Annotated in this window: 53 protein-coding genes and 1 pseudogene (1 of these 54 running past the window's edge); 18 read left to right on the top strand and 36 right to left on the bottom strand. The window is 68.0% G+C overall.

Going from position 1 to position 57,218, the window contains the following annotated elements:
• Both dapC and fdxA read right to left on the bottom strand, forming a co-directional pair.
• Window positions 1-872 (bottom strand): succinyldiaminopimelate transaminase (dapC, locus tag A5688_RS12170; RefSeq protein WP_120312537.1); only part of this gene is annotated, 872 nt, incomplete at its 3' end.
• Window positions 873-913: 41 nt separating this feature from the next.
• Window positions 914-1,240 (bottom strand): ferredoxin, encoded by a 327-nt coding sequence (fdxA, locus tag A5688_RS12175; protein ID WP_007773662.1) that lies wholly within the window; start codon window positions 1,238-1,240, stop codon window positions 914-916.
• Window positions 1,241-1,615: 375 nt separating this feature from the next.
• On the opposite strand from fdxA, the gene A5688_RS12180 reads away from it, so the two are divergent.
• Window positions 1,616-1,948, top strand: a complete 333-nt coding sequence (locus tag A5688_RS12180; protein ID WP_067835740.1) for a hemophore-related protein — start codon at window positions 1,616-1,618, stop codon at window positions 1,946-1,948.
• A 24-nt stretch (window positions 1,949-1,972) separates the two neighbouring features.
• On the opposite strand, the gene A5688_RS12185 is transcribed toward A5688_RS12180, so the two are convergent.
• The 4 genes from A5688_RS12185 to mshB all read right to left on the bottom strand — a co-directional run bounded on the left by A5688_RS12185 (window position 1,973) and on the right by mshB (window position 6,999).
• On the bottom strand, window positions 1,973-2,737 hold the full coding sequence (locus tag A5688_RS12185; RefSeq protein WP_067835739.1) for a maleylpyruvate isomerase N-terminal domain-containing protein: 765 nt from the start codon (window positions 2,735-2,737) through the stop codon (window positions 1,973-1,975).
• A 39-nt stretch (window positions 2,738-2,776) separates the two neighbouring features.
• The gene (locus tag A5688_RS12190; RefSeq protein WP_082951252.1) at window positions 2,777-5,440 is read right to left on the bottom strand and encodes a bifunctional FO biosynthesis protein CofGH; all 2,664 of its coding nucleotides are present in this window, start codon (window positions 5,438-5,440) and stop codon (window positions 2,777-2,779) included.
• A gap of 96 nt (window positions 5,441-5,536) precedes the next feature.
• The gene (locus A5688_RS12195; RefSeq protein WP_067908734.1) at window positions 5,537-5,998 is read right to left on the bottom strand and encodes a hypothetical protein; all 462 of its coding nucleotides are present in this window, start codon (window positions 5,996-5,998) and stop codon (window positions 5,537-5,539) included.
• A gap of 92 nt (window positions 5,999-6,090) precedes the next feature.
• A complete protein-coding gene (mshB, locus tag A5688_RS12200; RefSeq protein ID WP_067908736.1) occupies window positions 6,091-6,999 on the bottom strand; it encodes an N-acetyl-1-D-myo-inositol-2-amino-2-deoxy-alpha-D-glucopyranoside deacetylase in 909 nt (302 codons plus the stop codon).
• A 134-nt stretch (window positions 7,000-7,133) separates the two neighbouring features.
• Between mshB and A5688_RS12205 the strand changes: the two genes are divergently transcribed.
• On the top strand, window positions 7,134-7,748 hold the full coding sequence (locus A5688_RS12205; protein WP_067835727.1) for a TetR/AcrR family transcriptional regulator: 615 nt from the start codon (window positions 7,134-7,136) through the stop codon (window positions 7,746-7,748).
• 8 nt (window positions 7,749-7,756) lie between these two features.
• On the opposite strand, the gene A5688_RS12210 is transcribed toward A5688_RS12205, so the two are convergent.
• From A5688_RS12210 to A5688_RS12240, 7 genes and pseudogenes are all read right to left on the bottom strand, one after another.
• Window positions 7,757-9,664 carry an ABC transporter family substrate-binding protein gene (locus tag A5688_RS12210; protein WP_165607470.1) on the bottom strand — a complete coding sequence of 636 codons (1,908 nt, stop codon included), beginning with the start codon at window positions 9,662-9,664 and terminating at the stop codon, window positions 7,757-7,759.
• Between the two features lie 45 nt (window positions 9,665-9,709).
• Window positions 9,710-11,599 carry a translational GTPase TypA gene (gene typA / locus A5688_RS12215; protein ID WP_067908742.1) on the bottom strand — a complete coding sequence of 630 codons (1,890 nt, stop codon included), beginning with the start codon at window positions 11,597-11,599 and terminating at the stop codon, window positions 9,710-9,712.
• Window positions 11,600-11,682: 83 nt separating this feature from the next.
• Complete coding sequence (gene narI / locus A5688_RS12220) at window positions 11,683-12,414, bottom strand: respiratory nitrate reductase subunit gamma (RefSeq protein WP_067835722.1); 732 nt, start codon at window positions 12,412-12,414, stop codon at window positions 11,683-11,685.
• Window positions 12,410-13,076: pseudogene (gene narJ / locus A5688_RS12225) on the bottom strand (nitrate reductase molybdenum cofactor assembly chaperone); the annotation flags it as partial. The gene narI and the pseudogene narJ, both read right to left, overlap by 5 nt.
• The gene (gene narH, locus A5688_RS12230; protein ID WP_067835713.1) at window positions 13,073-14,692 is read right to left on the bottom strand and encodes a nitrate reductase subunit beta; all 1,620 of its coding nucleotides are present in this window, start codon (window positions 14,690-14,692) and stop codon (window positions 13,073-13,075) included. The gene narH and the pseudogene narJ, both read right to left, overlap by 4 nt.
• On the bottom strand, window positions 14,692-18,387 hold the full coding sequence (locus A5688_RS12235; protein ID WP_067908809.1) for a nitrate reductase subunit alpha: 3,696 nt from the start codon (window positions 18,385-18,387) through the stop codon (window positions 14,692-14,694). Before A5688_RS12235 ends, narH begins: the two co-directional genes overlap by 1 nt.
• A 455-nt stretch (window positions 18,388-18,842) precedes the next feature.
• Window positions 18,843-19,235, bottom strand: coding sequence for a (deoxy)nucleoside triphosphate pyrophosphohydrolase (locus tag A5688_RS12240; protein WP_067835712.1), 393 nt, complete (start codon window positions 19,233-19,235; stop codon window positions 18,843-18,845).
• Window positions 19,236-19,447: 212 nt separating this feature from the next.
• Between A5688_RS12240 and A5688_RS12245 the strand changes: the two genes are divergently transcribed.
• A complete protein-coding gene (locus A5688_RS12245) occupies window positions 19,448-20,221 on the top strand; it encodes a cell division protein DivIVA (RefSeq protein WP_067835834.1) in 774 nt (257 codons plus the stop codon).
• A 75-nt stretch (window positions 20,222-20,296) separates the two neighbouring features.
• Window positions 20,297-20,581, top strand: a complete 285-nt coding sequence (locus tag A5688_RS12250; protein WP_067835710.1) for a 4a-hydroxytetrahydrobiopterin dehydratase — start codon at window positions 20,297-20,299, stop codon at window positions 20,579-20,581.
• Here A5688_RS12250 and A5688_RS12255 read toward each other — a convergent pair.
• Window positions 20,578-21,867 carry a mannosyltransferase gene (locus A5688_RS12255; RefSeq protein ID WP_067908748.1) on the bottom strand — a complete coding sequence of 430 codons (1,290 nt, stop codon included), beginning with the start codon at window positions 21,865-21,867 and terminating at the stop codon, window positions 20,578-20,580. The two genes, A5688_RS12250 and A5688_RS12255, sit on opposite strands and share 4 nt — an antisense overlap.
• Window positions 21,868-22,016: 149 nt before the next feature.
• On the opposite strand from A5688_RS12255, the gene A5688_RS12260 reads away from it, so the two are divergent.
• Window positions 22,017-22,766 (top strand): hypothetical protein, encoded by a 750-nt coding sequence (locus A5688_RS12260; RefSeq protein ID WP_067908750.1) that lies wholly within the window; start codon window positions 22,017-22,019, stop codon window positions 22,764-22,766.
• Between the two features lie 46 nt (window positions 22,767-22,812).
• On the top strand, window positions 22,813-23,997 hold the full coding sequence (locus A5688_RS12265; protein ID WP_068268177.1) for an Rv1157c family protein: 1,185 nt from the start codon (window positions 22,813-22,815) through the stop codon (window positions 23,995-23,997).
• Between the two features lie 66 nt (window positions 23,998-24,063).
• Here A5688_RS12265 and A5688_RS12270 read toward each other — a convergent pair whose 3' ends face one another.
• Window positions 24,064-24,210 carry a DUF1059 domain-containing protein gene (locus tag A5688_RS12270; RefSeq protein WP_067835703.1) on the bottom strand — a complete coding sequence of 49 codons (147 nt, stop codon included), beginning with the start codon at window positions 24,208-24,210 and terminating at the stop codon, window positions 24,064-24,066.
• A 28-nt stretch (window positions 24,211-24,238) separates the two neighbouring features.
• Window positions 24,239-24,811 (bottom strand): HhH-GPD-type base excision DNA repair protein, encoded by a 573-nt coding sequence (locus A5688_RS12275; RefSeq protein WP_067835701.1) that lies wholly within the window; start codon window positions 24,809-24,811, stop codon window positions 24,239-24,241.
• An 87-nt stretch (window positions 24,812-24,898) separates the two neighbouring features.
• Here A5688_RS12275 and A5688_RS12280 point away from each other — a divergent pair, with 87 nt between their 5' ends.
• Window positions 24,899-25,432 carry a nuclear transport factor 2 family protein gene (locus A5688_RS12280; protein WP_067835699.1) on the top strand — a complete coding sequence of 178 codons (534 nt, stop codon included), beginning with the start codon at window positions 24,899-24,901 and terminating at the stop codon, window positions 25,430-25,432.
• A gap of 10 nt (window positions 25,433-25,442) precedes the next feature.
• Here A5688_RS12280 and A5688_RS12285 read toward each other — a convergent pair whose 3' ends face one another.
• Window positions 25,443-25,667, bottom strand: a complete 225-nt coding sequence (locus A5688_RS12285) for a DUF5302 domain-containing protein (protein WP_067908756.1) — start codon at window positions 25,665-25,667, stop codon at window positions 25,443-25,445.
• A gap of 51 nt (window positions 25,668-25,718) precedes the next feature.
• Window positions 25,719-26,162, bottom strand: a complete 444-nt coding sequence (locus A5688_RS12290) for a PPOX class F420-dependent oxidoreductase (RefSeq protein ID WP_067835695.1) — start codon at window positions 26,160-26,162, stop codon at window positions 25,719-25,721.
• Between the two features lie 64 nt (window positions 26,163-26,226).
• On the opposite strand from A5688_RS12290, the gene A5688_RS12295 reads away from it, so the two are divergent.
• Window positions 26,227-26,748, top strand: a complete 522-nt coding sequence (locus tag A5688_RS12295; RefSeq protein ID WP_067835832.1) for a DUF1697 domain-containing protein — start codon at window positions 26,227-26,229, stop codon at window positions 26,746-26,748.
• 49 nt (window positions 26,749-26,797) lie between these two features.
• On the opposite strand, the gene A5688_RS12300 is transcribed toward A5688_RS12295, so the two are convergent.
• Window positions 26,798-27,163 (bottom strand): GntR family transcriptional regulator, encoded by a 366-nt coding sequence (locus tag A5688_RS12300; protein ID WP_067835693.1) that lies wholly within the window; start codon window positions 27,161-27,163, stop codon window positions 26,798-26,800.
• 37 nt (window positions 27,164-27,200) lie between these two features.
• Between A5688_RS12300 and A5688_RS12305 the strand changes: the two genes are divergently transcribed.
• A complete protein-coding gene (locus A5688_RS12305) occupies window positions 27,201-27,914 on the top strand; it encodes an SIR2 family NAD-dependent protein deacylase (protein ID WP_067835691.1) in 714 nt (237 codons plus the stop codon).
• 13 nt (window positions 27,915-27,927) lie between these two features.
• Here the strand turns inward: A5688_RS12305 and A5688_RS12310 are convergent, their stop codons facing one another.
• A complete protein-coding gene (locus tag A5688_RS12310; protein WP_067835689.1) occupies window positions 27,928-28,557 on the bottom strand; it encodes a class I SAM-dependent methyltransferase in 630 nt (209 codons plus the stop codon).
• Window positions 28,558-28,622: 65 nt separating this feature from the next.
• Entirely contained in the window at window positions 28,623-30,974 is a 2,352-nt protein-coding gene (locus A5688_RS12315; RefSeq protein WP_067908759.1) for an MMPL family transporter, read from the bottom strand.
• Between the two features lie 310 nt (window positions 30,975-31,284).
• Here A5688_RS12315 and A5688_RS28330 point away from each other — a divergent pair, with 310 nt between their 5' ends.
• Window positions 31,285-31,407, top strand: a complete 123-nt coding sequence (locus A5688_RS28330) for a hypothetical protein (protein WP_003878506.1) — start codon at window positions 31,285-31,287, stop codon at window positions 31,405-31,407.
• Window positions 31,408-31,552: 145 nt separating this feature from the next.
• On the opposite strand, the gene A5688_RS12320 is transcribed toward A5688_RS28330, so the two are convergent.
• Both A5688_RS12320 and A5688_RS12325 read right to left on the bottom strand, forming a co-directional pair.
• Window positions 31,553-32,317, bottom strand: a complete 765-nt coding sequence (locus A5688_RS12320) for a 3-hydroxyacyl-CoA dehydrogenase (protein WP_067835687.1) — start codon at window positions 32,315-32,317, stop codon at window positions 31,553-31,555.
• 48 nt (window positions 32,318-32,365) lie between these two features.
• Window positions 32,366-33,448 carry a CaiB/BaiF CoA transferase family protein gene (locus A5688_RS12325; protein WP_067908811.1) on the bottom strand — a complete coding sequence of 361 codons (1,083 nt, stop codon included), beginning with the start codon at window positions 33,446-33,448 and terminating at the stop codon, window positions 32,366-32,368.
• 120 nt (window positions 33,449-33,568) lie between these two features.
• Between A5688_RS12325 and A5688_RS12330 the strand changes: the two genes are divergently transcribed.
• The gene (locus A5688_RS12330; RefSeq protein WP_067908763.1) at window positions 33,569-34,381 is read left to right on the top strand and encodes an enoyl-CoA hydratase; all 813 of its coding nucleotides are present in this window, start codon (window positions 33,569-33,571) and stop codon (window positions 34,379-34,381) included.
• Window positions 34,382-34,470: 89 nt separating this feature from the next.
• Window positions 34,471-35,811, top strand: a complete 1,341-nt coding sequence (locus A5688_RS12335; protein ID WP_067908812.1) for a DUF2867 domain-containing protein — start codon at window positions 34,471-34,473, stop codon at window positions 35,809-35,811.
• A gap of 6 nt (window positions 35,812-35,817) precedes the next feature.
• Here A5688_RS12335 and A5688_RS12340 read toward each other — a convergent pair whose 3' ends face one another.
• Both A5688_RS12340 and A5688_RS12345 read right to left on the bottom strand, forming a co-directional pair.
• Complete coding sequence (locus A5688_RS12340; protein WP_067908765.1) at window positions 35,818-36,540, bottom strand: CPBP family intramembrane glutamic endopeptidase; 723 nt, start codon at window positions 36,538-36,540, stop codon at window positions 35,818-35,820.
• On the bottom strand, window positions 36,537-37,685 hold the full coding sequence (locus A5688_RS12345; RefSeq protein WP_067835682.1) for an NAD(P)H-binding protein: 1,149 nt from the start codon (window positions 37,683-37,685) through the stop codon (window positions 36,537-36,539). Before A5688_RS12345 ends, A5688_RS12340 begins: the two co-directional genes overlap by 4 nt.
• A 143-nt stretch (window positions 37,686-37,828) precedes the next feature.
• On the opposite strand from A5688_RS12345, the gene A5688_RS12350 reads away from it, so the two are divergent.
• From A5688_RS12350 to A5688_RS12360, 3 genes are read left to right on the top strand one after another with little or no spacing between them, the layout of a single operon-like run.
• A complete protein-coding gene (locus tag A5688_RS12350; RefSeq protein WP_067908768.1) occupies window positions 37,829-38,890 on the top strand; it encodes a type III polyketide synthase in 1,062 nt (353 codons plus the stop codon).
• A gap of 20 nt (window positions 38,891-38,910) precedes the next feature.
• On the top strand, window positions 38,911-39,411 hold the full coding sequence (locus A5688_RS12355) for an isoprenylcysteine carboxyl methyltransferase family protein (protein ID WP_067908771.1): 501 nt from the start codon (window positions 38,911-38,913) through the stop codon (window positions 39,409-39,411).
• A 52-nt stretch (window positions 39,412-39,463) separates the two neighbouring features.
• Window positions 39,464-40,477, top strand: coding sequence for an NAD(P)/FAD-dependent oxidoreductase (locus A5688_RS12360; protein ID WP_067908774.1), 1,014 nt, complete (start codon window positions 39,464-39,466; stop codon window positions 40,475-40,477).
• 16 nt (window positions 40,478-40,493) lie between these two features.
• Here A5688_RS12360 and A5688_RS12365 read toward each other — a convergent pair whose 3' ends face one another.
• Together A5688_RS12365 and A5688_RS12370 are read right to left on the bottom strand one after the other, a co-directional pair.
• A complete protein-coding gene (locus A5688_RS12365) occupies window positions 40,494-41,285 on the bottom strand; it encodes a crotonase/enoyl-CoA hydratase family protein (protein WP_067908777.1) in 792 nt (263 codons plus the stop codon).
• Window positions 41,282-42,430, bottom strand: a complete 1,149-nt coding sequence (locus A5688_RS12370; protein WP_067835672.1) for a thiolase family protein — start codon at window positions 42,428-42,430, stop codon at window positions 41,282-41,284. The genes A5688_RS12365 and A5688_RS12370 overlap by 4 nt, the downstream gene beginning before the upstream one ends.
• A gap of 178 nt (window positions 42,431-42,608) precedes the next feature.
• On the opposite strand from A5688_RS12370, the gene A5688_RS12375 reads away from it, so the two are divergent.
• Complete coding sequence (locus A5688_RS12375) at window positions 42,609-44,048, top strand: WS/DGAT/MGAT family O-acyltransferase (protein WP_067908781.1); 1,440 nt, start codon at window positions 42,609-42,611, stop codon at window positions 44,046-44,048.
• An 84-nt stretch (window positions 44,049-44,132) separates the two neighbouring features.
• Here the strand turns inward: A5688_RS12375 and A5688_RS12380 are convergent, their stop codons facing one another.
• The 9 genes from A5688_RS12380 to A5688_RS12420 form a co-directional block, all read right to left on the bottom strand.
• Window positions 44,133-44,924: a lysophospholipid acyltransferase family protein gene (locus A5688_RS12380; protein ID WP_082955026.1), complete on the bottom strand. Its 792-nt coding sequence runs from the start codon at window positions 44,922-44,924 to the stop codon at window positions 44,133-44,135.
• Window positions 44,921-46,189, bottom strand: coding sequence for a cytochrome P450 (locus tag A5688_RS12385; RefSeq protein WP_067908783.1), 1,269 nt, complete (start codon window positions 46,187-46,189; stop codon window positions 44,921-44,923). Before A5688_RS12385 ends, A5688_RS12380 begins: the two co-directional genes overlap by 4 nt.
• A gap of 614 nt (window positions 46,190-46,803) precedes the next feature.
• Window positions 46,804-48,288 (bottom strand): aldehyde dehydrogenase family protein, encoded by a 1,485-nt coding sequence (locus tag A5688_RS12390; RefSeq protein ID WP_067908785.1) that lies wholly within the window; start codon window positions 48,286-48,288, stop codon window positions 46,804-46,806.
• 90 nt (window positions 48,289-48,378) lie between these two features.
• Entirely contained in the window at window positions 48,379-49,596 is a 1,218-nt protein-coding gene (locus tag A5688_RS12395) for a cytochrome P450 (protein WP_067835666.1), read from the bottom strand.
• Between the two features lie 9 nt (window positions 49,597-49,605).
• Complete coding sequence (locus A5688_RS12400) at window positions 49,606-50,622, bottom strand: SDR family oxidoreductase (protein ID WP_067835662.1); 1,017 nt, start codon at window positions 50,620-50,622, stop codon at window positions 49,606-49,608.
• Window positions 50,615-51,757 carry a spirocyclase AveC family protein gene (locus A5688_RS12405; protein ID WP_067835661.1) on the bottom strand — a complete coding sequence of 381 codons (1,143 nt, stop codon included), beginning with the start codon at window positions 51,755-51,757 and terminating at the stop codon, window positions 50,615-50,617. Before A5688_RS12405 ends, A5688_RS12400 begins: the two co-directional genes overlap by 8 nt.
• A gap of 4 nt (window positions 51,758-51,761) precedes the next feature.
• Window positions 51,762-52,880, bottom strand: a complete 1,119-nt coding sequence (locus A5688_RS12410) for an ABC transporter substrate-binding protein (RefSeq protein WP_067835660.1) — start codon at window positions 52,878-52,880, stop codon at window positions 51,762-51,764.
• Between the two features lie 106 nt (window positions 52,881-52,986).
• Complete coding sequence (locus tag A5688_RS12415; protein ID WP_067835658.1) at window positions 52,987-53,823, bottom strand: CbbQ/NirQ/NorQ/GpvN family protein; 837 nt, start codon at window positions 53,821-53,823, stop codon at window positions 52,987-52,989.
• A gap of 137 nt (window positions 53,824-53,960) precedes the next feature.
• Complete coding sequence (locus A5688_RS12420; RefSeq protein WP_067908788.1) at window positions 53,961-55,667, bottom strand: nitric oxide reductase activation protein NorD; 1,707 nt, start codon at window positions 55,665-55,667, stop codon at window positions 53,961-53,963.
• A 97-nt stretch (window positions 55,668-55,764) separates the two neighbouring features.
• Between A5688_RS12420 and A5688_RS12425 the strand changes: the two genes are divergently transcribed.
• Both A5688_RS12425 and A5688_RS12430 read left to right on the top strand, forming a co-directional pair.
• A complete protein-coding gene (locus A5688_RS12425) occupies window positions 55,765-56,739 on the top strand; it encodes an SDR family NAD(P)-dependent oxidoreductase (protein WP_067908816.1) in 975 nt (324 codons plus the stop codon).
• A gap of 2 nt (window positions 56,740-56,741) precedes the next feature.
• Window positions 56,742-57,218, top strand: partial view of a nuclear transport factor 2 family protein gene (locus A5688_RS12430; protein WP_067908790.1) — the 5' portion only. 90 nt of this gene lie beyond the right edge of the window; the window shows 477 of its 567 coding nt (coding positions 1-477); the start codon lies at window positions 56,742-56,744; its stop codon lies beyond the right edge, outside the window.

Raw genomic sequence — 57,218 nt, forward strand, 5'->3', positions numbered from 1 at the left:
CGCAGCGCGGGCAGCAGGGCCGCGCGGCGCCGTTCGTAACGTTCCCGCTGCGCCAGCTCGTGGGCGTCGTCGTCCAGGGCGGCCACCATGGCGGCCTGCACCGGCGTCGGCACGATCATCCCGGCGTGCTTGCGCACGGCCAGCAGCTCGGCGACCAGCTCGGGGTCTCCGGCGACAAGACCGGCCCGATACCCCGCCAGCGACGAGCTCTTCGACAGGGAGTGGATCGCGATCAGGCCGGCATGGTCGCCGTCGCACACCGAGGGGTGCAGGATCGACAGCGGCTGATCGTCCCAGCCCAACCCCAGATAGCACTCGTCCGAGGCCACCACGCAGCCCCGGTCGCGGGCCCAGCCGACCACTTTGCGCAGGTGATCGACGCCCAGGACGCGCCCGGTCGGATTGCTCGGCGAATTCAGGTAGTACAGCGACGGCGATTGCGGACCCAGCTGGGTCAGCGAATCCGCACGCAGCACCCGCGTTCCGGCCAGCCGGGCCCCGACGTCATACGTGGGATACGCCAGCTCGGGCACCACGATCACATCCGCGGGGCCCAGGCCCAGCAGCGTGGGCAGCCAGGCGATGAGCTCCTTGCTGCCGATCACCGGCAGGATCGCGGCCTCCGTCAGCCCGGTGATGCCGAACCGGCGATCCAGCGCTGCGACCGCCGATTCGCGAAGCCGGGCCGTGCCGGCGGTGGCGGGATACCCCGACGCCGAGGCGGCGGCGGCCAGCGCCTCGGAGATCACCGGCGCGACCGGGTCGACCGGGGTGCCGACGGAGAGGTCGACAATGCCGTCCCGATGGCTACTGGCCAGCGCTTTCGCGTCGGCGAGGGTGTCCCAGGGGAACTCCGGCAGGGACGCCGACACCGCGGGCCGGCGTTTTTTGAGCTGGTGAGGCACCGGGCCGCTCAGTCGCCCTCGCCCTGCGGCGGCAGGTCCTTGACCACCTGCGGGTCGTTCTCGGTCATGCCGACCTTGGCGGCACCGCCCGGCGATCCCAGCTCGGCGAAGAAGTCGGCGTTGATCTGCGTGTACTGACTCCACTGGTCCGGCACATCGTCTTCGTAGTAGATCGCTTCTACGGGGCACACCGGCTCGCACGCCCCGCAGTCAACGCATTCGTCGGGGTGGATGTAGAGCATCCGAGCTCCCTCGTAGATGCAGTCGACCGGGCACTCCTCGATACAGGCTTTGTCCTTGATGTCGACACAGGGTTCGGCGATCGTGTACGTCACAGACGTCTCCTCCATGTACTCCGGCTTGAACGTGGGCTGCTGTTCAGCTCGCACCGGCGGTTCGACCGCTTCCGGTGAAGCTTTCGGTTACTGATACTAGACGTTGCAGATACAGGTCAACCATTTGGCGCGCCTGTCCGAATACAGATTTAAGACCGACAGTCTCGGAGGCTGCCACCGGGTCCCTTTTCGCCGAGGGCGAACATCGCTGGCAAGCCGCTGACCTGCGAAGAGTAACGCCCCGGCGGCAGCTTCCGATATCCGTTGCGTTGCCGGCTCACTCGGGGGGCCTGGTAATCTCAACCGAAAGACGGCAACCGCTGGGCAGATGTGTTCGCCCCAATAGCGGTGCATTAACTGGGGAAGGTGTCCACTATGAGGCTGTCGTTGAGCAAATTGGGTGTCGCTGTTGGCAGCGCAGCGGTGGCGTTGACCGCCGCGGCCGGGATCGCGTCCGCTGATCCCGCCGACGCGATCATCAACACCACCTGCAACTACGGGCAGGTCATCGCGGCGCTGAACGCCACCGACCCGGCGGCTGCGCAGCAGCTGAACTCCTCGCCGATGGCGCAGTCGTACATCCGCAACTTCCTGGCCTCGCCGCCGGCGAAGCGTCAGCAGATGGCCCAGCAGATCCAGGCCATGCCGTCCGCGCAGAAGTACTACGACGACATCAACCAGGTCGCGGTCACCTGTAACAACTTCTGAGCCGAACGCTTCGCACGAAGCGGCTCAGTAACCGCCGAGCAGGCGGCGCACGCGTCCCAGGGTTTCCGGTCCGACGCGGCTGCGTATGCGTGACGGATCGGCGGGCCTGCGCCCCCACAGCAGCAGCACGCGGGCGGCCGCGTCGGTTTCGAGCGTGGCCGGGCCTTCCGGTGCGGCAAGGTCGATGGTGATCTGGTCCGGGTCGGCGGCCAGGACGACGTCGTCGGCGCCGTCGGCCCGCAGGCGGGCTTCGATGCGCTCGCCCGGCCCGAGTTCCTTGGCCCCCTTCACCAACAGCGGCCTGCCGACCGCGAGCACGCTGTGCGTGGTCATCCATGGCTCGGCGAGCCGGGCCTGGGCGGCCGGCTCGTCTCCGGTGATGTCCCAGCCGTGCAGGACGAGCTCTTCGCGCATGTGCTCGGCGAACCACGGCACCTTCATGGTGCGGCCCGTCCAGGCGACATCGGTGTCCGCGGGAACCGCCTCGGCTGCCGACGCGACATCGTCCAAACTGGCCATCCGGTCGGACAACGCGTCCCAGAGGTCCGCGTCGTTCAGGGCGCGCAGTGGGCCCTCGCGTTCCTCGAAGCCGCGGGTGGCGACGGGTTGACCTGCCAGGTGTGCGCCGAGCACCCGTGCGAGTTCTTCGGCGTTTCCGGCTTGATGGACGACGATGTCGCGCACCGTCCAGGCCTCACACCAGGTGCCGGCGTCGGGTCCGTGCCGGTGTACCGCGTCCGCGAACGGCCGCCACTCGGGGAATCGATCGTCGTCGATTTGTCGCTGCACGGCTTCGGGTATACCCGCCGTCCATGACAAGGAAGCGAACTACGCGGCCAGGGTCGAATAGTCGGTGGTGCGTTGCCGCGCCGGCCGGCCGATGCCTTCGGCGATCGCGGTCAGTTCCGCCACCGTCTTGGCCGAGCCGTATTCCGAACCGGCCATCCGCGAGATGGTCTCCTCCATCAGGGTGCCGCCCAGGTCATTGGCGCCGCCGTTGAGCATCACCTGCGTGCGCTCGACTCCGAGCTTGACCCAACTGGTCTGGATCTGAGAAATCCGGCCGTGCAACATGATTCGCGCCAGCGCGTGTACCGCCCGGTTGTCCCGATGGGTGGGTCCGGGCCGGGACGCGCCGGCCAGATACAACGGCGAGCTCTGGTGCACGAACGGCAGCGGCACGAACTCGGTGAAACCGCCGGTGCGGTCCTGGATGTCACGCAGCACATTGAGGTGGCCCACCCAGTGCCGCGGGCTGTCGACATGGCCGTACATCATGGTCGACGACGACCGCAGCCCCACCTCGTGGGCGGTGGTGACGATCTCGATCCACAGCGAGGTCGGCAACTTGCCCTTGGTCAGCACCCAGCGCACTTCGTCGTCCAGGATCTCGGCGGCGGTGCCGGGGATGGTGTCCAGGCCGGCCTCGCGCAAACCGGTCAGCCACTCGCGAATGCTCAAGCCGCTCTTTGTCACTCCGTTGGCGATCTCCATCGGTGAGAACGCGTGCACGTGCATCGACGGCACCCGCGCCTTGACGGCGCGGACCAGATCGGCATAGCCGGTGACCGGCAGTTCGGGGTCGATGCCGCCCTGCATGCACACCTCGGTGGCGCCTTCGACGTGCGCCTCCCACGCGCGGTCGGCGACCTCGTCGGTGGACAGCGAGTACGCGTCGGCGTCGCCCTTGCGCTGCGCGAACGCACAGAACCGGCAGCCGGTGTAGCAGATGTTGGTGAAGTTGATGTTGCGGTTCACCACGAAGGTCACGTCGTCGCCGACGGTCTCGCGGCGCAGCGTATCCGCAAGGGCGGCAACCGCTTCCAGTGCCGGACCATCGGCGGTCGCCAGCGACAGGTACTCGCTGTCGGAGCAGCCGGCGGGGTTGCGCTCGGCGGAGCGCAGCGCGGCAAGCACATCGGTGTCTAGGCGTTCTGGCGCTTTGGCGCCTTGCGCGGCCAGCTCGTGGACGTGCGCACGGATCGATTCCCAGTCGCCGAAGGCGCTGTCGATATCGCTGCGGGTTTCGGTGTTGCGGCCCTCGCTGTCGATCGCCGCGTTGAGGTCGACCCGCCCCGAGGAGCCGACGTCGTCCGGCTCCTGCCAGGGCAGCCCCACCGGGTTGACGTCGCGGGCCAGACCGGTCGCCGGATCGGCGAGCGCCATCAGGTGTCCGGACACCCGCGGGTCGATCCAGGCCGCGCCCGCCTGCACGTATTTGGGCTGGGCGGTCAGCCGCTGGACCAGCTCGTAACCGGCTTCGGCGGTGACGCCGGCCAGTTCGTCCAGGGCAGGCCACGGCCGCTCCGGATTGACGTGGTCGGGTGTCAGCGGTGAGACCCCACCCCAGTCGTCGACCCCGGCGCCCAACAGCGCCAGGCATTCGTCGCGCGACACCAGGTTCGGCGGCGCCTGAATACGCATCCCGGGACCGAGCACCAACCGGGCCACCGCCACCGTCGCCAGGTAGTCCTCGATGCCGGCGTCGGGAACGGCGGCCATCACGGTGTGTTCCTTGGCCCGGAAGTTCTGCACGATCACTTCTTGCACATGACCGAACTCCTTGTGCGACTTGCGAATCGCATGCAAGGTGTCGGCACGTTCGGTCAGGGTCTCGCCGATGCCGACGAGCAGGCCGGTGGTGAAGGGGATCGACAACCGGCCCGCGTCGGTCAGGGCGCGCAGGCGAACGGCCGGGTCTTTGTCCGGGCTGCCATAGTGCGCAAGCCCTTTGGTCTCAAACAGCCGACGTGATGTCGTCTCGAGCATCATGCCCATCGACGGCGCCACCGGCTTGAGCCGCGCCATCTCCGACCAACTCATCACGCCGGGATTCAGGTGCGGCAGCAGCCCGGTCTCTTCGAGCACCCGGATCGCCATCGCCCGCACGTAGGACAGCGTCGAGTCGTAGCCTCGTTGACCGAGCCATTCACGCGCCTCCGGCCAGCGATCCTCGGGTCGGTCACCGAGGGTGAATAATGCTTCCTTGCAACCGAGTTCGGCGCCGCGACGGGCGACGTCGAGAATCTCGTCGGGCTCGAGGTACATGCCGTCGCCCCGGGCGCGCAGCTTGCCCGGAACGGTGACGAAGGTGCAGTAATGACAGCTGTCCCGGCACAGGTGGGTGACCGGGATGAAAACCTTGCGGGAGTAGGTGATCGGCAGCCCGCCGCCGGGCCCGCGCCGTCCGGCCGACTCCAGGCCCGCGTCGCGTACCCGCGCCGCGCTGGCGCACAGATCCGCCAGGTCGGCACCGCGCGCGGTCATGGCGACCGCTGCCTCGTCGATGTTCAGCGCAACGCCATCTCGAGCCCGTCGCAACACCCGCCGCAGCGCCGACGCGCTGACCTCTGGTGAGGCCTTCGACGAGGCTTCCGAGGCAACCTTGGCCGGAACCGCAGGGTTGGGCAGAGCGACAGGCTCCTCGCCCGGAGTCAACAGCACCTTGGTGTAACTTCCCGACGATCGAGTTTCATCCGTGCGTCCCAACATGTGAAATCGTGGCACCCGTTGGCGGGTCCCGTCTGGGCAAGAGTCAACAGTAGCGGCAGCCCCGCATCGGCAAGCGGGCGACATCCCGGCCGGACGTCAGCCGTGCCGGCCGCGCCGCCAGATCACCCACACCGGCGGTACGACCCCCAGGACCAGCAGCAATAGCGCTCCGTAGGCCATCAGGCCGCGGCCCCCCAAAATGACGTCGTCGGCCGGGCCGCCCATGCTGATCACGGCCACGGTCAGCAGCCACGTCCACAACGGCAACGCGGCCAGCCGGGCCGAGCGGGTCCAGCGCCCGGCGGCCCACACCAGCGCGGCGTTGACCAGTCCGGAAATCAGCCCGCTGATGGGGAACGGAACCGTCCCGAGGTAGAGAGGCAGCAGCAGAGCCCCGGCAAGCGCGGAGAGCACCCCGTCGACCGCCAAGAGGGCCAACACGACGAAACGAATCGCGGGGTCGGTCGCGCCGCTGTCGTCGACCGACGCGACGCGTGGCTTGGTTTCGGTCAGGTCGGGACGCTGTCGACGTTGGACATGATCGAGCCGATGACCCACTGCAGGCTGTCCAGCCGGTCCTGCCAGTGCTGCAGATTAGGGTCCAGGTCGGGGTCCATGCGAATTCCTTCCGTGGCTGCCTGATTGGCAGCCTACCGCGTCTGAGTCGCGGGGAAACCAAGCCCCGCGAGCAGATCCGTTTCCCATCCGCGCTCGTCGCGCTCTCCCGCGGCGCCGCCGGCCAGGACGTAATGCTCGTGCCCCAGTATCGGGATCGCGGCGTTGTTGGACAGCGCGCAGGCGCGCCCGGTCGGTCCGACCACCACCTGAGTGGCGTGCGCGGCCAGCGCCGCCCGCTTGGCCGCCCAGGCCTCCGGGGCGGTCTCGACGACGGCGTCGATGTCGTCGTCGGCATAGCCGAAGGTGAACTCCTCCTTCGGCGGGATCGACCATTCGGGCCGCAGATCCTCGGGGGTCAGGGCGTCCATGGCCGCCGCGAAGGTGCTCGTCGCGAACACCGACCAGTAGAACTTCGGCACGGCCCAGGGCTCGCCGGGGAAGCCGGCGTCGCCGGCCCCGGCCGCCGCCACGGCCGCCACCGTCACCCGGTGCGCGTGGACGTGATCGGGATGGCCGTAGCCGCCGCCCGGATCGTAGGTCACGACGACGTGTGGGCGCTGCTCGCGAATGACGGCAACCAGCGCGCCGACGGTCTCGCTCTCGTCGGCGTCGATGAATCGTGGCCGGTTCCGCTGGGGAGTGCCCTCCATGCCCGAATCGCGCCACCGGCCGGCGCCACCCAGGTAGTGGGGTTGGTGGACACCCAGCGCCCGCAGCGCGGCGGTCAATTCGCCGATCCGGTACCCGCCCAGTTGGTCCGCGCGGTCGACGGCGAGTTCGGCCCAACGATCGCCGATCACCTCGCCCTCCTCGCCCAGCGTGCACGTGACGACGCGGACGTCGGCCCCGCGGGCGGCGTAATGGGCGATGGTGGCGCCGGTGCCCAGGCTTTCGTCGTCGGGGTGCGCGTGGACGAACAACAGCCGCGGCGTCTCAGGCATGGACGGCACCCTACCGGCAGCGGCGGAAATCGGCACTGATGGTTAGTGCCCGGCGCCGTTTCTTATGTTCGTCGCCGGGAGGCGGGATCGCCGGGACCGCAGCGGATAGGAACGCGCACGGCTACTATCAATGAATGCCCCAGCTCACGGACGCTGACCACACCGTCAGCCGAAGCCGCCGGCGAGGTGAGGTCCTCGAACGTGCCCTCTACGAGGCCACCCTGGCCGAGCTGACCGAAGTCGGCTACGGCGGCCTGACGATGGAGGGGATCGCGGCCCGCGCCCACACCGGCAAGGCCGCGCTCTACCGCCGCTGGGACACCAAGTGCGAACTGGTGCACGCCGCTTTGGTTTTCGCGCTGCCGCCGCTGCCCGAGCTGCGTTCCGGCCGTTCGGCCCGAGAGAACCTGCTGGCGATGTTCACCGCCCAGCGCGACCTGCTGGCCGGAAAGACCGGCTTTCCGGGTCTGGACGTCATCCATCAGCTGTTGCACGAACCCGAGATGCGGGCCATCTTCGCCGACGCCGTGGTGCGGCCGCGCATGAGAATCGTGGAATCGATCCTGCAGGCCGCCATGGATGACGGTGATCTCGACCCGACGACGGTGACGCCGCTTACCGCTCGCATCGGGTCGGCGTTGATCAACCAGCACTTCCTGCTCAACGGGTCGCCGCCGAACAGGCGCGAGCTGGCGATGATCGTCGACACCGTGATCCCGCCGCGGGCAGCGCGCCCGCCCGCCGACTGACGACGCGGCTACGGCCCGGTCTTGACCCATTGGCCGGCGTCGCCGACGATGCCGACCGGAACCGCACCGGACAAGCTGACGTTCTGCACGCTCGGGCCGGCCCCCACGATCGTGGTGTCCTGCAGGATCGGCAGCACGGTGGACATGTTCCACAGTCGGGGTTCGACCGCGGTGATCACGTCGTTGATGTTCTTGGTGCCGTTGAGGGCGGCGTCGATATTCGACTGGATGCTGCGATCGCAGATCCCGGTCAGGTTCGACGGCGCCTGCACCAGCGCGTTGGGATCGGCCGGGCGGCTGGGCGGCGGCGTCGTGGTCGGGGTCGTGGACGGGGGCGTGGCCGTGATGGCCGGCCCGGTGGACGGCGCGGGACCGGTGCGGGTGGTGGGCGCGGGCGCCGGCGCGTTGGAAATCGGGACCTGGGTGGACTCCAGGGCGGGACAGCCGTACCGGGCGGCCAGCCGGGTCGCCAGGTTTCCGCCCGCCTGATGCCAGCCGACGATCGCGTCCACCCGGTTGTCGTTCAGTGCATCGCGGTAGAGGGTGACCGGGTCCAGCGCCAGCACGGTCGCGGCGATGCCGACGTCGCGCAATCGGTCGGCGGCGGTATTGGCCACCGCGACCGCGGTCGGGTCGTTCGCCGCCACCCCGATGGCCAGCGAAAGCTGTTGGCCGTCCTTGCTGATGCGGCCGCGGATGGCCTCGGGCGGCCCGGTGTTGGGCGGGTTCGGCGCGGGCGAGGCCGAAGAGTTGGGTTCGACCTTGTAGCCGGCCCCCTCCAGCAACGCCAGCGCGGCCGGTGTCGTCATCGCCGGTGGCGCGGTCGGCTCGTAGCCCGGGTCGCTCGGCGCGCGGATCTGCGCCTGGTCCAAGGTGACCGTGTTGTCGCTGCCCGCGCCCACGGCGGCGAGCAGGTCGACGTCGAGCAGCCCCAAGATCGCCTTACGGACTTGCGTGTCAGCCAGTTTGGGCTGGGTGGCCCGCAGCGTGAGCTGCATGACGCGCGGCGTCACGATCCGGGCGGTGCGGACATCGGGAATGGCGGACAGCTGCGCGAAGGCCGCGGAGCCGCCGTGCACCTGCGCCACCTGGGTGTCGCCGTTGCGCACGGAGTCGGCCAGCGCGGCCGGCGCCCCGGCGCGCCGGAAAAGGATGAGCGCGGGTTTGGCCGGCGGTCCCCAGTAGCGGTCGTTGCGGGCCACCAAAATCTCGTCGCGCTGCGGGTCGATGCTTTCCACGCGGAACTGGCCGCCCGTGACCGGAAGCGCCCGCGCCAGGCCCGCCGCGAAACCTCCGGGCACGTCCTTGACGATGTGCGCCGGAAGGATGTTGCTGAACAACTCTTTCCACGCCGGATACGGTTCGGCGAAGGTGACCACCGCCTGCTTGCCCCCCTCCAGGGACTGCACGCCGGTGATGAGGTCATACCCGGCCGGGTCGACCACCCCGGGCTGGCTGACCATCTGGTGCCACAGGTACCAGAAGTCGTCGGCGGCGATCGGCGCGTTGTCGGTCCACTGCGCCTCCGGCCGGATCTTGTAGGTCACCGTGAACGGGCTCTGGCTGGTCACCTCCGCCGAAACCAGCAGGGTCGGGTCCATCTCCCAGCGTGAGCCGGTCGGCGTGTTGGGGTCGGGAACCGGCCGAAAGGCGCTGGGCAGCACCAGCGCGCTGATCGCGGCGTTCACCGGGGACAGGTCGGACAGCAGGTGCGGATTGAAGCCGGCACCGATCGAGTCGATGCCCATGATGATCTCGCTGACCCGCGGTGGCGGTGGCACCGAGTTGTGCGGTGTGTCGGTGCTCTGCGGCGCCGGCGGCGGGTTGACGGTACAGGCCGAGAGCACGAGTCCGACCAGCGAAACCAGGCCGCCCAGCACCATGAACCAACGGCGGACTCGTCTCGGCACGCTGATCAGGGTATCGAGCAGCCGCTCAGCAGCCCGTCCGACCACCCGGTGTCAGCCCCGCGCCTTGGCGCGCGACCGGCTGCGGGCCCGGGCGGTGGCGTCCAGCTCGACCTTGCGCACCCGCACGATCTCCGGGGTCACCTCGACGCACTCGTCGGACGCGCAGAACTCCATGGCCTGCTCCAGGTCGAGCTCCAGCGGCCTGGCCAACGTTTCGATGACATCGGCGGTCGAGGACCGCATGTTCGTCAGCTTCTTCTCGCGGGTGACGTTGATGTCGAGATCCTCTGCGCGCGGATTGATTCCGACGACCATGCCCTCGTAGGTGTCCTGGCCGGGCTCAACGAAGAACTGGCCCCGGTCGGCGAGCTGGATCATGGCGAACGGTGTGATGGTGCCGGCGCGGTCGGACACCAGCGACCCGGTGTGGCGGGCCCGGATCTCCCCCGCCCACGGCCGGTAGCCGTCGAACACGGCGTTGGCGATGCCGGTACCGCGGGTCAGGGTGAGGAAGTCGGTGCGGAAGCCGATCAGCCCGCGGCTGGGCACGATGAAGTCCATCCGGACCCAGCCCGCCGCGTGGTTGGTCATCTCCTCCATCCGCCCCTTGCGGGCGGCCATCAGCTGGGTGATCGCGCCGACGAACTCGTCGGGGCAGTCGATGGTCATCGCCTCGAACGGCTCGTGCAGCTTGCCGTCGATCGTCTGCGTGACGACCTGCGGCTTGCCGACCGTGAGCTCGAAGCCCTCGCGGCGCATCTGCTCGACGAGCACCGCCAGCGCGAGCTCGCCACGGCCCTGCACCTCCCAGGCGTCGGGCCGGTCGATGTCGACGACCTTGATAGAGACGTTGCCGACGAGTTCCGCGTCGAGCCGCGACTTCACCATGCGCGCGGTCAACTTGTGACCCTTCACCTTGCCCGCCAGCGGCGAGGTGTTGGTGCCGATGGTCACCGAGATGGCGGGCTCGTCGACCGTGATGCGCGGCAGCGCGTGCGCGTGGTCCGGATCGGCCAGCGTGTCGCCGATCATGATCTCCGGAATGCCCGCGACGGCGACGATGTCCCCGGCAATGGCCTCGTCGGTGGGCGTGCGCTCCACGCCCTCGGTCACCAGCAGTTCGGTGATCTTCGCGTTCGTGATGACGGGATGGGAGTCCACCTCGCGCATCCAGGCGACCTGCTGGCCCTTGCGGATCCGGCCCTTGTAGATGCGGATCAGCGCGAGCCGTCCGAGGAAGGCCGAGGCGTCGAGGTTGGTGACCAGCGCCTGCAACGGCGCCTCGGGATCGCCCTGCGGCGGCGGGATGTGCTCGAGCAGAACGTCGAACAGCGGATCGAGGTTGTCGCCCTCGGGATTCTCGCCGTTGGCCGGTTCCGTCGTGCTGGCGATGCCCGCCCGCCCCGACGCGTACAGCGTCGGCAGGCCGAGGGCATCCTCGGCGGCCTTCTGCGCTGCCTCGTCGAGGTCTGATGCGACGTCGAGCAGCAGGTCGTGGCTCTCCGAGACGACCTCGGAGATCCGGGCGTCCGGCCGGTCCGTCTTGTTGACGACCAGGATCACCGGCAGGTGGGCGGCCAGGGCCTTGCGCAGCACGAAACGGGTCTGCGGCAGCGGGCCCTCGGAGGCGTCGACCAGCAACAGCACCCCGTCCACCATGGACAGCCCGCGCTCCACCTCACCGCCGAAGTCGGCGTGGCCCGGGGTGTCGATGACATTGATGACGGTCGTCGTCCCGTCCGCATGCCTGCGATGCACGGCCGTGTTCTTGGCCAGGATCGTGATGCCCTTTTCCTTCTCCAGGTCCCCGGAGTCCATGAGGCGCTCGACCGTGTCGTCACCACGGTGGTGCAGCGCGCCCGACTGCCGCAGCATCGCGTCGACCAGGGTGGTCTTCCCGTGGTCGACGTGGGCGACGATGGCGACGTTGCGAAATAGCACGTCGGTGATTGTGGCAGCGGGGGCCTTTCAAAGCGAACTGGATAGCGAACCGGCTGGTAACCGGGCGCCCGTTGGTCGGTCCGCTACCAGCCCCGCCGGCGCGGCGCCGTACCGACGAGTTCACCCTTGGCCGCCGCCTCGCGGCTGCGGTAGACGATGTAGGGCCGGAACAGGTAGACGACCGGGGCGCTGAACACGTGCACCAGCCGGGTGAACGGCCACAGCGTGAACAACACCATGCCGATCAGGGCGTGCAGCTGGTAGTCCAGCGGCGCGTTGACCATCACCTCGCCGTGCGGCTGAAATATCCAGATCCGCCGGAACCACAGACCGACGGTGTAGCGATAGTGGAACTCGCCACCGTGCGGGCCGGTACCGATCAGGTCGCAATACAGGCCGACGACGATCGCCAGCACCAGCACCAGATACATCACCTTGTCGCTGCGGGTGGTGGCCATGGACACCGCCGGGCGGGTGAACCGGCGGTAGATCAGCAGCCCGATGCCGATCAGCGTCGCGATGCCGGCCATCGACCCGGCGATGACCGCCTGCAGGTGGTAGACGTGGTCGCTCATCTTCAGCATCTGGGTGACGCGCGGCGGGACGAACAGCCCCATCACGTGGCCGGCGAAAACCGCCAGGATGCCGAAATGGAAGATGGGGCTGGCGATGCTCAACAGCCGCGACTCGTAGATCTGTGAGGACCGCGACGTCCAGCCGAACTTGTCGTACCGGTAGCGCCACCAGGTGCCCACGATCAGGACCGACAGCGTGACGTAGGGCGCGATGTCCCAGAACAGGACGTTGCTGAACACTTGGCGTTCCTTTACTTCGGTGGCACGGTCAAGGTAAACGGTTGCAGCCCAACGGCTTCCGCCGGTGGTCCGGCCTTCGCCAGCCGCTCGGCGCGGCGCACTTCCTGATCGGTTGCGACGGGCAGGGTTTCGCAGACCGCCGCCACGGCCGGCTCGTACGCCGATTTGGCGTCGGCCAGGGCGCCGCGCAGTACGTCGATCGGCACCCGATGCTGCTCCAGCAGGCGCCGTCCGGCCTCGGGATCGACGGTGGCGGCGAATTCGAGCACCACGGTCAGATGGTCGGGCGCCTCGCCGCCCGGCGGCCGCACACCCGCCTCCCGGTAGGCGGTGGCGAACGCCAGCATCTCCCGGCCGCGGTTGCGGGTGTCCCCGGCGGTCCAGTAGGTCAGGTACATGGTGCAGCGCCGGCGCATGTCGAAGGTGGCGACGTAGTCAATCGCGGCGGCCATTGGCTCGAGCGCCCGCAGCGCCGCCACCGTCTGCTGTAGCAGCGCCGCCGGCGGACCGCTGATATGGCCCAGCAACTCGTCGACGGCGTCCAGGCGCCCGGCCAACCCGTCGTCCGGATAGGCCAGCAGCAGCGATGCCGCCTGCCACACCAGGCGATCCTGCATCGCCCGGTTGGTGGAACGCTCCCGCAGCGCCGAAAGCAGCTTCATCGCTGCCGCTCCTCGGGGAACATCCCGGTGGGCACCTGACCGCCGCCCCAGTTGAGCAGGTTCACCCGCCCCGACGGTCTGGCGTTGCTGGCTTCGTCGTCCCCGCGCTGCTTGAGCGTGTGGAAGGTCTCCACGGACACCGGCACCGGATCCGACTCGTACATGCCCGGACCGCCGTCACCCGACAGCGAGCAGCCCATCTCCTCGAGGTCACGGGCCTGCGGCGCGAACGCGGTCGGAATGACGTAGCGCTCTTCGTATTTCGCGATGGCGAGCAGCCGGTACATCTCGTACATCTCCTCTTCGGTCAGGCCGACCGAATGCGGGATGTGCGGCTGGGTTTCGCGGCCGAGGTTGATGTCGCGCATGTAGGAGCGCATCGCCGCCAGCTTGCGCAGCACGCCTTCGACCACGGCCGTGTCACCCGCGGTGAACAGTTCGGCCAGGTACTGCATCGGGATACGCAGCGCGTCCAGCGCGCCGAACAGGTTGCCGAGGTCCTCCCCGTCATGCCCGTCGCGGCTGACCGCGTCGACCACCGGCGAGAGCGGCGGGATGTACCAAACCATCGGCATAGTCCGGTATTCCGGGTGCAGCGGCAGCGCCACCTTGTAGGTGTGGATCAGCGCGTAGACCGGGGAACGCTGGGCGGCCTCGATCCACTCGTCCGGGATCCCCTCGGCCCGCGCGCCGGCGATGACGTTCGGATCGTTGGGGTCCAGCAGGATCTCGCACTGCGCCGGGTAGAGGTCGGTGTCCTTTTCCACCGACGCCGCCTCCAGCACCCTGTCGACGTCGTAGAGCACCACGCCCAGATAGCGCAGCCGGCCCACACAGGTCTCCGAGCAGATGGTCGGCAGCCCGACCTCCATCCGCGGATAGCACAGCGTGCACTTCTCGGCCTTGCCCGTCTTGTGGTTGAAATAGACCTTCTTGTAAGGACATCCGGACACACACATCCGCCAGCCCCGGCAGCGGTCCTGGTCCACCAGCACGATGCCGTCCTCGCTGCGCTTGTACATCGCGCCCGACGGGCACGACGCCACACAGGACGGGTTCAGGCAGTGCTCGCAGATCCGGGGCAGATAGAACATGAAGGTCTCTTCGAGCGAGAGTTTGATCTCTTCGCTGACCTTCTTCAGGATCGGGTCCTCGGCGAGAATCTCCGGCGAGCCCGCCAGGTTGTCATCCCAGTTCGGGCCCCACGAAATCTTCATCGGCTCACCGCTGATCAGGCTTTTGGGCGCGGCCGTCGGGAACGTGTCACCCGCGGGTGCCGTGGTCAGGTTCTCGTAGTCGTAGGTCCACGGCTCGTAGTAGTCGCCGATGAGGGGCAACTTCGGATTGGCGAAGATCCGCAGCAGCTTCTGCAGGCGGCCACCGTCCCGCAACCGCAGCCGGCCCTTCTTGTCGCGAATCCAGCCGCCGCGCCACCGCTCCTGGTCCTCGTAGGTGCGCGGATAGCCTTGACCGGGCCGGGTTTCGACGTTGTTGAACCAGACGTATTCGGTGCCGGACCGGTTGGTCCACGCCTGCTTGCACGTGACCGAGCAGGTGTGGCAGCCGATGCATTTGTCGAGGTTCATCACCATCGCCAACTGCGCCATGACCTTCATCAGTACTGCACCTCCTGGCTGCGACGGCGCACAACGGTCACCTCGTCGCGCTGGTTGCCGGTCGGGCCCAGGTAGTTGAACGCGAACGCGTGTTGTCCGTAGCCGCCGGCCAGGTGGCTCGGCTTGATGCGCACCCTGGTCAGCGCGTTGTGGTTACCGCCCCGCTTGTTGTTGATCTCGGAGCGCGGCGTGTCCACGGTGCGCTCCTGGACGTGATAGACGAACACCACGCCGTCGGGCATCCGGTGCGAGACGATCGCCCGGCACACGTAGATGCCGTTGACATTCACCGCCTCAACCCAATCATTGTCGCGCACTTGGATTTTCGCTGCGTCGCCCGGGCTCATCCACATCGTCGGGCCACCGCGGGACAACGACAGCATGTACAGGTTGTCCTGATAGGTGGAGTGGAACGACCACTTCGAGTGCGGCGTCAGGTAGCGCACCGTGAGCCCGATGCCGTCCTCGCATGCGCCGAGCGTGGGCTGCCCGAACAGACGCGCCATGTCCAGCGGCGGCCGGAACACCGGCAGGTGCTCACCGAGCTCCTCGACCCAGTCGTGCGCGAGATAGAAATGCATCCGCCCGGTCAGGGTGTGGAACGGTTTGAGGTTTTCGATGTTGATGGTGAACGGCGCGTAGCGACGGCCACCCGTCTCGCTGCCCGACCATTCCGGGCTGGTGACCACGGGAACGGGCCGGGCCTGGGTATCGGCGTAGCTGATGCGCTTGTCCTCGCTGCCCTCGGCCAGATGCACCAGCCGCTGACCGGTGCGCTTTTCCAGTTCGTGGAAGCCCTCGACCGCGAGGCGCCCATTGGTCGTTCCCGACAGCAGCAGCAACACATCGGCCATCCGCGAGGCGGTGGTGATGGCCGGGCGGCCGCCCGCCACACCGGATTTCAGCACTCCGAACTTGGCGGCGAGCTCTTCGACCTCCCGGAAGGGGTGCACCGTGACGCCCTTGGTGGTCACGCCGAACTTGTCGACCAGCGGACCCAGCGTCCGCCACTTGTCGTAGATCGCGGTGTAGTCGCGCTCCACCACGGTCAGCTTGCCCATCGTCCGGCCGGGCACCGGCGTCGCACCGGATTGCAGCCAATCGGATTCGGTGCCATCGGGATAGGCCATCGCATCCGGCGTGTCGTGCTGCAGCGCGCTGAGCACGACATCGGTGCGGGTGCCCAGATGATCCTTGGCCAAGGCGCTGAAGGCGCGCGCGATCGCACCGAAAGCGTCGAAGTCCGACCGTGTTTCCCACGGCGGATCGGTCGCGGCACTGAACGCGTGCACGTAGGGGTGCATGTCGGTGCTGGCGATGTCGGCCTTCTCATACCAGGTCGCCGCCGGCAGCACGATGTCGGACACCAGCGTCGTCGAGGTCATCCGGAAGTCGATCGACATCATCAAGTCGAGCTTGCCCTCGGGGATGTCCCCCGCGCAGGTGACGCCGGTAGGCTGGACCCCGTCTTCCGGCGGCAGCGCCGAAGCGTTGGAATCGGTTCCCAGCAGATGACGCAGGAAGTACTCGCCGCCCTTGCCCGACGAGCCGATCAGGTTGGCGCGCCAAACGGTAAGCACCCGTGGCCAATTCACCGGGTTGTCGGGATCGGTCACGGCGAGCTTGAGCTTGCGTTGGCCGAGCTGTTCGGCGACGTAGTCGGCGACGTCGCGGTCGGCGGCCCGCGCCTCGTCGGCGACGTCCAGGCTGGATCGGTCGAACTGGGGGTAATACGGGCTCCACCCCATGGCCACCGAGGACGCCAGCAGGTCCATGGTGTGCTTGCCCGCGAACCTGCCCCGCCCGACCGGGCTGGCCAGTTTGTCGGCGCCGTACCCGTCGTAGCGCCATTGATCTGTGTGCGCGTACCAGTAGGAGGCGCCGGGCACCTGTCGTGGCGGGCGCACCCAGTCCGTTGCCATCGCCATCGTCTGAAATCCGGTGAGCGGGCGCACCTTTTCCTGGCCCACGTAGTGGGCCCAGCCACCGCCGTTGCGGCCCATCGAGCCGGTCAGCATCAGCAGCGCCAGCACCGAACGGTAGATCGCGTCGCTGTGGAACCAGTGGCAGATGCCGCCACCCATGATGATCATCGAGCGACCGCCGGATTCCTCGGCGCTGTGCGCGAATTCCCTTGCCACCCGGATGGCCTGGGCGGCCGACACGCCGGTGATCGCCTCCTGCCAGGCCGGGGTGTTCTGCTGGGTCGCGTCGTCGTAGCCGGTGGGCCATTCGCCGGGCAGGCCCGGCCGCGCCACGCCGTATTGGGCGAGCATCAGGTCGAAGACGGTGCACACCAGGTGTTTACCGATGCGGCGTACCGGGACGCCGCGGGCCACGGTCGTGCCCTCGCCGTCGACCGTGTCGAAGCTGGGTAGGTGGACGAGCGCGGTGCTGCCGTCTTGATTGCGGCGGACGCTGAGTGCGGGCGTCAGGTCGCCGAGATCGAGGTTCCACTTGCCCACTCCCGACTCGCCGTACCGGAATCCCAGCGAACCGTGCGGCACCACAACCGAATCCGTGCTTTCGTCCAGCACGGCGGGCTTGAGTGCGGCGTTCTCCGAGCTTTTAAAGGCCTCCCCCAAATCCGCCGCCGTGAGGTTCTTGCCCGGCACCAGCATGTCGCCGCGCTCTTCCAGCTTGATCAGGAAGGGGAGGTCGGTGTAGCGGCGGGAATAGTCGGTGAAGAACGGAACCTGCTTTTGCACATAGCATTCCGAGAGGATGACGTGGCCCATTGCCATGGCCAGCGCCCCGTCGGTGCCGGCCGCACACGGCATCCACTCGTCCGCGAACTTGGTGTTGTCGGCATAGTCCGGGCTGACGGTCACCACCTTGGTACCGCGGTAGCGCGCCTCGGCCATCCAGTGCGCGTCGGGCGTGCGGGTGATCGGGACGTTGGAGCCCCACATCATCAAATACGCCGCGTCCCACCAATCCCCGGATTCTGGCACATCGGTTTGGTCGCCGAAGACCTGCGGGGAGGCCACCGGGAGATCGGCGTACCAGTCGTAGAACGACGTCATCGGGGCGCCGATCAACTCGAAGAACCGCGAGCCGGCGGTGTAGGACACCATCGACATCGCCGGAATCGGAGAGAATCCGGCGACGCGGTCCGGTCCGTACGTCTTGATGGTGTGCACGTGGGCGGCGGCGATCAGCTCGGTGGCCTCGGCCCACGTGACCCTAACCAGTCCGCCCTTGCCGCGGGCCTGCTGATAGCGACGACGGCGCTCGGGATCGGCCTGGATGTCGGCCCATGCCAGCACCGGGTCGCCCAGCCGCGCCTTGGCTTCCCGATACATCTCGACCAGCACCCCCCGGGCGTACGGATAGCGCACGCGGGTTGGCGAGTAGCTGTACCACGAAAACGACGCACCGCGGGGGCAGCCGCGCGGCTCGTACTCGGGCCGGTCCGGCCCCACTGACGGGTAGTCGGTCTGCTGGGTCTCCCAGGTGATGATCCCGTCTTTGACGTAGATCTTCCACGAGCACGACCCGGTGCAGTTCACCCCGTGCGTGGAGCGAACCACCTTGTCGTGGCTCCACCGGTCGCGGTAGAACACGTCGGCCTCACGGCCGCCCTCCCGCGTGACCGTGCGCAGGTCGGCCGAGATCTCGCCGGGCGTGAAGAACCGCCCGCTGCGCTCCAAGAGTTCCTCGAGCACTCCGCCAATGTGGGGTGTGACAGTCAAGAAGTACTCCTCCAATTCGGTAGCGTCGTGCCACGGGTCGTTCTTTCGACCCCAAGTTCGTTGTGTTCGGTGATCAGCCCGGTGATCCACCCGCCCGCACCAGCTCGGATCGGCTCGGCGCTCGGCATTTCAGGGCCCGCGGGCTGGGAGGCGATACAGCACCAGCATAGGTCTCGGTCGAGGGCGAAATCAGGTCCGTCGCGTGCGGGCAATTTGCGAAAAAAGGTGTCATGAGCATCGGTTTTTGCGCACCTGTAGATCTCCCGGCCCGGCACCGAGGCCGTGAGGGCAGGGTCTGGACAAGCATTCGGCTCGCTATCGGCACGCACATCCAGGGCAGCTTCGTGTGGCGTCGTTATTACAAGTCATATTGTTCTATTCAGTTCACTGCGAGGACCTGCAACGCGGCTGTACATAAGCTGCCGGAAGTCTGTGGACTTGTTACGAGGTTGCTCTCAAAGCGCCCGGCTCAGGTCCCCCAACCAGCCCCGATCGGCCGGCACCCAGTCGAGATCGTGCAGCTCAGCCGCGGTAATCCAGCGCAACGCGCGATGATCGCGAGCATCGGGTTCGCCCCGGATCAGCCGCACACGATAGGCCCGCAGCGTGAGCCCGCCGTCGACCGCGATGTCGCCGCCCAGCCGGTCGCCCACCGCTACGTCGCCGATCGCCAGGCCCAGCTCCTCGGCCAACTCGCGAGCCAGCGCGTCGCGCTCTGTTTCGCCGGGCGCGACCTTGCCGCCGGGCAGCTCCCAGCGGCCGGCCAGCTCCGGCGGACGGGCGCGTTGTGCCACCAGGACCTTGGCGTCGGAAATCAGCGCGCCGGCAACGACGATCTGGGTCGGCATGGCCAGTGACGGTATACCGTCGGGGCCGGCAGCTGGGCGCGACGCCCTGCGCTCGCGACGATCAATTCCACGAAATGGCATCGAACCCCCGTGATGTGGATCGAATTACCTTGCAGCACAACGACTCTCTTACAGTTTTGGCGTCACCGTGGGATACTCGACCTCAGTCGGTCGCTATCTCTACCGGGCACTTCCAGAAATGGAGGATGGCAATGACCACCGAAACCACAAAGACGTTCTCCCGCACGTACAGGGGCTATGACACGGCCGCGGTCGATGCCTACATTCAGGTGTTGCTCGCCAAGCAGAAGTTCCTGATCGATGAAGTTCAGAACCTACGGGCCCAGCGAAACGAATTCGGCGACGAAGCGGTCGCGCTGCGGATCGAAGTCGCCTGCCTCAGGGATGAGGTCGCCCTCCTGTCGGACACCTCGCCGTCGCCGTACGCGATGCAGCATCGGATGGCGAGGTTGCTGCGGCGTGCGCTCGAGGAGATTTCCCGGATGCAGGACGAGGCGCGGGCCGAGGTAGCGGCGCTGGTCGCCGAGGCTGAGGCCGAGACCGAGGCCGCCCAGCGAGAGCACCGAGAGTTGTTGGTGGACATCGCCGCGCAGCGAAAAGCGCTCGAGACGGAGTGCGCGGCGACCAGGAAAGAGTTCGACGCCGAGCTCGCCGGGATGCGTGCCGAGGCCCAATCGTTGATCGATGAGGCCTTCCAGGAAGCCCAGCAGGAGCGTGAACGACTCCTCGCCGACGCAAGACAGAGAGTTCGTTATTTCGATGAGCAGGGCCGCAGGGCGTTGGGCGAGGCGAATCAGCAACGAATCCTCATTCTGGAAGAACTGGTGGGCGTAGCCCGCGACCTGCAAGGGGTTCCGGCGATCCTCGAGTCGGCATACCAAGAACGACAGAACCCGCCGGAGCCAAGCGTCGTGGTGTCGTTGGATCAGAAGAACCAAGCACCGGGTCCCGCCGTTGCCTCGTGAGTGGCCGCTCGGTCGGGCGGGCCGCCGCGCATTCGTCTCCCACGGCTCGGCCGGCGAAGGTATACGGTCGGGTATATGGCTGTGTTAACGGATGAGCAAGTAGACGCCGCACTGCCCGATCTGGCCGGATGGGAACGCGCCGACGGCGCCCTGCGCCGCTCGATCAAATTTCCGAGCTTCCTGGCCGGTATCGATGCCGTGCGGCGGGTGGGTGAGCACGCGGAAAGCAAGGATCACCACCCGGACATCGATATTCGTTGGCGGACAGTGACTTTTGCTCTCGTCACGCACTCCGAGGGCGGCATCACCAAAAACGACATCGACATGGCCCGCGACATCAACGGCATCGTCGACAACTAGACCGCGACCGCGTCCTTCGCCTCGGTTCTCCCGGTGGCCGCGATCCAGATCAGCGTCGCCACCGCCGCCACGATGTAGATCAGCCCTGCCCAGGCCAGGTACCAGGGCCTGCTTATTTGCCAGATGGTCGGTTGGGCGAAGCTGAGCAACCACGGCACGCCGATCAGGGTGAGAACCAGCCAGCCCCATCCGACGATTCGCGCTCCACGCCGCGCGCGCACCGGGCCGTGTATCGCCCAGATCATCAGCGGTACCAGCCACACCCAGTGATGGGTCCAGGAAATCGGTGAGAGCAGCAACCCGAACAGCTCCACCACCACGAGCCTGCCCAGTTGGTCGGCGGAGTCCAGGGCCCGCCAGGCCAGCACCGCCAGCACCGCGGTCACGGCGACGGCGGCCACCAGCAGCGGGCCGAGGCCGACATCGTGGCCCAGGATGCGCGAAATGCCGCCACGCCAGGACTGATTGAACGCGGTGGCGATGGGGCCCACCCGGTGGGCGTCGCCCAGCAGGTCGGTGAAGTAGTAGCGGGTCTGATCGCCGACGACCAAGACCGAAATCGCAATGGTGGCAACGAAAACCACCGCCGAGAACACCGCGGCGCCCCACCGGCGGGCGCCGGCCAGGTACAGACCGGAGATCGCGGGGGTTAACTTGATTCCCGCCGCCGCGCCGACCAGCAGCCCGGACAGCCACCACCGCGTGGTGTACACCGCCCACAGCACCGCGGTCATCAGCAACACGTTGACCTGTCCGTAGTCGAAGGTGCTGCGCAGCGGTTCGATCCAGATGGCGATCGCCGTCCACAGCATCGCCGTACGCCGGCCGGCGGGCCCGGCGTTCATCACGCGCTGGCTGAGCCGGATCGCGCCGTACAGGGCGGCCATGGTCGCGACCTGCCACAGGAATGCCACGAGGCCGAACGGCAACAGGTGCAGCGGGTAGAAGACCACCGCCGCGAACGGCGGATAGGTGAAGGGCAGCGGGAAGTCCGGCGTCTGGTCGGCGTAGACGTAGCTGTACAGGGTGCCGGGGTGGTCGATCGCGGCGGACCCACCGAGGTACACGTGCAGGTCGACGAAGTTCGCGCCGTTGGGAGCCAGATAGGTCCAGCCCAGCCGCGCGGCGACGCTCGCGATGAGCAGCATCGGCGCGGCCGCCTGAAGGAGACTCGCCAGCCGCTGGGTGGTGGATGCCGCCGGAGCGGCCGAGGTGGTGTCTATCCGCCCGACTTTAGCGAGCGGGGCATGCGTGGCCGTGCCGTCGGGGCCGTCGGATGGCCACATCACTACTTGGCGCGCTGTTTTCAGCCGTTCGGTCACTGCTCTCACTCGTATCAGTAACGAGTTCATAAATGCCACACGTGTCACTTGAGTCCCATCTGCATCAAAGTAACTTCAGCGCCGGACCTGCAATCGATCAAACAGGGAGAGTCATGCCAACCATCTGGACTTACATGCGTGCAGCCGCCGTCGTGGTCGGTTCGTCCGCAGCGCTATTGACGGGCGGAATCGCCCACGCCGACCCCGTGCCGGCCCCGGCCGTGCCGAACATCCCGCAGCAGCTGATCAGTTCGGCGGCCAACGCACCGCAAATCCTGCAGAACCTCGCGACCGCACTCGGCGCCACGCCGCCGGCGGCTCCGGCCACTCCGGGGATCAGCTTCCCGGGTGTTCCGGCGGCCACCTCGCCGGCGACCGCGGCGGCTCCGGCGGCGGGTCTTCCGTCGATTCCCGGACTGACCGCGCCGACCACCCCTGGGGCCCCGGCGGCGGCCAACCCGTTCCTTCCGGGGCTGGCACAGTCGGCGACCCCCGCCGCGCCGTCGACGGCGACCGGCGGCATCCCGGGGATGATCCAGGGCCTGACGGGTGCGCAGCCGGCGGCTGCGGGTCCCGCCGCTCCGGCCGCTCCGTCGATCCCGGGTCTGCCGACGATCCCGGGGCTGTCGACACCGGCGGCACCGGCCACTCCGCCGGCTCCGCAGATTCCGCAGGCGCAGGTCAACATGCCGGCGATGCCGGCCGGCCTGCCGGTCAGTGTGCCTCCGAAAGTGACGCTCCCGCAGGATCTGCCGGCGCTCGCTTCGGGGCAGGCTCCGGCCGCACCCGCGGCACCGGCGGCACCCGCGCCGGCGGCCAGCCCCGCGGGACCGGCAGCGCCGCTGCTGGCCGCCCTGCCCTGATCAGTTTCGTAAACGGCTAAACCACTTCTGAGAACCGGAGGACACCGTGGCAACCACTTGGAATCTGTCCAAAGGTTTGGCCGCAGTCGTCACGGCATCGGCTGTCGCGTTCGGGCTCTGCCCGAACGCGGCAGCCGACCCGGCGGCGCCGCAGCCGATACCGCAACCGAATGCGGCCCAAGGGCTGCCGGGTCTGCCTGCCTTGTCGCAGCTGAGCCCGCTCATCCAGCAGGCGGCCACCGACCCACAGCAAGCGACCCAGCTGCTGATGGCAGCGGCCCAAGCCTTCGCCCACAACCCGAGCACACCCAACGAGTCGAAAAACGTTGCGGCGGCGGTCAATCAGTTCGTCGCCGAGCCCGCCGCGCCGGTGCAACACGTGCCCGCGGCGGGGGTAGAACCCGGTTTGCAGGCTCACCTGCCGTCCGGCATCGATCCGGCGCACGCCGCCGGCCCGGCACCCGAGGCGGCCCCCGCACCCGCGGCGGCCCCAGCACCAGCACCCGCCGCGGCACCGGCACCCGCTGCGGCCCCGGCGGCCGCTCCAGCACCCGCTGCGGCCCCGGCGCCCGAGGCGCACCTGCCGGCCGGGATCGACCCGGCGCACGCGGCCGGTCCGGCACCCGAGGCGGCACCCGCCGCGCCGGGGCCCGCCCAACCGGCCAATGTGCCCGTCGCGGCGCCCGTCCCGGCACCACCGGCACCCGCCGCGGCACCACCGGCGGCCCCTCCCGCACCGGAAGCCGCACCGGCGCCGGCACCTGCACCCGCACCGGCGCCGGACGCCGCCCCCGCGGCGGCGGCCCCGGGGTTCGGGCCTGACGCCCCGCCGACGCAGGACTTCATGTACCCCTCGATCGGCACCAATTGCCTGGCCGACGGCACCAGTGCGATCGCCACCGCGCTCTCGGTGGCGGGGCCGGCCAAGATTCCGACTCCCGGGCCGGGCCCCGGGCAGACCGCCTACGTGTTCACCGCGGTCGGCACGCCCGGCCCCGCCGAGGTGCAGAAGCTGCCGCTGAACGTCACGTGGGTGAACCTGACCACGGGCAAGTCGGGAACGGTCGCGCTCAAGCCGCGCACCGACATCAACGGCGACGGGCCGACGACGCTGACCGCGATCGCCGACACGGGTTCGGGCAGCATCATGTCGACGATCTTCGGACAGGTCACCACCAAGGAAAAGCAGTGCCAGTTCATGCCCACGATCGGATCGACGGTGGTGCCGTAAGAGACCGGCGCCGCCACCGTCTCCCGCGAACGCGCGTGTCCCCGACCGGGGCACGCGCGTTCGCTGCTAGTACGCCATGAACAGGATGGCGTCGCGGTCGTACTCGAGGCCAGGATGGTCTTTGGCAAGGTGAGCCTGGGTCAGCTCGACCAGTTCGTCCTCGTCCTTGCCGACGATGGCTTCCCCACACGGACACGTTATGTGTGTCTTCACGTTGCCGCCCTTCCCTTCTGTGGACCCACTACTTCGCGGCTTTGGCTGCCGCCTTCATCTGCTTCTTGTAGGAACGCACCGCGCCCATCGATTGGGCGTCGACGATGTCGGCGACGGAGATGTGCGTGCCGGGCTTGCCGAATTGCCCGGCCGCCGCGCGCCAGCCTTTGACGTCGACGCCGTACTGCTTGCCCAGCAGCGCCAGGAAGATTTGCGCCTTGACGTCGCCGAAACCGGGCAGGCCCTTGATCCGCCGCAGCAACTCCGCGCCGTCGGGGTCGCCCGCGGTCCACAAGCCGGCGGCATCGCCGTCGTAACGATCCACGATGATCTGGGCCAGGGTCTGGATACGTTTGGCCATCGATCCCGGGAACCGGTGTATCGCAGGCTTTTCCGAGCACAGCGCGGCGAACTTGTCGGGGTCGTACTCGGCGATTTCATGAGCGCCGAAGCTGCCCATCCGGTCGGCGATCTTCTTCGGTCCCGCGAAGGCGGTTTCGAAGGGCACCTGCTGATCCAGCACCATGCCGATGACCAGGGCCAACGGATGCTCATCCAGCAGCGCGTCGGCCTCGGGATCTTGAGCGAGCCAAAGTTTCACCGTCAACGACCTTCCTTCCGCTGAACACCCTAAGACCGATGAGCCGTTGTTGGGAGACTACTCACCTATCCACCGAGTTATCGTGACGTGGTGCTGGATGAGGCCCGATTGGCGCTGATGCTGGACCGCGATGAACTGCATGCGCTCGTCACCTCCTATTGCCGGGCCGTCGACCGCGCCGATTATGAAGGCCTCCGCGACCTGTACCACCCCGACGCGACCGACTCGCACGGCTCGTTCTCGACGGGCGGCGTCGACCACTTCATCGGACAGTTACGGGCCGCGGAGCCGTATGTGCGTGTCTCCCAACACAACATCACCACCACGAACTTCGTGGTCGACGGCGACACGGCGCGCGGCGAGATCTACTGCCTGGTGTTCCACACCTTCGCCGGGCCCGAGCACGACGTCGACGTCATCATCGGCGGGCGCTACCTCGACACGTACGCCCGGCACGGCGGCCGCTGGAAGTTCAGTCAACGCACCATCGTGGCCGACTGGGCGTACCAGAACGACCCGTCGCAGGTGAACTTCGGGCACCCGAGCACCCGGGGAAGCCTGCGCGGCCAACCGGGCCAAGCCGACCCATCGATCGGCCTGTTCACCCCGCCCCGGGACTGAATCCGGTCAATCAGCCGCTCTTGCGGCGGAATTCGCGGCGGCTTCCCGCCGCGCCGTGCGCCCGCGCCTGCTTGCCGGTGCCGTCCTTGTGGTCGGACCCGCCCGAGGATTTCGCCATCTTGCGGTCCAGGGCTTCGCGGAATTTGCGCTTGGTGTCGTCGTCCGACCCGGAAGGCCCAGCAGCCCCCGAAGGCTCCGACGACTTGGCACCCTGCCGGGCATTCGATTCAGCCATACGGGGCAGCCTAGCCCTGGTTTGCCGAAACGGTCCGGAATGGCGGCGCGGCTACCGCATCCCCGGGGGCATGCCGTACAGATGCGAGATCGGCAGCGTCAGCAGCACCCGCCGGTCGGTGACCATGGCCTGCCGGTATTCGTCCCAGTCCGGGTGCTCACCGGCGATGTTGCGATACAACGCAATCAGCGCCTCCACGGTGTCGTCGTCGGGCGCGGCCGCCGGGGGGGTCAGCTCGGCGGTGCCCTCGGCGACGGCGTACGACCAACCGTCGTCGGCGTCGACCAGGATCGAGGCCCGCGGGTCGCGGCGCAGGTTGCGGGTCTTGGCGCGCGGCTCGGTGATCGACACCTGGATCGCCAAGCTGCGCGGGTCGAAGTGATAGCTCACGTTCGACAGCTGCGGCCGCCCATCGCGCTTGATGGTGGCCAGCACCCCGAGGGAATGCCCACTGATCAAGGCCAGCAGCTTGTCATCGAAGACTTGGCGTCCCATGCCGAAAGCCTACGTCCGACGGCCCGGGATCGTGGTTGTCCGGCCGACCTGGTGGAATCGGGGCATGACCAAATACGCGGCGTTTCTGCGTGGTGTCAACGTCGGGGGCGTCAACCTCAAAATGGCCGAGGTGGCGGCCGCGCTGACCGACGCGGGCTTCACCCAGGTACGGACCATCCTGGCCACCGGCAACGTGCTGCTGGAGTCGTCGGCCGGCGTGGCGACGGTGCGCAAGAAGGCCGAGGCCGCGTTGCGCGACCGGTTCGGTTACGACGCGTGGGTGCTGGCGTATGACATCGACACCGTGCGCGCCGTGGTCGATGCCTACCCGTTCGAGCGCGAGGTCGACGGCTATCAGTCCTACGTCACGTTCGTCGCCGACGCGGCCGTGCTGGACGAGTTGGCCGCGCTGGACAAGGACGCGGGTCCCGACGAGAAGATCCGCCGCGGTGACGGGGTGATCTATTGGCAGGTCCCCAAGGGCGGCACGCTGGACAGCAGCATCGGCAAGACGATGGGCAAGCCGCGGTACAAGTCGTCGACCACGACCCGCAACCTGCGCACCCTGGACAAGGTGCTGCGCTGAGCCGTCATCCTGCCAAACACTTTGTGCGCCAGAGGTTTTCGAACCAGCCTCAGTCGTCGGGCACGGCTTCGATATAGCGCGCGGCGTCGGCCTTGTCCAAGCCCAGTCCGCGCGCAACCCGGACGTACTCCCGTGCCGCGGCCGCCATGGCGGCGTCCGTCGGGTCATAGCGGGCGACGAAAGTGCCGAAGCGGCCCCGGGTTTCGATGATCGCGGAGGTCTCCAGCTCACGGTAGGCGCGTGCCACCGTGTTGACGGCGACGCCGAGCTGACCGGCCAGATCACGCACGGTGGGCAGGCGGGTGCCGGGCGGCAAGGCGCCCTGCCGGACGCCGTCGATGACCTGCGTCCTGAGCTGGTCGAACAACGGCTTTCCCGCCTTCATGTCGACCTTCAACCAGTCACCCAGCTCCACCCGTCCAGTATCCCCCACCCCCGGCTATCTTGGTGAGATGCGAGTAGCGGTGCTCAGCGGCGCGGGGATCTCCGCGGAGAGCGGTGTGCCGACCTTCCGCGACGACAAGAACGGATTGTGGGCCCGCTTCGATCCGTACGAGTTGTCCAGCACCCAGGGATGGCGCGACAACCCGCAGCGCGTCTGGGGCTGGTATCTGTGGCGCCATTATCTGGTCGCCGATGTCCAACCGAATGCGGGTCATCGCGCCATCGCGGCCTGGCAAGACGATGCCCAGGTCAGCGTCATCACCCAGAACGTCGACGATCTGCACGAGCGCGCGGGCAGCCGGTCGGTTCACCATCTGCACGGCAGCCTGTTCGAATTCCGTTGTGCGCGTTGCGGTACGCGCTATTCCGGCGCACTGCCCGCGATGTCCGAACCGGCGCTGGAGGTGGAGCCGCCGCTATGTCACTGCGGGGGCCTGATTCGACCCGACATCGTGTGGTTCGGCGAACAGCTGCCCGACGAACCGTGGCAACGCGCCGTCGAAGCGACCGAGGCCGCCGACGTGATGGTGGTGGTGGGCACCTCGGCGATCGTCTATCCGGCGGCCGGGCTGGCCGAGCTGGCGCTGTCCCGCGGCACCGCCGTCATCGAGGTCAATCCCGAAGTCACGCCGCTGTCCCGCAGCGCCACGATCAGCATGCGGCAGACGGCGAGCCAGGCCCTGCCCGGACTGCTACAGCGGCTACCGGCGCTGCTGAGCTGACCTGGCCGGCGGCTCAGGGCCTGCGCGCGCGACCGAGCAAGAGCTCGGACACCGGCATCGGCGCCCAGGCCGGCAAGGTGAATTCCCGCCGCGACGTGTCGACCTCGAAACCCGCCTCGACGATCGAGCGCTCGGTGTCGCGATGGGTGTGGCAGTTGCCGAACAGCCGCGGCCACACCGTCGCATCGGCGAAACGCTGAAGGCGGCCCCGAGCACCGGCGCTGGCGATGTGCTCGAGATAGCGAAGTTCCCCGCCCGGCCGCAGCAACGAGTACAGGCGCCGCAACACGGTGCCCGGGTCGCCCACCGAGCACAACACCAGCGAGCACACCACCGCGTCGAACGACTCCCCGCCGCCGAAAGCTTCGGCCGTCTCGCCGATCACGACGACCCGGACGGGCACCGCGTCCGCGGCGGCACGGGCCTGGGCCGCCAGCCGCGGCTCGGGTTCCGCCGCGATCACCTCGTCGACGGAGTCCGGGTAGTGGGGAAAGTTCGTGCCGATGCCCGCGCCGACTTCCAGCACCCGCCCGGACAGTCCGGCCAGGTTCTCCCGGCGAAGCGCCCGGATCGCCTCGGTTTCATGGGAGGCGACGACTGGCCAGACGCGCGCGAAGAAGGGGTTGTCGACCACCGTTGTCATGCGTATTGGAACCTTCCGACTCGAATGAGCCCCAGGATAGGGGCCCGGCGACAAGCTGGTCGGCGTTAACCGATTTTGGGCAGCACGGGCTCGCCGACCACCGGCTCGGGGAGCCCGACGGGCTCCGCAACCGGCTCGAGGTCGTGGACGGCTTCTTGCGCCGCCCCCTCGCTGATGCCGAATCGGTCGTGCAGCCACGCCAGCGGCTGGGGCGCCCACCAGTTCCACCGGCCCATCACGTGCATGAAGGCCGGCACGACCACCATCCGCACCAGGGTGGCGTCGGCGAACACGGCGAGCGTCAGGCCGAGGCCGAACATCCGCATGAACGAGACGTGGGCGGCGATCAGCGCGGCGAACGACATCGACATCACCAACGCGGCGGCGGTGATCACCCGGCCGGTGCGGGCGACGCCGAGCGCCACGCTCTCGTCGTTGGCGGCGTGGGCCTGCTTCGGGGTCGGCTGCGCCGGCCGGGCGGCGCCGGACGCCAGCCAGTACTCGCGGATCCTTGAGAGCAGGAAGACCTCGTAGTCCATGGACAGCCCGAAGGCGATGCAGAACAGCAGCACCGGCATGTTGGCCACCAGCGTCCCGCTGGGCGTTGTGCCCAACGCACCGAGGTGGCCGTCTTGGAAGATCCACACCAGCGCACCGAACGCCGCGGTCAACGAGAGGAAGTTGCAGGCGAGCGCCTTGGCCGGCAGCAGCACGCTGCCGGTGAGCAGGAACAGCAGCACGAAGGTGATCGCCGCCATCAACCCGAGGACCAGCGGCAGCCGGTCGGTCACGGCGTCGACGCTGTCGCGGTTGACCTGGGCCACCCCGCCCATCTCGACGGATCGGCCCGCGGGTCCGGGCACCTCGTGCAGCCGCTTGAGCTGGGTGTCGTTGGCTGTGGAGAACAGGGGCGCCGTGCTGCTGACGGTCAAAAAGGCGCTGCCGTCGTTCAATCCGGTGGCCCCGGCCGGCGGTCCCACCCGGTTGCCGTCCGCGAAGGTGCCGCCGGGCGCCGACACCGCCGACACGTCGGCAACGCGCGACAGATCGGCGGCGTACTTGTCGAGGTCCGCCGGCTTCAGGCGGGTGGCATCGGGGATGACGACGGGCACCGACGTCGCCGAGTCGTGCGCGAAGTCGTTGCGCAATCGGTCGCCCACCTGATGCGCCGACGCCGAACTCGGCAGCACCCGGTCGTCGGGAAAGCCCCACGTCACCCGCAGGAACGGATAGCCGAGCAGCAACAGCAGCGCGACGACGGTCAGGCCGATCGGTGCCCAACGGCGCATCACCAACTTGGTCGACCGGTACCAGAACAGCTGCTCGACGGGTTTGTGGGCGGGCTCCGGGCGCTTGAGCAACCGGCGCGCCAGCCGGCGCACATTCAGTGCGTCCAGCCGGGGCCCCAGCAGCACGATCGCGGCCGGGGTGATCACGATCGAGGCGATCGCGACGAAGGCGACGGTGGCCACGCCGGCGTAGGCGAAGGACTTGAGGAAGTACATGGGGAACGCCACCGTCGCCGACATCGACAATGCCACGGTGACCGCGGAGAAGATCACGGTGCAGCCGGAGGTGGCCATTGTCCGGATCAGCGCTTCGTCGCGGTCGTGGCCCTCGGCCAACTCGTCGCGATAGCGGCTGACGATCAGCAGGGTGTAGTCGATGGCCAGGGCCAGGCCCAGGGCGGTGCTCAGGTTGAGGGCGAAGATCGACACCTCAGTGGTGAAGGTGATGAGCCGCAACACCGTCATCGACCCGACGACCGCCAGGGCGCCCAGCGCCATCGGCAACGCCGCGGCCAGCAGGCCGCCGAACACCCAGATCAGCACCAGGAAGCTCAGCGGCAGCGCGATCATCTCCATCACCAGCAGGTCGGCCTGGTTCTGCGTATTGATCTGCGCGTACTGCATCGCCGCACCGCCGGCGCGGACGGTGACACCGTCACGGTCGTGGATGAACTTGTCGGCCAGGGTCTGCGCGTTGTTCTGGACGTAGTTTTCGCCGCCCTTGACGTTGACCACGATGAGGCCCGTCTTGCCGTCGCGGCTGACCATGTCGTCCGGCGACCCCGGCGCGGCGGAGACCGGTCGGGTCCACGCCGAGGAGACGTTGTAGACCAACGGCGACCGTTGCAGCTGGTCGACGAGGTCGGTGCCCACCTTGCGAGCCTGCGCGCTGCTGGTGCCCCCGGGCGCGGTCACCAGGATCAGCATCTGCTGGCCGCTCTGCCCGAACTTGTCGGTCAACACGCTGATGGCGCGCGCCGACTCCGAGTCGGGGTCCTGGAAACCGCCCGGCGACAGGCTCTTGGCGACGGGGATGCCGAAGACTGCGGCGGCGATGAAGACCAAAACACCTATCGCGATGATGCGGCGGGGCGCCCTGATGGCGATTCGGGCGATTCTTTGCAGCATTTCGAGCCCTTCCGCTGCCGGTGCCCCGTTGCGCAGGCCGCTGGAGTGTCCGCGACAACCTAACAAACGCTAATTTTCACGCGTCGAACAGTGTTCGCCTTAAGCACGCAGGCGAGCGCCCGGACCGTTCAATGCCGGTTTTTAAACCGCGCCGACGGTAAGAGTCCGGCCAGAAAAGTGTGGCCCAACTAAGCAGCTCAGGGCCTTAATCGCCACGCAGACCCCGGTCAACCTACTCGCCGGTAAATTGCCAAGATTTTCCGAATCGTGACTCAAAGATTCCTTAATGGTGGCCCATACGCTCAGTGTCATGTGGATCGACGACACAAGTGCCGACGTCATCAAAGTTGACTTCGAAGCCCTCTACCACGGCGACGTGCTGGTGGAAGGCGAAACCTCGGAGCAGTTCGACGAACTGCAAGCCGCGAGCTGAGGCGAACCATGAGCATGCTCGCACGGCTGTTAATGGCCGAACCCAACGTCAGTCGATGGTTCCGCAAGTAACCATTGATCCTGGTTATAACGAAAGCCCCCCGCCGATGCGGGGGGCTTTCGTTTTGCCCGGGGCGTGGTGCGGCTCAGCGGGGGGCCATGCGAATGGCCCCGTCGAGGCGGATGACCTCGCCGTTGAGCATCGGGTTCTCGATGATGTGGACGGCCAACGCGCCGTACTCGTCGGGGTCACCCAGCCGGGCCGGGTGCGGCACCTGCTTGCCCAGCGACGCCTGCGCCTCCTCGGGCAGCGATCCCAGCAGCGGGGTCTTGAACAGTCCCGGCGCGATGGTCATCACGCGGATGAGCTCGCGCGACAGGTCGCGCGCGATCGGCAGGGTCATGCCGACCACGCCGCCCTTCGACGCCGAATAGGCGGCCTGGCCGATCTGGCCCTCGAACGCGGCGACCGAGGCGGTGTTGATGATGACGCCACGCTCTGGGCTTGTTTCGGGACCGATGGCTTCCGTCTTGGCGATCCGCTCGGCCGCGAGGCGCAGCACGTTGAACGTGCCGATCAGGTTGACCCCGACCACCTTCTTGAACCCGTCCAGCGGGAACGGACCGTCTTTGGACAGCGTCTTGATGGCGTTGCCGATGCCGGCGCAGTTGACGTTGATCCGCAGCGTGCCCATCGACTCCGCGGCGTCCAGCGCCTTGCCGACGGCGGCCTCATCGGTGACGTCGGCCTCGACGAACCGCGCGCGGTCCCCCAGCTCGCGGACCGCTTCTTCGCCGCGAAGGTCGATGACGACGACCTGTGCACCGCGGTCGAGCAGCCGCTTGGTGGTGGCCAGGCCAAGGCCCGACGCTCCCCCGGTGACGACTGCGACGGCGTCTTTGATCTCCATCCGAGTCCTTCCTGATTCCCTGGCTTCCAGCCAATTGGTGGGTCGGGACTATGCCCATTCCTTGAGTACCGCTTCGGGGTCGGTCACCGGCGCCGCGGGGCGCGGTGTCTCCGGCGCGGTCCGGGAGAACCGCGGCGCCGGCAGCGGCTGCAGGCCGCCGTTGACTTCGTAGAAGGTGTTGCGCTCGGTGATGTGCGGCTCGGTCTGCACCTCGCCGAACGCCAGGATCGGCGTGACGCACGCGTCGGAGTCGGCGAACACCTTGGCCCAGTGGTCGCGGTCCTGGCTGCCGAACTTCTCGGTCAGCAGGGCCCGCAGTTCGGGCCAGCGGCTGACGTCGTTCTGGCCGGGCAGGTCGGCGCCGTCCAGGCCGAGCCCGGTCAGCATGGCTGCGTAGAACTGCGGCTCGATGGCGCCGACCGCCACATAGCGCCCGTCGGCGCACTCGTAGGTGTCGTAGTAGGGCGCGCCGCCGTCGAGCAGGTTGGTGCCGCGGGCGTCGGTCCACATGCCCGACGCACGCATCTGCCACATCATCTGGACCAGCACGCTCGAGCCGTCCACCATCGCGGCGTCGACGACCTGGCCCTTGCCGGAGGTCTGCCGCTCCCACAGCGCGGACAGGATGCCGAGTAGCAAAAACATCGAGCCGCCGCCGAAGTCGCCGACCAAATTCAGCGGCGGAACGGGCCGTTCGTTCACCCGGCCGATGGAGTGCAGGATCCCGTTCAGGGAGATGTAGTTGATGTCGTGCCCCGCCTGCTGGCTGCGCGGGCCGGTCTGACCCCAGCCGGTCATCCGGGCGTAGACCAGCCGGTCGTTGACCTTGGCGCAGTCCTCGGGGCCCAGGCCGAGCCGCTCGGTGACGCCGGGGCGGTAGCCCTCGATCAGCACGTCGGCTTTGGCGATCAGCTTGAGGACGAGGCCGCGTCCTTCCTCGGACTTCAGGTCGGCGGTCACCACCCGCCGGTTGCGCATCATGGCGTCCTTGGCGACGCCCCCGGGTCCCGATGAGGGGCGATCGATGCGCACCACGTCGGCGCCCAGATCCCCCAGGATCATCGCGGCGTGTGGGCCCGGGCCGATGCCGGCCAATTCGACAACACGCAGTCCCTGTAGCGGTCCAGCCACGATCCACCGACCTTTCGTCTGCTCTGACGCCGTTGACCGTTCGCAACCAAACAACCGGTCGTTCGACATCTTCGCAGCCGTGCCGGAAGGCCGCGCACCCCGGTCACTTATGGTGAGCCCATGCCTGGATCCGCGATCGCCACCCTCACCCCAGTCGCCGGCCTTGACGTCACGCTGTCCGACGGCGTGCTGTCGGTGACCATCAACCGGCCCGACAGCCTGAATTCGCTGACCATCCCGGTGATCACCGGCCTCGCGGACACGATGGAGTACGCGGCCACCGACCCCGAGGTCAAGGTGGTGCGGCTCGGCGGCGCCGGACGCGGCTTCAGCTCCGGTGCGGGCATCAGCGCCGACGACGTCTCCGGCGGCGGCGGTGTGCCGCCGGACGAGATCATCCTGGAGATCAACCGGCTGGTGCGGGCGATCACCACGCTGCCGCACCCGGTGGTCGCCGTGGTCCAGGGACCCGCGGCCGGCGTCGGCGTCTCCATCGCCCTGGCCTGTGACGTCGTATTGGCTTCGGAGAGCGCGTTTTTCATGCTCGCCTTCACCAAGATCGGGTTGATGCCCGACGGCGGCGCGTCGGCGTTGGTGGCGGCCGCGATCGGCCGGATCCGCGCCATGCAGATGGCGCTGCTTCCGGATCGGCTGACCGCCGCCGAGGCGTTGTCCTGGGGCCTGGTCACCGCGGTCTACCCGGCCGACGAGTTCGACGCCGAGGTGAACAAGGTGATCGCACGGTTGATGGGCGGCCCGGCGGTGGCCTTCGCCAAGACCAAGCTGGCGATCAACGCGGCCACGCTGACCGAGTTGGACGCGGCCCTGCAGCGTGAGTTCGACGGCCAGTCGGTGCTGCTGAAATCCCCCGACTTCGTCGAGGGCGCAACGGCCTTCCAGCAACGCCGCGCCGCCAACTTCACCGACCGCTGAGTCGTTGCGGCGATGGGCCGCAACGCTTAATCACCTCTCGATGCGGTAATCCTCCACCAGACCCAATGCTGACGAACGACGGAGGATCGATGCCCCAACCGGTGCGGTGCCTGGTGACCGGAGCGACAGGCTACATCGGCGGGCGCCTGGTGCCCCGACTGCTCGATGAGGGCCATCACGTTCGGGCGTTGGCGCGCAACCCCGACAAGCTGGCGCAGGTGCCGTGGCGGGAGCAGGCGGAAATCGCGCGCGGTGACCTCGGTGACGTCGATTCACTGATCGCCGCGTTCGACGGCATCGACGTCGTCTACTACCTAGTTCACTCGATGGGTAGCTCGAAGGATTTCGCCGCCGAGGAAACCCGCGCCGTGCGCAACGTCGTGACGGCCGCGCGCCGCGCCGGGGTGCGGCGGGTGGTGTATCTGAGCGGGCTGCATCCCGAAAACAGCGACCTCTCACCGCATCTCGCGTCGCGCAAAGCCGTCGGCGATGTCCTGATCGACTCCGCCATCGAAACGGTGGTGTTGCAGGCCGGGGTGGTCGTCGGCTCGGGGTCGGCGTCGTTCGAGATGATCCGGCACCTCACCGACCGGCTGCCGGTGATGACCACGCCGAAGTGGGTGCACAACAAGATCCAGCCGATCGCGGTGCGCGACGTGCTGTACTACCTGGCCGCGGCGGCCACGGCCCCGGTCCCGGAGTCGCGCACCTGGGATGTCGGTGGGCCCGACGTGTTGGAATACGGCGACATGATGCGGGTCTACGCCGACGTGGCGGGCCTGGGTAAGCGCTACCTCATCGTGCTGCCGTTTTTGACCCCGACCATCGCCAGCCTCTGGGTCGGAACGGTGACGCCGATTCCGCCAGGGTTGGCGCGGCCGCTGATCGAATCGCTGGAGTGCGACGCGGTGATGCGCAACCACGACATCGACAACGTCATTGCGCCGCCCCCAGGCGGTCTCATCGGGTACCGGCGGTCCGTCGAACTCGCGCTGGACCGCGCCGCGCGGGGCGTCCCCGAACCCACCTGGTCGTCGCTGCGGTCCGAACCGGCCGAGGCGCTGCCCACGGACCCGGACTGGGCGGGTGAGATCGTGTACACCGACGTGCGCACCGCCGCCACCACCGCCGAACCCGAGAGCGTGTGGAAGGCGGCCGAGGACGCGGTGAGCTCACGGGCGGCCGGCTGGAAGGTCGAGGAGCGCAGCGCGGGAACCCTGTTGCGGCTGCGCTCCACCAGGCGAGCGCCGGGCCGGGAGTGGCTCGAGATTGCGGTCACTCGCCAAGACGGTCGCGGCGCGCGCTATAGCCAGCGGTCCATCTTTCTGCCGAAGGGCATTCCGGGGCGGGTGTATTGGTTCTTCGCGCGGCCGGCCCACACCGCCGCAATGCGGGCGCTGGCCCGCGAGGTGGTGGGTTCGTCCGGATAGCCGGCGTCAGACGCCGAACATCGGGGGCAGCACGACGACCATGATCAGCCCCCACACCAAGTGGGTGAGCACCGGCGCCAGGACACCGCCGGTGGCCCGGCGCTCGATGGCGCACACCATCCCCAGGATGATCGCGGCGAAACCGAGCATCGGGTTGCCGCTGGCCAGCGTCGCGAACGTGTAGAGGACGGTCGAAATCAGGACCGGGTGATAGCGGCCCAGGGCGGTGTAGAGCGCGCCACGAAAGAACACTTCCTCGGCAACGCCGTTGACCAGCGTGATCGCCACGATCACCGGATACCAGCCGTGGTGGGCGTATTCCAGCACCCGGGTGATCAACTCCGCGACCGGCGTGATCTCCCGGGCGATCAGCCCGCCCGCCACGAAGACCGCGCCCAGCAGGAGGCCGATCGTCGTCCCGGTGATGACCGGCCTTTGGTTGCGGCCACGCCAGCAGATGCCGCCCAGATGCAGCGGGCCGGAGATGAAGCCGCCGGCGGTCCACACTCCCGCCAGCGCCAAGGTCAACCAGTAAAAGCTCGAATCCCCCGGATGGCGCCGCAACGAAAGCCCGAGTACCCCGGCACCGATGACCACCGTGATGGCCACAATGACCCGCCGGCGTCGCACGACGGCGGGCGACTCATGGTGGGGCACAGCGACATTGGTGAGCGCGCGCCACCACTCGGACAGCGCGCCCGTTTGGTACGGACTCGTCGACTCGCTCATGCGGGGTGCACCTTCGGGGTCAGGGCGATCAGGATGTCGAGGCCGGTGCGCACCGCTCCGGCCACCGGCCCGGGCACCCGGTTCACCAGCCCCAGCGTCGGCCGCACGACCGACGGGGTGACCCGCCGGGCGAGTCGGCGGATGCGCAGCGCATCGCCGCCGGCCCAGGTGGGGTCGGTGTTGGCGAGGTGATGCGGATCGGCCAGGGCGTTGACGGGCCGCGGCCGGCGATTGGACTGGCCGGCCAGTGCCAGGGCGATGGACTCGTCGATCCCGAGCAGGCCCCCGGGCGGGTCGGGAACCCTCTCGCGCAGGCCGGTGGCGGACGCCACCATCGGGTGGTCCAGCGATTCGACCAGATCGCCCGCCAATCCCTGGGGCACCGGCAGCGCGACGCCGGTGATCAGCGACGCCAGCGCGGTGTCGATCCTGCCGACCGGCAATCCGGTGTGCCAGCGGCCGGAGACGCGCGCATACGCCTTGAGCAGGTCCCGGTACGAGGTGGTGTCCGGCCCGGCGATGTCGTACGCCCCGGCGGGTACCAGGTCGCGGTCGCCCGCGGCGACCAGGTAGTGCAGCACATCGCGGATGGAGATCGGGTCGAGCGGGTTGTCCATCCAGCTCGGGATCGGGATCAGCGGGAAACGGTCCCCGACGTAGCGCAGCATCTCGAACGACGTCGAGCCCGCGCCGATGATGATCGCTGCGCCCAGCCACACCAGCTCGGGGCCATCCGGGATGGTGAGCGCATCGGCCACCTCGGCCCGGCTGGTCAGGTGCTCGGACAGGTCTTCGCTCGCGGGTACGAAGCCGCCCAGGTAGACGATGCGTTGCACCCCGGCGTCACGGGCCGCCGCGGCGACATTTGCCGCCGCGGTGTTGTCGGCGTCGCGAAAACCGGGCTGCCCGATCGCGTGCACCAGGTAATACACCACGTCAATGGGCCCGCAACTGGCGAACGCGGAGGCCAGCGACGCGGGGTCGGCGGCGTCCAATTTCACCGGCGTCACGTCGTCGAACCAGCCGAAACGCTTGAGGCGCGCCGGGTTTCGAGTCGCCGCCGCTACCTGGTGCCGGTCGGCCAGTAGCGCCGTGACCAGTCGTGATCCCACATAACCGGTGGCACCGGTGACCAGAGCCCGCATACCCCGACCCTAGCGGCCCGCGCGGGCCGCGGGCCGCGCACGTAACGCCATGGCGATTTCTGGCTCGAATTTCCGCCCTGGCGTTACGCCCGCGGCGCAAAGACGCTTTTGAACCGACGGCGCGGCGGCACCGTCACCCGTACATGGACCATGCGGGTAGCCGTGCATTCGCCGGCTCAACAGGGATCGCGGTGAAAAATCCGTCCATTGCCGGCGTCGCGGTGAAGTTTCCACCTAACCGCTATACCCACAGCGAAGCCATCCGCGCACTGACCGACGGCGCGCGCGGCGGCGGGGCCGAGTTCCGCAAGACCGCGCCGCGGCCGCCCCGCTACCGCGAGCTGAGCGGATTCACCGAGGCCGACGACGCCTATCTCGAGGTGGCGCTGGAATTGGCCGAGCGGGCGTTGGTGGCCGCGCTCGAGGAGGCCAGGGTCAAGCCGTCGGAGCTCGACATCGTGTTTTCGACGACGGTCGCCGGGCCCGCGCTCGAGGCGCGGCTGGCGACGCGCGTCGGGCTGCGGCCCGACGTCAAACGACTCCCGCTGTTCGGCCCGGGCTCGTTGGCCGGCGCGACGGGTGTGGCCCGGATGCACGACTATCTGCGGGTGTTCCCCGACCAAACGGCCGCGGTGCTCGCGGTGGAACGGTGTTCGTTGACCGTCCAGCGGCACGGCAACTCGGTCGCCAACTTCGTCGCCACCGGCCTTGTCGGGGACGGGGCGGCGGCGGTGATCACCGAGGGCGCCCACCGGGCTTCCCGGGAGCCCACCGGCCCCCGGGTGCTGGCGACGCGCAGCCGCAGCTATCCCGACACCGGAGAGGTCATGGGCTGGAAGATCGGTGGCGACGGCTTCCGAATCGTGGTCTCCGCCGACGTCGCCGCCATCGCCGAGAAATACCTGGGTGACGACGTCCGCGACTTCCTCGCCGACCACGGGCTGACCCCGGCCGATGTGACGACCTGGATATGCCATCCGGGCGGACCCCGGGCGATCGAGACCGTCGAGAGCGTCCTGAACCTTCCCCCGGATGCTCTCGACCTCACGCGAAACTCGTTGCGCACCAACGGCAATTTGTCGTCGGTCTCGGTGCTCGACGTGCTCGCCGCCAACATGGCCGACCCGCCGCCGCCGGGCGCGATCGGCCTGATGATCGCGATGGGCCCGGCATTCTGCTCCGAGCTGGTGCTGCTGGCCTGGTAGGGCTGGTAAAGACTGTAGCCATGTATTACCTGCTGGTGCTGGTGGTCGCACTCGAGCGCGTCGCGGAGCTGGTGGTGTCCACCCGCAACGCGCGCTGGTCGTTTGCCCAGGGCGCCAAGGAGTTTGGCCGATCGCATTATCCGGTGATGGTGGCCATTCACAGCGCGTTGCTGCTCGGCTGCCTCGTCGAACCGTGGGCGCTGCACCGGCCGTTCATCGCATGGCTGGGCTGGCCGATGCTGGCGGTGGTGGTGGCCAGCCAGGCGTTGCGCTGGTGGTGCATCACGACGCTGGGCCGGCGGTGGAACACCCGGGTGATCGTTCTGCCGCAGGCGCCGCTGGTGCGTCAGGGTCCCTACCGCTGGCTGCACCATCCGAACTATGTTGCAGTGGTGGCTGAGGGGGTGGCATTGCCGTTGGTGCACACGGCGTGGCTGACCGCGGCCGTCTTCACGCTGGCCAACGCCGCGTTGCTGCGGGTGCGTCTGCGGGTGGAGAACTCCGCGTTGGGTTACACGTGACCGACCGCGCTGGCGACGATGCAGAGCGAAGCGATGAGGAGGAGCGGCGCTCATGTCCTACGACGCGGATCTGTTGATCGTCGGTGGCGGCCCGGGCGGGCTGGCCACGGCGTTACACGCTCGACGCCTTGGCCTTTCGGTGATCGTGGCCGAGCCGCGGGACACCCCCATCGACAAGGCGTGTGGCGAGGGGTTGATGCCCGGTGGACTGGCCGAACTGACCTCGCTGGGCGTGGACCCGGTCGGCATGCCGTTTCAAGGCATCGCGTATGTGAGCGAACGACGACGGGCGCAGGCGCGCTTTCGCAACGGGCCGGGGCGCGGCGTGCGCCGCACGACGTTGCACGCGGCGCTGGCCGCGCGGGCCAAAGAGCAGGACACCGACTGGATCCGCACGCGGGTGACAACTGTGGCGCAGGACGCCCACGGCGTCTCGGCCGCCGGTGTGCGCGCGAAATGGTTGGTGGCGGCCGACGGACTGCATTCCCAGGTTCGGCGGGCGGTCGGGATCACGGCGAGAGCGGGGACACCGCGGCGCTACGGCGTGCGTTGGCACTATCGGGTGCCGGCCTGGTCGGAATTCGTCGAGGTGCATTGGTCGCGCTGGGCTGAGGCATACGTGACGCCGGTCGAGCCCGATCTGGTCGGGGTGGCGATCCTGTCGGGCGGCCGGCCCGACCTGGCCTGGTTCCCGCGGCTGGCCCGCCGGCTGCACGGCGCAAGCCCCGGACAACCCCGCGGCTGCGGCCCCTTGCGCCAGGTGGTCTCCCGCCGGGTCGCGGGGCGCGTGCTGCTGGTCGGGGACGCGGCCGGTTACGAGGACGCGCTCACCGGTGAGGGCATCAGCCTGGCGCTCAAGCAGGCCGCCGCGGCGGTCGATGCGATCGTCAACGAGACGCCGGCGTCCTACGAGAAGGCGTGGCACCGCATCACCCGCAATTACCGGCTGCTCACCCGCGGGCTGGTGCTCGCCAGCAAGCCGCAGGCGGTGCGGCGCGCGGTCGTGCCGACGTGCATGCTGCTCCCCGCGGTGTTCGACCGGGGCGTCAACATCCTGGCGGGCTAGTCCCGATGGTGGCGGGTTATCGCGCCTTCCAGACCGGCTCTCGTTTCTCGGCGAACGCCAGCGGTCCCTCTTTGGCGTCTTCGGACCTGATCAGGGTCTTCATCTCGCGCATGGTGCGCTCCCAGCCCGGTTCGTCACCGACGACGACGCCGTCGTCGACACCGTAGGCGACCCGCTTGCTGGCCTGCACCGACAGCGGGGCGTTGACGGTGATCCGCTCGGCCAGCGCCAGTGCGGCGTCCAGCACCGAGCCCTGCGCGACGACGTCGTTGATCAGACCCCATTCGCAGGCGGCGGCCGCGGTCAGCGGTTCGCCGGTCAACAGCAGCTGCATCGCCACCTTGCGGGGCAGTTGCTCGGCGATGCGGAACACGCCGCCGGCGGCGGCGATCAGCCCGCGTTTGACTTCGGGGAGGCCGAACTGGGCTCGTTCGTCGGCTACCACCAGGTCGCTGGCCAGCGCCAGCTCGGTGCCCCCGCCGAACGCGGTCCCGTTGACGGCCGCGATGGTGGGCTTGTCGATGAAGTGGTGGACGTACCCGGCGAAGCCCCATTCGGGGTGGTCGGGGTGATAGATATTCTCCCGCCGCGCGATCGCCTTGAGGTCGGCTCCGGCGCAGAACGACTTGTCGCCCGCGCCGGTGACCACCACCGCCCGCACCTCGGGGTCGTGCTGCGCCTCTTCGAGGGCATCCCCGAGTCCGATGCTGACGGCGGCGTTCACCGCGTTGCGGGCTTCCGGCCGGTTGATGGTTATCACCATCACGTTGCCCCGGCGCTCGGCCAGGGCCCCCGGCGCTTCCGTCACAACAGTTCCACGATGGTGGCGTTGGCCTGGCCGCCGCCCTCACACATGGTCTGCAGGCCGTACTGAATTCCCTTGTCCCGCATGTGGTACAGCAGGGTGGTCATGATCCGGGCACCGGATCCGCCGAGCGGGTGGCCCAGCGCGATGGCGCCACCGTTGGGGTTGAGCTTCGTCTCGTCGGCACCGATGTCCTTGAGCCAGGCCAGCGGAACCGGCGCGAAGGCCTCGTTGACCTCGTAGGCGCCGATGTCGCCGATGGACAGGCCGGAGCGCTTCAGCACCTTCTGCGTCGCCGGGATGGGCGCGGTCAGCATGATCACCGGGTCGGCCCCGGCCAGCGTCGCGGTGTGCACCTTGGCGATCGGCTTGAGCCCCAGCTCCTTGGCCTTCTCGGCGGACATGAACAGGATCGCCGCCGAGCCGTCGGAGATCTGCGACGAGTTGCCGGCGTGAATCACGCCGTCTTCCCTGAACGCCGGCTTCAGCGAGGCCATCTTCTCCATCGGCGTGCCGCGGCGGATGCCTTCGTCCTTGAGCACCACGTTGCCGTCCTGATCCTTGATGCCCACGATCTGGTCATCGAAGGCGCCGGAATCCTGTGCCGCAGCGGCCTTTTCGTGCGAGTCGAGGGAGAACTGGTCGAGCGTGGTGCGGTCCAGCCCCCACTGCTGCGCGATCATCTCGGCGCCGATGCCCTGGTTGGGGATCTGGCCTTCGTAGCGGTCCAGGAAGGCCTGGGGGTACGGGCGCCCGCCGTTGGCCAGCGATGCGCCCATCGGTGTCCGCGACATGGACTCGACTCCCCCGGCGACGACGACGTCGTAGTGCCCGGCGATGACGCCGGCGGCCGCGAAGTGGATGGACTGCTGGCTCGAGCCGCACTGGCGGTCCACGGTCACGCCCGGGACGGTTTCGGGCCAGCCGGCGGTCAGCAGTGCGGTGCGGCCGATGTCGAGGGCCTGCTCGCCGGCCTGCATGACGCAGCCCCAGATGACGTCGTCGACCAGGCCCGGGTCGACGCCCGCCTTATCGACCAGGCCGTTGAGCACCTGCGCGGACAGATCCGCGGGATGCACCCCGGACAATCCGCCGTTGCGCTTGCCGATCGGTGAACGCACTGCCTCGACGATGACGGCTTCAGCCATGGTCTTGTCTCCTTTGACACGTGGACTTCGAAACGAGTGGAGTCTTGCGTCGATTGTCAACCAAGGGGTTGGGCGGGCCGAGCCCGGGGTGGTTCTGGGCCCGACCGCCGGCGTTCAGCACCGCCGACGAACCAGAATTTTGTTCTCCTCGCTCGCGACGCAGGGCAATAATGGTCGAGTGAAGCGGCTCAACGGTATGGACGCGATGCTGTTGTACAGCGAGACGCCGAACCTGCACACGCACACCTTGAAGGTGGCAATCGTCGACACGGCCGACTTCGACGGCGAGCTTGACTTCGACCTTTTTCGGCACACGCTACGCCGGCGGCTGCATCGGCTGGATCCGTTGCGCTACAAGCTGATCGACATCCCATGGCAATTGCATCATCCGATGTGGCTACAGAACTGCGAAGTTGACCTCGACTACCATCTGCGGCGTGTTCAGGTGCCCGCTCCGGGCGGGCGCCGAGAGCTCGACGAAGTGATCGGGCAGATTGCCAGCATTCCGCTGGATCGCGACCGTCCTTTGTGGGAATTCCACTTCGCCGAAGGCTTGGCCGATCACAAAGTCGCGATCATCGGCAAGGTGCACCACGCCTTGGCCGACGGCGTCGCCTCGGCGAACCTGCTGGCCAGGGTCATGGACTTGACCGGCCCACTGCAGGATGACCGCGACAATGACACGACGTGCGCTCCGCCCTCGACGGCGCAGCTGCTGCGCGCTGCCGCCGCGGATCACGCCCGGCAGGCCGTCGCGCTGCCCGGGGTGATAGCCGAGGCGCTCGCCGGTGCGCGACGGCTGCGGCGGCGCGCCCGCCAGCGCGGCAGGCAGCCGGATCTTGCCCGGATGCTGCACGCACCGCCGACATTCATCAACCACATGGTCTCTCCGGCAAGGACTTTCGCCACCGCGACGCTGTCGCTGGATCAGGTCAAACAGACCGGTAAGCAGCTGCAGATCACCATCAACGACATGGTGATGGCGATCGCCGCGGGCGCATTGCGCGAACTGCTGTTGCGCTACGACGGCAGCGCCGACCAGCCCCTGGTCGCTTCGGTCCCGGCCACCACGGACCGGTCGCCAGACCGGATCAGCGGCAACGAGCTCGGTGGCATGGCGGTGTCGCTGCCGACGCACATCGGCGATCCGCTGCAGCGGGTGCGGCTGACGTCAAAGAGCACCGCGATCGCCAAAGAGAACAACGAGCTGTTCGGCCCCGAGCTGTACGGCAAATTGATCAGCTACCTGCCGGGCGCCGCATCCCCCCTGGCGTTCAGCTGGCTCGCCCGGCGGAACACCAGAAACAGGCTGTTCAACATCCCGATTTCCAACGTGATGGGGCCGCGTGAGCGTGGCCGTTTCGCCGGCGCCCCGGTCAGCGAAATCTATTCGGCCGGCCCGCTGATCACCGCTTGTGGCATCAACATCACCGTGTGGAGCTACGTCGATCAGCTCAACATATCGGTGATCGCCGACGACCGCACCCTCGGCGACACCCACGAACTCACCGATGCCATGGTCAGCGCATTCCGCGAAATCCACACGGCGGCAGGCTTTCCCGATGACGTCGCCACGGTGCGGAGCGCGATGCCGCCCGCCGTGGCACTCCCCCGATGACATGCACGCCGGCGACGAAAGCGCTAGCGCGGGTGATATCGCTTTCCGAACTCGTCTAGTTACCAGGGTTCGGCCGAATTGGCCCTAGCCCAGAACCGGAAACCGCCGCTCGCGAGCCAGGCCGTCCAGCGCGGTCTGCATCACCGCGCGGATGTGTGCGTCGACGTCGGCGGCGCCGGGCGTGTCGCCGAATTGGGCGGGCACATCGATCGGTTCCAGGACTTCGCTGACGATCTTGGTCGGCAACGGCAGGTTGGGCGGCATGATCATGCTGAGCCCGAACGGAAAGCCCACGGTGATCGGCAGGATGTCGGACCGCCACCGGGACAGGCCCAGGCGCTTCGCCAGCCAGGTGCCGCGGGTGAGGAACAGCTGGCTTTCCTGTCCACCGATGGAGACGACAGGCACGATCGGCACACGCGCCTCGATCGCCGACCTGATGTATCCGGTCCGGCCGTTGAAGTCAATGACGTTCTCCGCCAACGTCGGTCGGTAGGCGTCGTAAATCCCGCCGGGAAACACCAGCACCACGCCACCGGACCGCAACGCCCGCGCGGTGTTCTTCGAGGTGGCGCGAATGACCCCGAGGCGGCCCAGCCATCCCGACATCGGCCCGACGAACATCCCGTCGTGCCCGAGCGTGTACAGCGGACGCTCGTAGCCGAACCGGCGGTAGAAGGCCGCGGCGAAGATCAGCACGTCGGGCGTGAGCATGCCGCCCGAGTGGTTGCCGACCGCCAGCGCACCGCCGTTGGGCGGCAATGCCTCGAGGCCCCGCACTTCGAAGCGAAACCAGCGCCGTGCCAGTGGTTCCGCCGCGCTCACGAACCGCTCGGTGAACCCCGGGTCCCACGCGCCGATGTCGCCCGCGCTCACGACACCGGGGTGAATTCGAGGTGCAGCTCGGACAGACCCCGCATCTGCCAGGTCGGGTCGTAGGTGTAGCGGCGCGCGTCCGCCGGCCCGTGCTCGGCCTCCGTGATGGCGATGTCGGCCATCCGGTCGAGTATGCGGTTCAGCGAGATCCGCCCCTCCGCGCGGGCCAACGGTGCGCCCGGGCAGGAGTGATTGCCGCGGCCGAACGCGACATGCTCGCGCACGTTCGGCCGGTCGATGCGAAACTCGTCGGGCCGCTCGAACTTTCGTGCGTCCCGGTTGCTTGCACCGGGCAGCAGCATCACCGTGCTTCCCGCCGGGATCTCGGTGTCACCGATCGAGGTCGTCGTGCGCGCCATCCGGAAGTGGCACTTGACCGGGCTTTCCATGCGCAGCGTCTCTTCGACGAAATTCGGTATCCGGCTGCGGTCTTCCCGGAGCAGCTTCTGCAGCTCCGGATTCTCGGCGAGCGTGCGGACCCCGAAGCTGAGCAGCTTGGTGGTGGTTTCCTGGCCGGCCGCGAACAGGAATGTCGCCAGCCGGACCACGTCGGTGACTTCGGGAGTCGAGCCGTCGGGATACTTGGCCTGGGCCAGCTCGGTCAACACGTCTTCGCGTGGCTGTCGGCGGCGCTCGGTGATGTGGGTGGTGAACTTTTCGTCGAGGTATTCCAGCGGATTGTGGGCGCGCGTCATCGAGTCGTCCTCGACCCCACCGGAGAACTTGCCCGAGAACACATCCCGGAATTCTTCGTGATCCTCGATGGGAACGCCCAGCAGGTCGGCGATCACCAGTCCGGAAAACGGCCGCGCGTATTCGTCGAGGAATTCACAACTCCCGCGGGATCCGAACTCGTCGAGCTGCTGATCGGCGAGTCGCCACATGAAGTCTTCGTTTTCCTTGAGCCGCTTGGGTGTTAGCAGGCGACTGAGCAGGCCCCGCGTCCGGGCATGCTCCGGCGGGTCTTGAGTCACGATGTGTTCGCTCATCGGGATCTGCGAGCGATGCTGTTCGATCAGGCTGCCGATGTCGTCACCCTCGGGCTCGAACGGCAACCCCGAGAACGGGCCGGCGACCGAGACGCACGACGAGAACGCCGGATCTTTGTAGACGGCGAGCGCTTCGGAGTGTCCCGTCACCGCCGTGACACCCTGGTCGGGTCGCGGCAGCACCGGGCAACGCGCGCGCAGATGGTCGAAGTAGGGGTACGGGTCCGGGATCAGGGACACGTCAGTGAAGAAATCAACCGATTCGAATTCGCTCAACAGGACTCCTAGGCATCCAGGTAACCGCCCCCACCACGTCAACCCGGGCGACGCAACCTCTCCTGCCAATCTAGAGCTGAACAAATATTAGGTCAAGCCGAGCGGCCGCGGGGCGGCGGCACGACTGCCGGCCGCACCCCGGACCCATCGCGCCACCGGCGCGTTCGACGCCAGTTCTTCGGCGGTGCGTACAGCGTCGGTCACCGGCAGTTCATTTCACCTGGGGCCAGGGCGCACATCGTGCCCGGATGTGAGCACTCCGCAGCCGGGCCCGGTTGGTGGCCGGCGTCAGACGGCAAGTGGTATCCCCAGCGATGGGAAAGCACATTCATCTCGCACACCCACGAGTCGTTGCAAACGGTCCTGGAAGAGGCGAACCGCCTGACGGGCAGCTACGGCGAGCAGGGCTGGGAGATCGTGGGATCCTCGGTGCAACGCACCCAAGTCGCCCATCGCTTCAAGGAATACGACCGGGGCGGTGCCACTATTTCGAGTGGAGCATCGTCTGCACACTCAAACGGCCGCTGCCGCCCGGCTGAACCGAGATTGCCGCCACGGTCGCGATCGAACCCGAAAACCGCGACCCCGACGGCAATCTCGTCGAGGGATGCTTCCTAGACGGCCGGGTACGCGACCGACTTGATCTCGGTGTACTGGTCGAACCCGGCCACACCGTTCTGCCGGCCGACGCCGCTTTCCTTGTAGCCTCCGAACGGTGTGTCGGCGCCGTACGGGGCGCCGCCGTTGACGCCCATGAAGCCGGCCCTGATCCTTCTGGTCACCGACAGCGCACGCTCCAGCGAGCCCGCAAACACGTTGCCGGCCAACCCGTACACGCTGTCGTTGGCGATCCGGATCGCGTCTTCCTCGTCGTCGAACGGAATGACCGACAGCACCGGGCCGAAGATCTCCTCCTGCGCGATGGTCATCTTGTTGTCGACGTTGGTGAAAAGCGTTGGCCTGATGTAATAGCCCTTGTCGAAACCGGTTTCGGCACCCGGGCCGCCGACCAGCGCCGTGGCGCCCTCTTCGACGCCCTTCTTGATGTAGTCCGTGACGCGGTCGAACTGTCGTTGCGAGATCACCGGCCCACACAGCGTTCCCGGGTCCTGCGGGTCCGCGCATGTCACGTTCTCGTAGATGTTCTTGAGAATCTCCACGCCCTCGTCGTAGCGGGACCGCGGCAGCAGCAGCCGGGTCGGGTTCGCGCAACCCTGACCGGCGTGCATGCACGGCGCGATGCCGACCATGCATGCCGTGCCGAAGTCCGCGTCCTCGAGGACGATGGTGGCCGACTTGCCGCCGAGCTCCAGGAACAACCGCTTCATGGTCGCGGCGCCCTTTTCCATGATCCGCTTGCCCACCACCGTCGAGCCGGTGAACGAGATCAGGTCGACCTTCGGTGACAGCGTCAGCTCCTCACCCACGAAGTGGTCCGAGGCGGTGACGACGTTGACCACACCCGCTGGGATGTCGGTCTTCTCGGCGATGAGCCGGCCCAGCCGGGTCGCGTTGAACGGGGTGTTCGGCGCCGGCTTGAGCACGACGGTGTTGCCGGTGCCCAGCGCCTGGCCGAGCTTGTTGATCGTCACCTCGAACGGGAAGTTCCACGGCACGATCGCGCCGACGACGCCGACCGGTTCTCGCCAAACCTTGCGGGTGGTCAGCGTGCCGGTCAGGCTGATCACCTTGTCGCCCAGGTCGGTCTCCCACGCGTATTCGTCGATCAGCCGCGCCGGGTACTTCAGACCGTCCTCCAGTGGGGCATCCAGCTGCGGTCCGAAGGTGATGGCCCGGGGCGAGCCGACCTCGAGGATCAGCTCCTCGCGCAGCTCGTCGATCTCGGACTCGATCGCCTCGTGCAGCTGCAACAGGCAGCGCTTGCGCAGCTCGCGGTTGGTCGACCAGTCGGTCTCGTCGAAGGCGCGCCGGGCGGCGTCGATGGCCCGGTGCATGTCCTCCTTCGAGGCGTCGGCGACCTCGCCGAGCGACTCCTCGGTCGCGGGGTTGATGTTGGTGAAGGTGCCGGCCTGCCCGTCGACGAGCTTGCCGTCGATCATCATCTTCGGCTCGAAGCGGACCTTTACAGCCTCAGTCATATCTGTCACTCTCTTCTGAATCGCGGAGGGGCTACGGAGAGCCTTATCGGAAACTAGCCGATTGGCAAGCGCCAACCTCTGCGGGCCTGGTCATTGGGGGTCGAACAGCACCGGCACCGACGTCGGTGACCGGAAGACCTGGCCGCGGATGTGGGGGTCGTCCGCGTCGGGATCCAGCCGCAGGTTCGGCAGCCGGTCGAGCAAGAGATTGATCGCGGTGCGCATCTCGAGCCGCGCCAGGTGCATGCCGAGGCAGACGTGTACGCCGTGTCCCCAGCCCAGGTGGGCCCGGGCCTCCCGGTGGATGTCGAACGTGTCCGGATCGGGGTAGCGATCTTCTTGCCGGTTCGCCGAACCGAGCATCGGCATCACCGTCGCCCCGGCCGGGATCGCCACGCCGCCGAGTTCGGTGTCGCGGGTCGCCACCCGGGTGATGGTCAGCAGGGGTGATTCCCACCGGACGCCCTCCTCGATGGCCTGCGGCAGCAGGGAACGATCCGCGCGGATGGCGTCCAATTGCTCCGGGTCCTTCAGCAGCGCCAACAGCAGGCTGCCCAGCGACCGGTACGTCGTCTCTACTCCGGCGGGCAGCAGCAGCCGAAGGAACGAGAAGATCTCCTCGTCCGCCAGCTTTTCCCCGTCGATCTCGGCCGCGGCGAGCGCGCTGATCAGGTCGTCCTTCGGCTCGGCACGCCGGGCCTGCAGGATCGGCGCGAAGTACTCGCACAATGCGGCCGAGGCGGCTAACCCGCGCTGCGGGTTCATCAGCCAGCTCAGCAGCGAAATCGACCACCGCTGGAACTGCGGGTAGTCCTCTTCCGGCAAACCCAGGAGGCCCGCGATGATCTGGCTGGGATAGTCGAAGGTGAACTCCTTCACCAGATCCGCCTTGCCGTTGGCCGCGAACTTGTCGATCAGGCCGTTGGCCACGCGACCGACCAACTCATCCTGCCAGCGCGCTAATGACTTCTGCGAGAACGCCTTTGACACCAGGGAGCGCAGCCGCCCGTGGATCGGCTCGTCCATGCCGAGCATCACGCCTTCGCCGAGTACCGGACCGAACGCGGCGATGACGGCCGACGACGAGAAGGTTTCGTTGTCGCGCAGCATCTGCTGGATGTCCTCGTGCCGATACACGATGAACATCGGCAGCCCCTCCTCGTGCGGCAGGGCGCCCGACGTCTCGAGTCGCTGCACCGGTTCCTCGCGGCGTATCCGCGCCAGTTCGGTATACGGGTCACGCACATCACCGGAGATGGCGTCGTCGAAGGCGCCGAAGTCGTCCAGGTCGTCGAAAAGTTGTTCCATGATTGCCCCTCAATCCCCTTGCTGTGCCTCATTCTTTGGCGACGAGAACCGCCCCGCCACCGCGGCCAGGCGCTGCATCACCGGCTGCGGAAGAACACGAGCGACGAACACCATCGCCTTTTGCGTTGTCGTCAACGGCCATGCACCGTCGCGCATCGACCCCTGTCTGGGTATGCCCAGCACGATCCGGGACATGTGGTGCATGCCCGACGCCGGAAGGATCCTGTTGGCCACCAACAGCATCGAGGCGTCCGGGCCGATGCCGCGGCGGCGGAACGCTCCCCGATCGTCGATCGCCTTGAGCAGGCCGTCGGTGAACCGCTCAGGGGGCCGAGCCATTTTCATCGCGAAGCGCCCGCGGCTGTTCATCGTGTTGTGCAGCCGGGCGTAGGGGCCGCCGAAGTTGCGGTTATCGGTGGTGCCGGCGTCGGTGATGATCTCGGTGTCATACGTACCGGCCACCAGGACGGTGACACCGAGGCCGAAGGGCGCGATCTCGCACGCCATCGACTCGCCCCACCGCTCCAGCGCTCCTTTGGCCGCCGAGTACGGCGCGGTGGCGGGCTGGCCCCGCACCCCGGCCGCGCTGGACACCAAAACGATCCGCCCCTGGCCCGCCGCCCGCATCGAGGGCAGTAGGGCCTGGGTGAGCGTGACCGGGCCCAGCACGCTGGTGGCGAGCATGCGCTGCCACAACGCCATGTCGGTCTCCTCCACCATTCCGGCGGCGGAGATCCCGGCGTTGTGCACCAGTGCGTACGGTGCGCCCACGGCCTCTTCGATTGTCTTGGCCGCCGCGGCGATCGACGCGGTATCGGTCAGGTCGAGCTGGACGCCGATCAACCGGTCGTCGTCGAGGTCGGTCCCCGTTGCGCCCTGAATAGCCTCCCGCAGCAACGGAATCCCGCGGTCGGGCGTGCGCATGGCCGCGACCACGCGCCACCCCTCCCGGTACAGCCGCACCGCCGAGGCGAAGCCCAGTCCTCGGGACGCGCCGGTGATGACGGCCGTGCGCGGCTCAGCCATTCTTGCCCGCCGTCGCACACGCGCCTTCACCCGGCGGCGGGGCATCGACATGGGGGCGGCCGTTGGGCTCCCCGCTGGCCCAGGTCGACCAGATGCCGACCGAGTAGGGGCCCTGCGCACCGGCCTTCTCGTAAAAACCCTGCGGATCATAGACTTTGGCTTCCGGATACGGCCACGGGCAGGCCACCGAAGTGGCGGCATGACTGACCTTGATGACCCAGAACCAGGCGCCGTAGGCGAAGTACGACACGTTGATGATCGCGAACATCACCAGGAAGGTGCCGAGCACCGGACGCGTCGGGAACAACTTGGCTTTCGCGGCAAGCTTTTCCGCCACCGACTTACCGGTGTCGTCGCGGTAGCACAAGATCGCGGCCGGCACCATCACGAAGGTCACCGAGAACGATTCCCAGATCAGCGGGAATTGGAATGTGGTGCCGGTGAACACCGACCCCCAGGGGATGACCTGGGAGTAGATGTACATGCCCATGTGGACGAGCTGGATCTCCAGCCACGCGTCGAAGACGAAGCCGATCGCACAGGTCAGCAGGCCCAGGCTGACCAGCGGGTGGCGCGACACGAAGGCCGTCGGCCCGTACTTGGCCTGCAGCTTGCGCAGGATCCAGACCGCCGGGAAGTAGGGCCCGAAATAGAACATCACGTAACCGAATACGACGAACGGCTCGACGGTCGGCGACAAAGACACCAAGGGCCAGGATTCCGGCCAGTGGATGAGGTCGGGGTTGTACACCGCGAACGGCGACCAGTTCATGATCGGGTCCTGCCACACGATCAGCGTGGTGCACAGGAACATCAGCATCACCGGGCTGCCGGGGTTGCGGCGCCATCCCCTGATGAACACCGCCAGCAGGACGAGCAGCATGACGCAGGTGGCGACGTGCAGGAAGGTGATGTAGTCCAGGCCGAAGATGAACTTCACCGGGCGGGGCCGGCCTTGCACGTTCGGGTTGGCGACGCGCGGGTCAAGGGCCACACGGCAGTTCGCGATGAAGAACAGCGCGAACGCGGCCAGCGCGGCGCCGGCGATCCAACCGCCCCAGCCGCGCTTGCCTTTTCGTTGTGGGACGGGCGGTTCCTCCTGCGCGGCAGGCGGTGTGGTTTGTTCCGTGGACATCGAGTCAGCCTTCCTCTCCGAAGCGATCGACCAGATGCGAGTTGACGCCGTCGGCATCGAGGGTGCGCGCCACCAGATAGCCGGCGCCCATCCACGCCCGCCGCGTCCACTTCCCGAACGACACCCGGGTGCCTGGGGCGCCGGAGGCGGCGGGCATCATCTTCACCCGCTCCAGCGCCTCCTTGACGCCGCGCGGACTCAACGGGTGGGCATCGGCGAACGCGCGCACCAGGGTCGCGGCGACGTCGCGGTTCACCACGGTCACGCAGAACTCGGGGCGACTGCCGTTGTACTTCTTCGCATAGCTGTCGAGGAATTCCTGGCCGATCCGGTTCGCCTCGTCGTACTGGTCGACACCGGTCCAGCCCATGAACGCGTTCCACATGATCGGGTTCACCCACGCGTTCTGCCATGCGGTGGTAGTGAAGCGGGGCGGGTCCCAGCCGAGGGCCTCGAGCGCCGGATTGATGAACACGATCCCGAATCCGAATCCGAGGTGCACGATCGCTTCGGCCTTCGCCTCATGTAGCGTCTGGACCGCGGCGTTGATGTCCTGGGCCGTCTGGGCGATGGAAACCTCCGCCACGATGCGAATGCCCTTGCGCCGACACGCACTTCGCAGGTTCTTCAGGTAGCTCTCACCGATGAGACTCTGCTCCACCAGCACACCGATCTCGGCGAGTTCGCGTTTGGCGATGAGGTCGGCCAGAAAGATCGGCTCGTCGGTCATCGATCCCTGGGGGAAGGCGAACGTCCACTCGCCCAACCAGTCGTCGGTGCCGGTCACGCTGATCGCGGGCACCTTGAACCGTTCCTCGATCGCTTCCCGCAACGGCACGCAGTTGTCGGTGATGTTCGGGCCGAAGACAACCAGGCAGCCCTCGTCGACCAATTCGCCGTACGCATCGATCACCGCCTTGACCGAGCCCTTGGGCAGACCCTCCACCTCGCGATAGATCATCTGCACGGGACGGTCCATCACGCCCTGGGCGACCGCCTCTTCGAAGATCAGGTCGAACGTCTGGGTGAAGGAGGCGAACAACTCCTCGGGAAAGCCGGGCGGGAGGGTGAAATCCATCAAGTAGCCGACCTTGATCGGCTCAGCAGTGCTTTCGTAGGACATCTGACCTCCCGGGTGACCCGCTCACTCGCAACGATCCATGACTGACCTAATATTTGTTCAGACCGTAGCTGAGACGGTATCCGGGGCGGTGTGCAGCGTCAATCATCTACGCTCCCGCACCCAGATAGACCTCGACCATTTCGTTGAGGGCCCTGGCGACCGCCACGTCGTCGGTGAGCGGTCCGGCGATGGCCGCCCGGGCCGCCTCTTGCATGGTCAGGCCCTCGGCGACCAGCCGGCCGGCCGCGATCAGCACTCGAGTCGACGCGACCTCGCGCAGCCCGCCGGTTTCCAGGCGGCGGATGGCCTGGCCGAAGCGCACCAGCTCGGCCGCGGTCTCCGCGTCCACGCCCGCCTCGTGCGCAACGATGCCCTGTTCGACATCGGCTGCGGGAAAACCGAATTCGATGGCGACCATGCGCTGACGCGTCGAATCCTTGAGATCCTTGAGCACGCTCTGATACCCGGGGTTGTACGACACCACCAGGCCGAACCCGGGCGCGGCGTCCAGCGTGACGCCGAGGCGCTCGATCGGCAGCTGCCGCCGGTGGTCGGCGAGCGGGTGCAGCACCACGGTGGTGTCCTGCCGGGCCTCCACCACCTCGTCCAGGTAGCAGATCGCGCCCTCGCGCACCGCCCGGGTCAGCGGACCGTCCACCCAGACCGTCTCGTCGCCCCGCAGCAGATACCGCCCGACCAGGTCCGCGGTGGTGAGGTCGTCATGGCAGGACACGGTGATCAGCGGCCGGCCCAGGTCGTGCGCCATCGCCTCGACGAAGCGGGTCTTGCCGCACCCGGTCGGCCCCTTCAGGACGAGCGCCAAACCCTGGCGGTATGCGGCCTTGAAGATGGCCTCTTCGCCGCCGACCGCCTGGTAGTAGGGCCGGTCCCCGGTGTCGGGAGCCGTGCCGTTGCGGCTGGCTATCCCGGACTCGTTGGCCATGACGTCCCTTCTGCGAATTTATTGGAGCCTATCCGGAACAGATGTTTGTTTCAAGTGCATCGCCGCGTGGGTTGGGGGTGCACAGCGCGATCTCCAACTGCATTCGGGGACATGCGATCAGCACGAAATGCGGGCGATCAAGCGCTCACCCTCCGACGCACCTCCGCCGAGCGCAACGCGGACCGGAACAGCGGTCCGATCACACCCGACAGCTGATCGGGACGCGCGATCGTCGCGTGCGCGGTGCTGCCGAACACCCGGCGCAGGGATCCCACATCGGTGCCCGCGCCGATGGTCAGGCACACGCAACCGGTCCCCCGGCGGCGGGCTTCGGTCAACGCCCGGCGCGCGTCCGCGGCGCCATAGGCACGCTCGTACCCGTGGTCGTAGGCCAGGCCGTCGGACAGCACCACCAAAAGCCGCCGCGACGTTCCGCCGCGCGCCTCCAGCACCGACGAGCCGTGCCGGATGGCCGCACCGAGACGGGAGTACGCGCCGGGCTCCAGGCTGTTCAGCCGCCTGATGACGCGCGCGTCGAGGTGGTCGTCGAACCGCTTGACGGGCACCATGGTCACCGCCGCGCGACCCTGCGAGTAGTACGCGTACAGCGCCACCCGGTCGCCGAGGTCGTGCAGCGCCACGGTCAGGTTGGCGACCGCCGCGCGCTGCTGTTCGTGCACCGTGCGCCCGACTGTTCCGGGCTCGGCCGCCGACCCCGACACGTCGAGAAGCAGCAGCACGGACAGGTCGCGCCGGCGCCGCAGGCTGTCCAGATACACCGCCTCGTCGGGCACCGAGCCGGCCCGCACCTCGACGCGGGCTTCGACGGCCGCGTCGATGTCGATGTCGTCGCCCTGCGACTGCCGGTGACGACGGTGCAGGCCCATCCCCAGCCGGGACAGCGGCCGCCGCACCCCGATGGCGTCGTCGATCGCCTGCGTCGCCGACACCTTGACCTCGGGCTCCACTTCGCGCACGGTGCACCAGGCCGGCCGGTAGTGCTTACGGGCGACATCCCACTCCGGATACCGCACGCCGTCCGCCGCGGCCTTCTCGTCGTCGATGTCCTCGGCCGAGGTTGACGCCAGCGACGAGACGGCGTGCGCGCCGCGGATCCCGGAGTTGGTGCGGTGGGTCGGGGCATCGGCGCCGGGCGGTCCACCGCCGCTGCCGGTCTTGCGCGCTGACGACAGCATCTTCTTCAGCCACTTGCCGATGAAGCCGCCGCCGCCGACCAAGCTGGTGAACACGTCGGGATCGTCGGAGTCGTCGACCTCACCGTCGTCGAGTTCTTCGAGTTCCCGCGCGCCCTCGCGCCGCGGGACATGCGCCGCGGTCGCCTCTTCGTCTTGCTTGACCGTCCGGGCGCACGCGGCGATCACCTTGGCCGCGCGGATCACGCCGAACTCCGGCGCCGGGTCGTCGAGCGCGGCACCGGAGGCCGCGATCTCGAGTGACGCCTGGGGTGAGTCGCTGCGACCCGCAATGTCCCGATCGCCCATCGACGCCAAAATGCTTGGCAGCAAGGGCGCATTGGCGACCAGGGCACGGTGTCCCTCGACCGTCAGGTAGCGCCTGGCCAGCCTGCGGTGCCGGACCAACGGCCCGACGACGTCGGGTTCCAGGCTGCCGGCCGCGATCATCGACGCCTGCACGGCCAAGGCTTTGAGGGCCTTGAGCGCCTCGAGTCGCGAGGCCGCGGCGGCGTCGACGTGAATCGTCTGGCCGTCCGTCCACGCCGGTTCACCCGGTGGCAGCCCGGCGACCGCGACGGCCCGGCCCGCCAGCGCGGAGGCGAGCATGCCCAGGGCCTGCAACCGGTCGGCACCGGCGTCGTCCCCCACGCTCCACCTCCGACTTTTTGACCGGCGACTTGTTGACCAAATATCTGTTCCACCGTAAAGTCCGGCTGCACAGCAGTCAATGAATCAGGAGCCCACCATGATTGACTTCACCGGCCAGGTGGCGGTGGTGACCGGGGCCGGTCGGGGACTCGGACGGCTGTATGCGCTGGACCTGGCCCGCCGCGGCGCTGCGGTGGTGGTCAACGACCTCGGCGGCTCGATGCGCGGCGACGGTTCCGATTCCGCGGTGGCCGACGACGTGGTCGACGAGATCACCAAGGCGGGCGGCCGGGCGATCGCCTCCTACGACTCGGTGGACAGTCCGGCCGGCGGCCAGGCGATCATCGACGCGGCCGTGGACGCATTCGGGCGCCTCGACGCCGTCGTCAGCAATGCGGGAATCTTCGGCAGCGTGCCCTTCGAGGACCTCGCGCACGACGACTGGACGCGAATGCTGCGCGTGCACCTGGACGGCGGGTTCTATCTGTCCCAGCCCGCGTATCGCGTGATGAAGAACAACGGGGGTGGGCGGTTCGTGTTCATCTCCTCCTCCGCCGGCATCTTCGGCCAGCCGATGGAGGCGCACTACGCCGCGGCCAAGGCCGGCCTGGTGGGTTTGACGAACGTCATCGCCATCGAAGGCGAAGCGCATGGGATACTCGCCAACTCCGTTATGCCGACCGGCTTTTCGCGGATGGTCACCGAGACCGTCGGGGACGAGAAGTTCCTCGCCGAATCGGGCTTCATGCAGGCCATCCGGCCCGAGCTGGTCGTGCCGCTGGTGACCTTCCTGGCCAGCCGCGCCTGCACATTCACCCACCACAACTACTCGGCCGCGGCCGGACGCTACGCCCGGGTGTTCGTCGGCCTCGCCGAAGGCTGGCTCGCCGACGCCGGCAGCCCGCCAACGGCCGAGGACATTCATGCGCGTCTCGATGAGATGTCGTCGACGGAGAAGTTCATCGTGCCCGCGTCGATCGTCGACGAGGTGCTGGAAGTGTGTGAGCGACGCGGCGTCAGCCCGATGCCCGAGAATGCCGAGGTCGCCTTCCCCGAGCCGCGGGGGAACTGACCGTGGACGACGACTTGCGCGACCGGGTCAACCGGCTCACCGACCGTGCGGAAATCTACGACTGCATGCAGCGCTACGCGCGCGGAATCGACCGGCAGGATCGGGCACTGCTGCGGTCGGCCTATCACGACGGCGCCATCGACGACCATGTCGGATTCGTCGGCGAGGTAGACGATTTCATCGACTGGGCGCTCGCCTATCACGGTAGCCAGACGCGATACCAGCACTACCTGCTGAACCACACCGCCGACGTCGACGGCGACCAGGCCCACGCCGAGACCTATTACCTGTTCGTCGGGACCGATCGCGAACCGGCGAACCACATGACGATCTCCGGCGGTCGTTACGTCGATCGCCTGGAGCGGCGCGACGGGCGTTGGGCGATCGTCGATCGCGTCTGCCTGGTGGAATTCATCAACGAATCCCAGTCGCTGCTTACCGACGAAGCCATCGCGATGGTGCCGGGAACCCGAACGCCC

This window comes from Mycobacterium mantenii (assembly GCF_001667865.1).
Lineage (GTDB): Bacteria > Actinomycetota > Actinomycetes > Mycobacteriales > Mycobacteriaceae > Mycobacterium > Mycobacterium mantenii_A.

Coding starts and splice junctions, on each gene's coding strand:
- A5688_RS12410 (WP_067835660.1), bottom strand. CDS start 52,880: ATGTCCTACGAAAGCACTGCTGAGCCGATCAAGGTCGGCTACTTGATG.
- A5688_RS12395 (WP_067835666.1), bottom strand. CDS start 49,596: ATGGAACAACTTTTCGACGACCTGGACGACTTCGGCGCCTTCGACGAC.
- A5688_RS12205 (WP_067835727.1), top strand. CDS start 7,134: ATGCCCCAGCTCACGGACGCTGACCACACCGTCAGCCGAAGCCGCCGG.
- A5688_RS12405 (WP_067835661.1), bottom strand. CDS start 51,757: ATGTCCACGGAACAAACCACACCGCCTGCCGCGCAGGAGGAACCGCCC.
- A5688_RS12180 (WP_067835740.1), top strand. CDS start 1,616: ATGAGGCTGTCGTTGAGCAAATTGGGTGTCGCTGTTGGCAGCGCAGCG.
- A5688_RS28330 (WP_003878506.1), top strand. CDS start 31,285: ATGTGGATCGACGACACAAGTGCCGACGTCATCAAAGTTGACTTCGAA.
- A5688_RS12390 (WP_067908785.1), bottom strand. CDS start 48,288: ATGACTGAGGCTGTAAAGGTCCGCTTCGAGCCGAAGATGATGATCGAC.
- A5688_RS12355 (WP_067908771.1), top strand. CDS start 38,911: ATGTATTACCTGCTGGTGCTGGTGGTCGCACTCGAGCGCGTCGCGGAG.
- A5688_RS12370 (WP_067835672.1), bottom strand. CDS start 42,430: ATGGCTGAAGCCGTCATCGTCGAGGCAGTGCGTTCACCGATCGGCAAG.
- A5688_RS12350 (WP_067908768.1), top strand. CDS start 37,829: ATGGACCATGCGGGTAGCCGTGCATTCGCCGGCTCAACAGGGATCGCG.
- A5688_RS12360 (WP_067908774.1), top strand. CDS start 39,464: ATGTCCTACGACGCGGATCTGTTGATCGTCGGTGGCGGCCCGGGCGGG.
- A5688_RS12315 (WP_067908759.1), bottom strand. CDS start 30,974: ATGCTGCAAAGAATCGCCCGAATCGCCATCAGGGCGCCCCGCCGCATC.
- mshB (WP_067908736.1), bottom strand. CDS start 6,999: ATGCCTGAGACGCCGCGGCTGTTGTTCGTCCACGCGCACCCCGACGAC.
- A5688_RS12255 (WP_067908748.1), bottom strand. CDS start 21,867: ATGTGGCCATCCGACGGCCCCGACGGCACGGCCACGCATGCCCCGCTC.
- A5688_RS12340 (WP_067908765.1), bottom strand. CDS start 36,540: ATGAGCGAGTCGACGAGTCCGTACCAAACGGGCGCGCTGTCCGAGTGG.
- A5688_RS12285 (WP_067908756.1), bottom strand. CDS start 25,667: ATGGCTGAATCGAATGCCCGGCAGGGTGCCAAGTCGTCGGAGCCTTCG.
- A5688_RS12335 (WP_067908812.1), top strand. CDS start 34,471: ATGCCCCAACCGGTGCGGTGCCTGGTGACCGGAGCGACAGGCTACATC.
- A5688_RS12400 (WP_067835662.1), bottom strand. CDS start 50,622: ATGGCTGAGCCGCGCACGGCCGTCATCACCGGCGCGTCCCGAGGACTG.
- A5688_RS12250 (WP_067835710.1), top strand. CDS start 20,297: ATGGCTGTGTTAACGGATGAGCAAGTAGACGCCGCACTGCCCGATCTG.
- A5688_RS12190 (WP_082951252.1), bottom strand. CDS start 5,440: ATGTTGGGACGCACGGATGAAACTCGATCGTCGGGAAGTTACACCAAG.
- A5688_RS12425 (WP_067908816.1), top strand. CDS start 55,765: ATGATTGACTTCACCGGCCAGGTGGCGGTGGTGACCGGGGCCGGTCGG.
- A5688_RS12345 (WP_067835682.1), bottom strand. CDS start 37,685: ATGCGGGCTCTGGTCACCGGTGCCACCGGTTATGTGGGATCACGACTG.
- A5688_RS12310 (WP_067835689.1), bottom strand. CDS start 28,557: ATGACAACGGTGGTCGACAACCCCTTCTTCGCGCGCGTCTGGCCAGTC.
- A5688_RS12295 (WP_067835832.1), top strand. CDS start 26,227: ATGACCAAATACGCGGCGTTTCTGCGTGGTGTCAACGTCGGGGGCGTC.
- A5688_RS12330 (WP_067908763.1), top strand. CDS start 33,569: ATGCCTGGATCCGCGATCGCCACCCTCACCCCAGTCGCCGGCCTTGAC.
- A5688_RS12260 (WP_067908750.1), top strand. CDS start 22,017: ATGCCAACCATCTGGACTTACATGCGTGCAGCCGCCGTCGTGGTCGGT.
- A5688_RS12240 (WP_067835712.1), bottom strand. CDS start 19,235: ATGCCGACCCAGATCGTCGTTGCCGGCGCGCTGATTTCCGACGCCAAG.
- A5688_RS12305 (WP_067835691.1), top strand. CDS start 27,201: ATGCGAGTAGCGGTGCTCAGCGGCGCGGGGATCTCCGCGGAGAGCGGT.
- A5688_RS12290 (WP_067835695.1), bottom strand. CDS start 26,162: ATGGGACGCCAAGTCTTCGATGACAAGCTGCTGGCCTTGATCAGTGGG.
- A5688_RS12415 (WP_067835658.1), bottom strand. CDS start 53,823: ATGGCCAACGAGTCCGGGATAGCCAGCCGCAACGGCACGGCTCCCGAC.
- narH (WP_067835713.1), bottom strand. CDS start 14,692: ATGAAGGTCATGGCGCAGTTGGCGATGGTGATGAACCTCGACAAATGC.
- A5688_RS12320 (WP_067835687.1), bottom strand. CDS start 32,317: ATGGAGATCAAAGACGCCGTCGCAGTCGTCACCGGGGGAGCGTCGGGC.
- A5688_RS12245 (WP_067835834.1), top strand. CDS start 19,448: ATGACCACCGAAACCACAAAGACGTTCTCCCGCACGTACAGGGGCTAT.